Below are 55185 nucleotides of genomic sequence, written 5' to 3' on the forward strand. Positions count from 1 at the left end.
TGCGGTGGTGATCGACGCGCAGCACGGCTGCATGACCGGCCGCGGCGTGCGTACCCCCGGCGTCGGCATGGTCACCAGCCGCGTCCTCGGCTGCTTCCTCGAAGATCAGCGCAGCCGCAAGGAAGTGCTCAGCCTGATGGGCTATTGATGCGCGTCGCGATCGTCAGCGTGATTGGGAAGGCGGCCGATTAGGACCGATTGCGGACGTTGTTGCACTTTTTCACATCGTCATTCCCGCGAAAGCGGGAACCCAGTGTGGAGTTGGCTGACGCGAGCTTTGGGTTCCCGCTTTCGCGGGAATGACGAAAGAAGGTGAGGACCGCTCCCGACCCCAAAACCGTCGTCCCGTCAGCGGAGCAGCGCTTCCTCGACTTGTCCGAGTCGGTCCTTGCCGAAGAATATCTCGTCGCCGACGAAGAAGGTCGGGATACCAAAGGCGCCGCGCGCGACCGCGGCTTCGGTGTTGGCGGCGAGCTTGGCCTTGATCGCATCCTCCTGCGTGCGCGCCAGCAGCGCGGGGCCGTCGAAGCCGTTTGCTGTCAGGAAGGCAGCGGCGACCGCGGGATCATCCATCTTCAGCCCGTCTTCCCACATCGCGCGGTTCACCGCATCGATATAGTCGTCGAGCACGCCTTCGTCTTCGGCGACGACCGCGCCGCGCATGATGAGCAGCGTGTTCACCGGAAAATGCGGGTTGAGCCGGAATTTGGTGAGCCCGTGGCGCGCGATGAAGCGCCGCATCTCGAGATTTTCATACGCCATCTTCGCCGGCGCGTCGGCATATTGGATCATCGGCGCCTTGTTGCCCGTGGCCTTGAAAATACCGCCGAGCAGGCAGGGGGTGATGATCAGATCGGCGCCCGTGCGATCGAGCAGGTCGGGTAGTATCTTCATCGCCAGATAGGCGTTCGGACTGCCGAAATCGAAGATGAATTCGAGGGACTTTCCTGCGCTCTTGCTCACCATTTTTCTCCCCAGGGGCGAAGGTCGAGTTCGTGCGTCCACGCGCTTTTCGGCTGGCGGTGGAGCATCACATAATTGGCGGCGATGGCCTGCGGGTTGAGGATCAGATCCTGCGCCTTCGCATTGTCGAAATCGGGATGACGTCCCTTGATGAAATCGGTGTCGATCGCGCCGTCGATCACGACATGCGCAACATGGACGCCCTGCGGCCCCAGTTCGCGCGCCATCGATTGCGCCAGCATTCGCAGCGCCGCCTTGGCGCCCGAGAAGGCGGCATAGCCCGATCCGCCGCGCAGGGATGCCGTGGCGCCGGTGAAGATGATCGTGCCCCGACCGCGCGGCGCCATGCGCTTTGCCGCCTCGCGCCCCATCAGGAAGCCGCCCAGGCACGCCATTTCCCAGACCTTGGTGTAAACGCGCAGCGTCGTCTCGGCGATCGGAAAGTTGACGTTCGCGCCGATATTGAACACCGCGACCTCGACCGGTCCGACCTCGGCTTCGACCCGGTCGAACAGGGCGATCATCGCCTCTTCGCTACGCGCGTCGCCGGGAAAGGCGCGGGCATCATGGCCCTCATCGCGGATCGACTGCGCCAGCGCCTCGAGCGCATCGGCGTTGCGTTCGCGGCGGTTGACGCAGGCGGTGAGGCCTTCGGCGGCAAAGGCGCGGGCAATTGCGCCGCCGGTGGCGTCGCCGGCTCCGATGATGACGGCTGCGGGGTTGGGCATGCGCGACTCTCCTCTTGCAGCAGATTGTAGCTATGATAAACATAGTGACAAGAGGTTTTTGTCGGTGGGATGAGAATGCCGATGAAGAGAATGACAAGGGTATAGGGACATCATGCCCAAACGCGCTGATCTTTCGGATACATTTTGCCCCGTCGGCCGCTCGGCCGAAATCCTGGGCGACCGCGCCGTGCTTCTGATCCTGCGCGACCTGTTCTTCGGGCGCCGGCGGTTCGAGGCGATCGCCGCGAACACCGGCCTCGGGCCGCAGCTTGTGTCGGCGCGGCTCAAGCTGCTGGTGCGCGAGGGTGTGGTCGAGCGTTATGTCTATCAGGATCGGCCCCTTCGCCACGAATATCGACTGACCGCGAAGGGCAAGGATCTGTTCGATGTGCTGTACGCGATGCGCAATTGGGCGGAGCGCTGGGCCTATGCGCCCGGCGAGACGGGAGGCGGACCGGCGATGCGCTATATTCACCGCGCCTGCGGCGCCGATGTCGGCACCGCGGTCGTCTGTCCGGGGTGCGGCGAAGCGCTCCATTATGGCGATTTGAAGGGCGAGCCTTCGGCGCCGCTTCAGGCCGAGCAGGCGGCGCGGAGCGGCGGTTGAAACCCCTCCCGCATGCGGGAGGGGCAGCGAGAGTTGCGAACTTGTTCGCTACTCGCAGCGGGGTGGGCGGGGTGATGCGGCGACAATGCCCACCCCATGGCGACTAGGCCCGGCTTCGCCGAACCAAGTCTCATTGCCCCTCCCGCATACGGGAGGGGCTGAACAATTTACGCCTTTTCCAGCGTGCATTGCAGCGGGTGCTGGTTCTGCCGCGCGGCGTCCATCACCTGATTGACCTTGGTTTCGGCGACTTCGTAACTGAACACGCCGCACACCCCGACGCCCTGTTGATGAACGTGCAGCATCACCTGCGTCGCGCGTTCGATATCCATGTTGAAAAAGCGCTGCAGCACCATCACGACGAATTCCATCGGCGTATAGTCGTCGTTGAGCAGTAGCACCTTGTACATCGAGGGCTTTTTGGGTTTCGCGCGCGTGCGCGTCGCAATGCCGACACCGGGAGCGCCGGGCGTATCGTCATCCTTGCCCGCCATGGCGCGGACGATGTGAGGAATGGAGGCGGGAAGCATCATCATCGGGAATATCGCAAGCCGGGGCGGAATCGCAAGAGGGCGGGGATGCATTAACCCCCTTTTCGTCGCCCCCGCGAAGTCGGGAGCCTCTGGCAAGAGTGCACCAAGTCGATTGCGGCCCCCGCCTTCGCGGGGGCGACGATCAGGATAAAAACAAGAGCCGCCCGTTTCGCGAAGGAAACGAGCGGCCCTGTATGTGTCGGCGCGGGGTCGGGAGGAGGGGAGAGAGAGCCCGCGCCAACGAGGGAAGAAAAAGGCCCTTAGGCTGCCTTCATCTTCGAGCTGATGACCGACACGCGGTTCGAGATCGGCGCGAAGCTGTCGTTGGCGAGCTTCACGACCATTTCGCTGGTCTTCGAGGTCTGCGCAACGGCGGCGTCGAACGCCTTCTTGCTGTTTTCGGCATAGAGCTTGAAGAACTCGGCCGGCGACTTGACGGCGGTGTAGCCCTTCAGCGCGGCGGTGGTGTCTTCGAAGCTCTTGCGAGCGAAGGCGACGCCTTCCTGGCCGAGCGTTTCGAAGCCCTTGGCCGCGATCTTGCCCGATTCAACCATGGCTTCGATGTTCGCCTTGTTGAATTCGACAGCTTCCTCGGCGAGCTTGCTGCTCTTGCTCATGGCTTCCTTCGCCTTTTCGTTGAATTCGGCGGTCATCGCTTCGGCGCGGGTCTTGGCGTCTTCGGCGAACTTCTTGACGGTGTCGTTCATGGTCTTGAATCCTTTGGAGGCGGCGGCAACCGGCTTCGGCGCGGCCTTTGCTTTGGGGGTGATGGTCTTGGCGGCCGCCTTCTTGGGGGCGACCTTCTTGGCGGCCGGTTTTGCGGCCTTCTTTTGGACCGGCTTGGCCTTGGCCTTCACGGTCTTGGTCTTTTCGGGCGCCGGAGCGGCAACCGCAGGCGCCACGGGAGTCGCAACCGGCTTGGCGGCGGTTTCCAGCGTCGCGGCTTCGAAAGCCTTTTCGGCACTATCCATCTTGGTAGCCATCGGAACAACTCCTTTATGTTGCACTGCACAATATAGGAGTGGATCGGCGATTTCAAGGATATTTTTGTGCAGCGCACAAAAATTGTCGATGAACCGCCGCAGCCGATGGATAATCCCGCGATGTTACCGCTGTTTGACGTAGCGTCCGGGCGCGTCCTCGATCGCCTTTTTCTTGCCCTTTCCGGGCACGCGCGCGCCTTTGGCGGGCGTCTTGCCGCCGTCCTGATCGGCGATCCAGCCGATCCAGTGCGGCCACCAGCTTCCCTTGGTTTCGGTCGCGCTTGCCTCGAATTCGGCGAGCGAGGCGGCGTCATTGTCACCGGTCCAATATTGATATTTGCCCGCAGCGGGCGGGTTGACGACGCCGGCGATGTGGCCCGATCCCGCGAGCAGGAAGGTCTTTGGTCCCGACAGATGGTCCATCAGCCGCCAGACGCTGGCCAGCGGGGCGATATGATCTTCGCGTCCGGCCTGGATATAGGCGGGGGTGGTGATCTTCTTGAGGTCGATCGGGGTGCCCATCACCGTCAGGCTGTTCGGAATGACCATCCGGTTGTCGCGGTAGAGGTCGACCAGATATTGCCGGTGCCATTTCGCCGGCAGGTTGGTCGTGTCGCCGTTCCAGTAGAGCAGATCGAAAGGCGGATAGTCGTTGCCGAGCAGGTAATTGCTCACGACATAATTCCAGATCAGGTCGCGGCCGCGCAGGCTGTTGAAGGTTGCGGCCATATAGCGGCCGTCGAGAAAGCCGCCGGCCGACAATTGCTGGAGCAGCGCCAGATAGCCGTCGTCGACGAACAGCTTGAGTTCGCCCGCCAGTTCGAAATCGACCTGCGCGGTGAAGAAGGTGACCGACCTGACCTTGTCGGCATCGCCCTGCGCAGCGAGCATCGCGAGCGTGGCGGCGAGCGTCGTCCCGGCGACGCAGTAGCCGATCGCGTGGACATGCGGCACGTCGAGCAGGTCGCGCACCGTGTCGATCGCATCGACCTGCGCCGCGATATAATCGTCCCACACGACATCCTTCATCGACGCGTCGGCCGATTTCCACGACACCATGAAGACGGTCAGCCCCTGTTCGACCGCCCAGCGCACAAAGCTTTTCGCGGGATTGAGATCGAGGATGTAGAAGCGGTTGATCCACGGTGGGAAGATGACGAGCGGGACGGTGAAGACGTCTTTCGTCGTCGGCTCATATTGGATGAGCTGATAGAGATCGGTTTCGTGGATCACCTTGCCCGGGGTCGTCGCGATGTTCACGCCGACCTCGAACGCATTCTTGTCGACATGGCTCAACTGTCCGCGCGCAAGGTCGGCGAGCATGTGCCGTAGCCCCTTGAGCAGGCTTTCGCCGCGCGTTTCGACCGCGCGCTTGATGACTTCGGGATTGGTGACGGCAAGGTTCGTCGGTGACAGCGCGTCGGCCATCGACTTTGCGGCAAATTCCATCTTGGCCCGCGCATCGGCGTCGAGCCCCTGAAGCTGGCGCGTGGTTTCGAGCAACTGGTCCGACAACAGGCCATAGGTCTGCCGGATCAGCGCAAAGGCGGGGTTTGCGGTCCAGTCGGGGTCGGCGAAGCGGCGATCCTTGGGCGCATCGGCCGCCGCGGAGGGCATGAAGGACGGCTGGATCGCGGCGAGCGACGACCAGAAATGCACGCCCTGTTCCCACATCTTCGCGCCCTGTTCGGCCCAAAGCTGGGTCGCCGGATTGTCGATCCATCTGGCGGGATCGAACAGCGGCCGCGCATCCTTTTCCTCGTCGGCCTGACCGAGCGCGAATTCGAGCATCATCTGCTGCGCGCGCGCCATCACGCTGGCCCAATGCTGCATATCGTCGGGGGACGGGAGAAAGGGATTCGGCGCCTCGGCCGCGGTGCCGTCATTCTTGTCTTTTTCGCCCGCGTCGCTCATGCCGGTTCCCGCTGGTCAGCCTCTCGTCCGATGCGTATAACAGCCGCCGACGCGGCTGGCGAGGTGCCGATCGCGTTTCGACCGACTAAACGCTTACGAAAAGGAGTTGTTCTAGTTCCCCATGTCCGACGATGAATTCTACCGCATCAAGCGCCTGCCGCCCTATGTCATCGCTGAAGTGAATGCGATGCGAGCGGCCGCGCGTGCCGCGGGCGAGGACATTATCGACCTGGGAATGGGCAACCCCGACCTGCCGCCGCCGCAGCATGTGATCGACAAGCTGTGCGAGGTTGCGCAAAAACCCGACGCGCACGGCTATTCGCAGTCGAAGGGCATTCCGGGGCTGCGCCGGGCGCAGGCCAATTATTATGCCCGCCGCTTCAACGTCGAACTCGATCCCGAAAGCGAAGTCGTCGTGACGATGGGGTCGAAGGAAGGGCTCGCCAGCCTCGCGACCGCGATCACCGGCCCGGGCGACGTCGTGCTGGCACCGAATCCCAGCTATCCCATACACACCTTCGGCTTCATCATCGCCGGTGCGACGATCCGCAGCGTGCCGACGACGCCGGACGAAAATTACTGGCGCGCGCTCGACCGCGCGATGGCGTTCACCGTGCCGCGTCCGTCGATCCTGGTCGTCAACTACCCGTCGAACCCGACCGCTGAAGCCGTCGACCTCGCTTTCTACGAGCGGCTCGTCGCCTGGGCGAAGGAAAACAAGGTCTGGGTCCTCAGCGACCTTGCCTATTCGGAGCTTTATTACGACGGCAATCCAACGCCCTCGATCCTGCAGGTGCCGGGCGCGAAGGATGTGGCGATCGAATTCACCTCCATGTCGAAAACCTATTCGATGGCCGGGTGGCGCATGGGTTTCGCGGTCGGCAACAAGCGGCTGATCGCGGCGATGACGCGCGTCAAATCCTATCTCGACTACGGCGCCTTCACCCCGATCCAGGCGGCGGCCTGCGCCGCGCTCAACGGACCGCAGGATATCGTCGCGAAGAACCGCGAGCTTTACCAGAAGCGCCGTGACGTGATGGTCGAAAGCTTTGCGCGCGCCGGCTGGGATATTCCGAGCCCACCCGCGTCGATGTTCGCCTGGGCGCCGCTGCCGCCCGCGCTCAAGGAGATGGGCAGCCTCGAATTCTCCAAGCAGCTTCTGACCCATGCCAAGGTCGCTGTCGCCCCCGGCGTCGGCTATGGGGAGGACGGCGAGGGCTATGTCCGCATCGCGATGGTCGAAAACGAACAGCGCATCCGTCAGGCGGCGCGCAACGTCCGCAAATTCCTCCAGATGCATGGTGTGAACACGCCGTCGGTCGCGGCAGGATAGACGCGATGTTCGAAGGGGCGCCGACAATCGCCCAGACGATCCAATTGTCCGTCGCGCCGGTGTTCCTGCTGGTCGCGATGGGCAATTTGCTCAACGTCTTCACTGGCCGCCTCGCGCGCGTCATCGACCGGTCGCGCAAGCTGACCGAACGTCACGCGACGACGACGGGCGTCGAACATAGCCGGCTGGTCGAAGAATTGCGCGTGATCGCGCGCCGGATGCGCGTCATCAACACCGCCATCCTGTTCGCCGTATGCGGCGGGCTGGTGGTGTGCATCCTCGTGTCGCTGCTGTTCCTGCAATATGCGGCGGGCTTCCATCTCGGCGTCGCGGTATCGCTGGTCTTTGTGCTGGCGATGCTGTTCCTGCTGCTCTCGCTCGGCATGTTCCTCTACGAAGTGCGCCTCGCGACGCACGCCATATTGATCCCGACCGAATATCTCGAGCGCAACTAGCGTCAGGGTGTAATGCTGGCGCGATAGGTTGGCGCTACGCGTTTGCGGCTTGCCTGTTCATAGGCATATCCGGCCGCCAGAATATCGCCGTCGCTCCATTTGGTGGCGATGAAGGAGAGGCCGATCGGCAGCCCTTCGACCGCACCCATCGGGACGGTAAGGTGCGGATAGCCGGCGACGGCGGGAAGCTGGCTGACGCCGGGGCCGGTATAATGGTCGCCGTTGACGAGATCGGTGGTCCAGGCGGGGCCATTGGTCACGCCAACCAGCAGGTCGGCGCCGCTTTCGCGCAGCAGCCGGTCGATGCCCTCCGGCCCCGCGAGCCGCGCCGCCTTGGCCTTGGCATCACGATAGGGCTGGCTGTCGAGGCCGCCCTTGCTTTCGGCAAGTTCGAACAGCGACTGGTCGAACCAGCGCATCTCGGCGGGCGTCGCCTTGTTGAAGGCGATCAGGTCGGCGAGCGAGCGCGGCGCGCCCTTCCCGGGTAGCCCGGCCAGATAGGCGGCCATGTCGGCCTTGAGTTCGGTCATCAATATCTCGAACTCGGCATCGCCCAGGCCGTCGAGGCCGCTACGGCTATCCTTGATCTCGACGATCGTCGCACCGGCGGCGCGCATCGTGTCGAGCGCGGCACCGAACAGCGCGCCGATGTCGGCGCGGCCGCCGATGCGATCGCGCAGCACGCCAATCGTCTTGCCGCGCAGTGCGTCCGGCGACAGCGCGGCGGCAAAGTCACGGCGGTGCGCGTCGGCCTCTGCCGTTGCCGGATCGGCGGGATCGCTGCCCGCCATCACCGACAACAGCGTGGCCGCGTCGCGCACCGTCAAGGTCATCGGTCCCGCCGTATCCTGACTGTGGCTGATCGGGACGACAAGACTGCGGCTCACCAGGCCGACGGTCGGCTTGAAGCCGACCACGCCGTTCATGCCTGCAGGGCAGGTGATCGATCCGTCGGTCTCGGTCCCGATCGTCAGCGGCGCAAGGCTGGCCGCCGTCGCTGCACCGCTACCCGCCGACGAGCCGCATGTGTTGCGGTCGAGCGCGTGCGGATTGCGCGTCAGTCCGCCGACGGCGCTCCAGCCGCTGGTCGCGTCGTTCGACCGGATATTGGCCCATTCGCTGAGGTTGGTCTTGCCCAGGATCACCGCGCCGCCTTCGCGCAGCCGCGCGACCAGCGGCGCATCGCGGCCGGTGATATTGCCTTTCAGGGCCAGCGAACCGGCGGTCGTCGCAACCGGCCCCGCCGCCTCGATATTGTCCTTCAGCAGCACCGGAATCCCGTGCAGCGGGCCGCGCACATGCCCCACCTTGCGCTCCTGATCGAGCCGATAGGCCTCGCTCATCGCGTCGGGAAACACCGCGATCACCGCGTTGAGTGTCGGGCCCGCCTTATCGATATTCCGGATGCGCTCCAGATAGGCGGCGGTGATGACCTCGCTGCTCGTTTCGCCCGCGGTCATCTCCGCCTGCAGAGTCGCGGCATCCTTGCCGGCGACATCGGGAAGCGGCGGCGGCATGGCGGCGGCGGGGACGGAGGCGAGCAGAGCGGCTGTCAGCAGCGAAATTTTTTGCATGGCGCGAATGCTGGCAGCCGTAACGGCAATTGCAAGTGCCATTTTACGCTGTGCCGCCCCGGCGTTGACAGGGTGCGGCCGGGTCTGCACCTTCGCCCCCATCGGGAGAGAAAAATGTCGGAAAAGCCAGCTCTTGCCCTTGGTGCAGGGTCGCAAGCATCAACCAGCGTCGCCGCGAAAACGCGCACGATGCTGTGGGTGCTCTTGATCGTCTATATCCTCAATTTCCTCGATCGGCAGATCGTCAACATATTGGCCGAGCCGATCGCGCGCGATCTGAAACTGTCCGATTCCGACATCGGCCTGATGACGGGATTGGCCTTCGCGCTCTTTTACACCTTCCTGGGTTTGCCGATCGCGCGTTATGCGGACCGTCCCTCAACCAATCGCGTCGGGCTGATTTCGGTGTCGCTGGCGATCTGGTCGGGGATGACCGTGCTGTGCGGCATGGCGCAGAATTTCGTCCAATTGCTGCTTGCCCGCATCGGCGTCGGCGTGGGCGAGGCCGGGTGCACACCCGCGGCACACTCGCTCATCACCGATGCCGTCGAACCCGCCAAACGATCGTCCGCCATTGCCTTTTACGGGCTCGGGATTCCGATCGGCAGCCTCCTCGGTCTGATCGTCGGCGGCATCGTCAACGATCTCTGGGGCTGGCGCATCGCGTTCATGGTCGTCGGTGTGCCTGGCCTGTTGCTCGCCTTCATGGTCCCGATGTTCATCAAGGAGGTACGCGCACGCGGCGCCGATACTGCTGCAACGACGGGCGCGAGCGGCGCCCTGTCGATCGGGCAGGCGCTGCGCGAAGTGTTCAGCACCCGGGCCTTCGTCTACATCGCGATCGCGGCGTCCTTCACCGCCTTCCTGGGTTATGGCAAAGGCGTCTGGGCGCTGATCCTGTTCCAGCGATCGCACGGGCTGAGCGCGGGCGAAACCGGACTTTTGCTGGGCGTCGCGCTGGGCATCGCGGGCATTTTGGGAACCTGGCTCGGCGGCTATTTCGCCGACCGGTTCGGCAAGACCGACCGCCGCCACATGCTCACCACGCCGGCGATCGGCATGGCGGTCGCGGCGCCGATCCTGTTTCTGGGCTACGCCGTCACCGAATGGCACGTCGCGATCGCGCTGCTGTTCGTGCCGACCGTGCTCAACGCCGCATATTACGGCCCGACCTTCGCCTGCGTCCACGGGCTGGTGCAGCCGGAGGCGCGCGCGATGGCCAGCGCGGTGATGCTGTTCCTGCAGAATCTGATCGGCCTCGGACTTGGGCCGCTCCTTTTCGGCATGGCGTCGGAAGAGCTCAAGCCCACCCTCGGCACCGAAAGCGTCCGCTATGTCCTCTATGGCGCGGCGTGGCTCGGGCTGATCCCGGCCTTCTTCTTCTGGCGCGCCAGCCTGCGGCTCGGGAAGGAGCTCAAATCGGGTTAGAAGGGCGGCGGCGCTTGTTCGCGCTGCGCCTTCGCGGCGTCGGTCCACCAGGCAAGGTCGTCGGCGAAGCGCGGAAAGGCCCGTGCCAGCCGCTCGCCGTCCTCGCCCGCAGGCCCGCCGTCGGCATCGAAAGCACCGCCGATGCGCGCGAGGCTGAGCGGGGTCGCGGTGACCACCATGCCCATCGCGCCAAGCGTCGTGCGCCACGCGGTCGCGGCGCGGATGCCGGCGAAGGGGCCAGCCGAATAAGAGGCGATGGCGGCGGGGCGCCACGCGAATTGGGGAAGATAATGGTCGACCAGATTCTTGAGGCCCGGTTGCAGCCCGCCATTATATTCGCCGGTCACGAAGACGAAGCCGTCCGTCGCGGCGATCCGGTCGGCGAGCGCATCCATCGCGGCGGGGGCCTCGCCCGCTGCAAAATCGCTGTGCCGTCGGTCGAGCATCGGCAGATCCACCGCCATCGCATCGACCAGTTCGGCGCGGTCGCCGCGCGCAGCAAGGGAATCGACGATCCAGCGGGCAAGCTTGATGCCCTGCCGGTCGCGGCGATAGCTTCCGTAGAAGACCAGGATAGTGCGGCTCATCGGCCGACCGTGCCACGCCGCGCCGCCGAACGAAAGCGCGTCTTGCGCCGCACCGCGCGGCAATTCTAGAGTGATCGGGACCAAGGGGGGGATTATGCGGGTTTATCGTACACCGGACGAATGTTTTGCGGGCCTGACCGATTGGCCTTTCGCGCCGCGATATACCGAGATCGCGGGCGGCCTGCGCGTCCATTATGTCGACGAGGGCGCCGCCGATGCACAGCCGGTGCTCATGCTGCACGGCGAGCCGACGTGGAGCTATCTCTACCGCCACATGATCGGTCCCGCGGTGCGCGCGGGCTTCCGGGCTGTTGCGCCCGACCTCATCGGCTTCGGTCGCTCCGACAAGCCGCTCGACCGGTCGGCCTACAGCTATGCGCAGCAGGTCGCGTGGATGCGCGCCTGGATCGAGGCGCTCGACCTTCGGAACATGATCCTCGTCTGCCAGGATTGGGGTTCGCTGATCGGGCTGCGTCTGGTCGCCGAAATGCCCGAGCGCTTCGCGGGTGTCGCGCTATCGAACGGCGGACTGCCCGAGGGGCAGGCGGCGCCGCGCGCCTTTGCGATCTGGCGCGCCTTTTCGCGCTACAGCCCGCTGTTCCCGATCGGCCGGATCGTCAAGGCGGGAACGAAGCGCCCGCTCAGCGCCGAAGAAATCGCCGCTTATGACGCGCCCTTTCCGACGCGCGCGTCGAAGGTCGCAGCGCGCATCTATCCGTCGTTCGTGCCGCTGGGCGACAATGTCGCGGTGCCCGATCAGAAGCGCGCATGGGCCGCGCTCGAACGCTTCGACAAGCCCTTCCTCTGCTGCTTTTCGGACGGCGACCCGATCACGCGCGGCGGCGATGCCCTGTTCCTCGGCCGCGTGCCCGGAACCGCCGGCATGGCGCACCGCACGTTGAAAGGCGGGCATTTCATCCAGGAGGATGACCCGGCGGGCTTCGTTTCTGCAATCGAAGCCGTCGCCGCGGCGGGGCGCGGGGCGTCAGCCGGGTAGCGGCAACACGCGGCTCTGCTTGACGACGCCGTAGGCCAGGCTGGTGTCGATCGACGCGATGCCGTCGATCGCGTGCAGCCGTTCGCGCACGAAGCGCTCGTATCCGTCGAGGTCGGGTGCGACGACCCGCAACAGATAGTCGATATCGCCCGTCATCAGGAAGCAATCGAGAATATCGTCGATGGCGCCGATCGCCCGCTCGAATGCCTGCACGGTCGCCTGATCATGCTTGCTCAGCCGGATGCCGACGAACACGGTGATCGGATAGCCCATCGCCTTTTGATCGACGAGCGCGGCATAGCCGGTGATGACGCCGCGCTCTTCGAGCAGACGAACCCGGCGCAGACAGGGCGACGGCGACAGGTTCACCGCCGCGGCCAGATCCTGATTGCTCAGCCAGCCGTCGTGCATCAAGGCGCGGACGATCTGGTGATCCTTGCGATCCATGGGGCAGTCCTTGGCAGAATGTTCCAATATACTTGCTGCTAGTGGCATATATTGGAAGCACCTGCCACCGGCCATTTGATACAAGCGGCGCTCGTTCACCGCAGGAGTCGCGCCCGTCATGTCGTCCTTTCCGCTTTCGGGTTTTGCGACCCGCGCCATTCATGCCGGCTATGACGCAAAGGCCAATGACGGCGCGCTGGTGCCGCCGCTGCATCTGTCGTCGACCTTCGTGTTCGAAACCGCCGAGGCGGGCGCCGAGATTTTCGCGGGCGAGCGCGAAGGATATTTCTACAGCCGCATCGCCAATCCGACGGTCGACCTGCTCGAACGGCGCATGGCCGCGCTCGAAGGCGCGGAAGCCGCTGTCGCGACGGCGTCGGGCATGGGCGCGATAACGGCGGTTTTCTGGTCCTTTCTGAAGTCCGGCGACGAAATTATCGTCGATCAGACGCTGTACGGATGCACCTTCGCCTTCATGCGCCACGGCCTTGCGCGCTTTGGCGTCCGCGTCACCCATGTCGATCTGACCGATCCGGCCAATCTCGAAGCCTGCATCTCCGCCGCGACGAAGATCGTCTATTTCGAAACCCCCGCCAATCCGAACATGCGGCTGGTCGATATCGCCGCGGTGTCGGCGATCGCGCGCGACCATGGCGCGCGCACCGTCGTCGACAACACCTATGCGACCCCGGTGCTGACGCAGCCGATCACGCTCGGCGCGGATATCGTGGTGCATTCGGCGACCAAATATCTGGGCGGGCATGGCGATCTGGTCGGCGGCATCGTGCTCGGCACCGGCGCCGATATGCAGCAGGTGCGTCTGGTCGGGGTCAAGGACATGACCGGCGCGGTGATGGCGCCCTTCAACGCCATGCTGGTGCTGCGCGGGCTCAAGACGCTGAAGCTGCGCATGGCGGAACATTGCCGGTCGGCCGCCGCGATTGCGACGACGCTGAACGATCATCCCGCGGTCGCCGCGGTCCATTATCCGGGGCTGGCATGTTTCCCTCAGCATGATCTGGCGCGGCGGCAGATGCCGGGGTTCGGGGGCATGATCGCATTCGAACTGAAGGGCGGCTATGCCGCGGGCGTGGCGATGATGAACCGGCTGACGCTTGTCCAGCGCGCGGTGTCGCTCGGCGATGCCGAAAGCCTGATCCAGCATCCGACGAGCATGACCCATTCGACCTACACTGCAGAAGAACGGCGCGCGCACGGCATCGCCGACGGGCTCGTGCGGCTGTCGGTGGGACTCGAGGAGGCCGACGAAATCGCCGCCGATCTGACGCAGGCGCTCGATGCAGAGGTCAGGGCGTCCGTCGACGCCTGATCGCTTCGCGGGGTCAGTCGCTGAACGGATCGCGGATCAGGATCGTGTCCTCGCGCTCGGGGCTCGTCGACACGAGCGCGATGGGGGTTTCGATCAGTTCCTGAACGCGCTGGATATATTTGATCGCCTGCGCCGGCAGGTCGGCATAGCTGCGCGCCCCTGCGGTCGATTCGCTCCAGCCGTCCATCTCTTCGTAGATCGGTTCGACCTCGGCCTGATCGGCGGCGTGCGCCGGGAAATAGTCGAGGATCTTGCCGCGCAAACGATAACCGGTGCAGATGCGCACCTTGTCGAAGCCGTCGAGCACGTCGAGCTTGGTCAGCGCGATGCCGGTGACGCCCGATACCGCGCAGCTCTGACGCACCAATACCGCGTCGAACCAGCCGCAGCGGCGCTTGCGTCCGGTGACGGTGCCGAATTCATGCCCGCGTTCGCCGAGCCGCTGGCCGGTTTCGTCCTCGAGTTCGGTGGGGAAGGGGCCGCTGCCGACGCGCGTCGTATAGGCCTTGGCGATACCGAGCACGAAGCCGACCGCCGACGGGCCGAGGCCCGAGCCGCTGGCGGCGGTGCCGCTGACGGTGTTCGAACTGGTGACGAAGGGATAGGTGCCGTGATCGACATCGAGCAGCACGCCCTGCGCGCCTTCGAACAGGATGCGTGCGCCCGCCTTGCGGACCTTCTTCAGCCGCTTCCACACCGGCTGCGCATATTCGAGCACGAAATCGGCAATCTCGGCGAGGTCGGCCTTCAATCGCTCGCGATCGATCGGCGGCTCGCCGAAACCGGCGCGCAGCGCGTCGTGATGCGCGGTCAGGCGGTCGATCTGCGGATCGAGCTTGTCGAGATGCGCAAGGTCGCACACGCGCAGCGCGCGGCGGCCGACCTTGTCCTCATAAGCCGGACCGATGCCGCGACCCGTCGTGCCGATCTTGCCCGCGCCCGCCGCGGTTTCGCGCAAGCCGTCGAGGTCGCGGTGAAAGGGCAGGATCAGCGCGCAATTGTCGGCGATCGCGAAATTCTCTGCGTTGATCTCGACGCCCTGGCCGCGCAGCTTGGCAATTTCGTCTTTCAGCGCCCAGGGATCGAGCACGACGCCGTTGCCGATGATCGACAGCGTGCCGGTGACGATGCCCGACGGAAGCAGCGATAGCTTGTAGACCTGTTCGCCGACGACCAGCGTGTGACCGGCGTTATGGCCGCCCTGAAAGCGGACGACCGCGTCGGCGCGGCTGGCGAGCCAGTCGACGATCTTGCCCTTGCCCTCGTCGCCCCACTGCGACCCGATGACGGTAACATTTGCCATGACGCTGTCCTGCTGAACGGGGCCCTTTCGACCCGGCGCGGCCTTAGCGGATTTGGCTGTCGAGGCAAGGGCGAAGGCCGTAAAATAGTGCCGCGCCGCGCCGATCGCGGCTGTTACATCTTGTCATAACATCGCGGTGCGCGGTCACATCCTCGCGACAATTGCAGGCTAGTGACCCGACGGACAGCATGATGACGGAGGCGATGATGACGCGGCGATTTTCGACCGGATGGGCCGCCATGGCGGCGTTTGTCGCGGCGAGCCTGATGGTTCCGGGCCCCCTCGCCGAGGCGCGGGAACGGCTGCGCGAGCGGATTGCCGAACGCATGGCGGAGCGCATGGGCGCCGATGCCGGGGCAAAGGTCGCGGGCAGCGAAACGATCGCCTATGGCCGCGATCCGCTCCAGACGCTCGACATATGGCGCGCAAAGGGCGCGGCCGGTCCGGCGCCGCTGATCGTCTTCGTGCATGGCGGCGGCTGGAAGCGCGGCGACAAGGACAATGCGACCGGTCAGTTCAAACCCGAACATTATCCCGCCGAGGGCTATGCCTTCGCGTCAATCAACTACCGCCTTGTCCCCGCCGCGACGGTCGAGGAGCAGGCTGCCGATGTCGCCGCGGCGGTGCAGGCGATCGTCGAGCGCGCCGACGCACTGGGCGTCGACCGGCATCGCATCGTGCTGATGGGGCACAGCGCGGGCGCGCATCTGGTCGCGCTGGTCGGCACCGACCCGCGCTATCTGAAAGGCGCCGGCCTGTCCTTTGCCGATATTGCTGGTGTCATACCGATCGACGGGGCGGCCTATGACGTGGCGGCGCAGATGAAGGACGGGCCGCAAATCATGCAGTCGACCTATACGCAGGCCTTCGGCACCGATCCGGCGCGCCAGCGCGCGCTGTCGCCGACGGCGCAGGCGGCCGCGCCCAATGCGTCCGCCTTTCTGTTGCTGCACGTCCAGCGGCCCGACGGCGTGCGCCAAGCCAAGGCCCTCGGCGCCGCGCTCGAGGCCGGTGGAAGCCGCGTCGCGTTCGGCAGCTTTCCGGGCGAAGGATTGAAGGGCCATGCCGAGATCAACCGCCGCCTCGGCGATCCGTCCTACGCGGCGACCGCGACGGTCGACGCGTGGCTGAAGCGGGTATTCGGGCGATAGCTTCTGAGAGGCGACCAACCGCTCACGCCTTCCAACATTTCGTCATCCCGGACTTGATCCGGGATCCACTATTCCGGCGCGGCGTGAATGGATCCCGGATCAAGTCCGGGATGACGAGGGGAGAAGGGGCCGCTACGGTCGGGATCGCCTCTGCGCGGAGCCGTTTCTCGCAAGGCCTGTGAACTGCGGGCTTGCCGATGCCCGCCAAAGAGGCGCCAATGACCGATCCCGACGCACCCTATCACGCGCATATCTATTACGACCCTGCCGAGCGGCCGGCAGCCGCGGCCTTGCGCGACGCCTTCGGTGCCGATTCCGCAATCCTGTTTGTCGGGGCCATGACCGATGGCGCGGCCGGGCCGCATCCGATCGCGCAATATGAGGTGCATTTCCTCGCGCGCCATCGCGCCGCCGTCGTGGAGGCGATCGAGGCGACGGGGCTGCGCGCGCTCGTTCACCCGCTCACTGACGACGATCTCGCCGATCACACCCGCCTTGCGCACTGGATCGGCGAGCCGATCGAGCTCGACGTGACCGTGCTCGACCCGCCCGGCGTCAACCAGGGGATTCCGCGTTTCGGCGTTTCGGATTTTTAAGCGGCAACCGGCCCTTCGGGGCCGAGCGTGAAGCCGCAGCCGAGCCGCGCCGCTTCGTCGGCATCGGTGAGCGCCGCGACCGTTTGCCATCCATCCGCGCGCAGGCTGGCGGCGAGCGCCGGATCGTGGCCGAGCGGCAGGAATATCCGCCGATCGCTGTCGCGCTCGACGCCCAATCCTTCGTCGATCAACGGGTCGGGGTAGAGCGAAAAGCCCACCGCTGGTTCTTCCTGATCGTCGCCGACCGGGATCGCATAACCGCCGCCGCGGCCGATTGCGTCGCCCTGGCCGGGAACGAAGATCTGGAAGCCGAACCAGCTTTGATAGGCAAAGCCGTGACGTTCGGTCGGATCGAGGGTCAGATCGGCGCGGCCGCGGATCGGCGCCGCGATTTCTTCCAGCGCGTTGATACGACTGGTGAGTACGCCCGCGGTGTCGAATGTGCGCAGATCGGCGATCGCGCGGTCGAAAGGCCCCGTCGCGCGCAGCAACGGCAGATAGGCTTCGGCTCCGATGCGCGCGAGCGCGCCGGCATCCTTTGCGTCGAGTTCGTCACGCAGCATCTGCAGATCGGCCGTAATGGGCAGCGGACCGGCGGCGAGCAGGTCGACGACATCGGGCAGGGTGAAGTCGATCGTAACCCGGCCGATACCCGCCGCATCGAGCGCGTCGATCGCGACCGAGACAATCTCGCGCGCGGCTGCGACGCTGTCGCTGCCGATCAGTTCGGCGCCGACCTGCAGCATTTCGCGCGCCGGGCGGAGCTGGCTCGCGCGCAGCTTGACCACCTGGCCAGCATAGCACAGGCGCAGCGGCCGCGGCGCATGCGCGAGCAGCGAGGTTGCGATGCGACCGACCTGCCGCGTGATGTCGGGGCGCAGCGCGAGCGTGCGCTGCGACACGGGGTCGGTGAAGCGGAACAGATCGCGCGCGGCGCGTTCGTCATTGCCGCCCAGCGTTTCGCGAAATTCGGCGAGCGGCGGCGAAACGCGGCCATAGCCGTGCGCGCGCATCGCATCGACGAGCGCGCGGGTCACGCGCGACGCGGCTTCGGCCTGCGCGGGCAGGCGGTCGCGGAGGCCTTCGGGCAGCAGGGCAGGGGCCTTGGTCATGGGGGTGGCCTTAGAGCGGGAAAAGCGAGGTTTCAATCAACGCCGTATCCCCGAGCGGAGACGAGGGGCTTTGCCGAGCGAAGTCGAGGCAGCTACCTCGCTGGTTCTCGCGACGCTCGAACGGGTCCCTCGTCTTCGCTCGGGAACACGGATTTCCTTGGAGCGATCAGAACTTCAGTCCCTTCACCATCTTGACGCCGGGCAGCTGGCAGACCTGCCACAACAAAGGTTCGGGCATGGCCGAGTCGAGGCTGAGCAGCAGCACCGCCTCGCCCCCGGCGGCGCGGCGGCCGAGGTGGAAGGTGCCGATGTTCAGCCCCGCATCGCCCAGCGTGCTGCCGATACGACCGATGAAGCCGGGCGCGTCCTCGTTGACGATATAGAGCATGTCGCCGTCGAGATCGGCCTCGACCTTGATGCCGAACATTTCGACGAGGCGCGGTTCGTTGTTGCCGAACAGCGTCCCCGCGACCGAACGGTCGCCGGCTTCGGTGGCGACGGTGACGCGGACGAGGGTGTGATAATCGCCCTCGCGATCATGGCGCACCTCGCGCACGTCGAGGCCGCGTTCGCGGGCAAGATGCGGCGCGTTGACCATGTTCACGCTGTCCGAATAACGGCGCATCAGCCCGGTCAGGACCGCGGCGGTGATCGGCTTCAGGTTAAGCTCGGCCGCCGCCCCCTCGACCTCGATCGAGATGGTGGTGAGGTTGTCGTGGGCGAGCTGCCCTACCAGGCTGCCCAGCTTTTCGGCGAGGCTCATATAGGGGCGCAGCTTCGGCGCCTCCTCGGCCGACAGGCTGGGCACATTGAGCGCGTTTGTAATGCCGCCGGTGAGCAGATAATCGGAAAGCTGTTCGGCCACCTGGATGGCGACATTGACCTGCGCTTCGTCGGTCGATGCGCCGAGGTGCGGCGTGCAGATGAAGTTCGGCGTGCCGAACAGCGGATGATCGGCGGCCGGCGGTTCGGTCTGGAACACGTCGAGCGCCGCGCCCGCGACATGGCCGCTGTCGAGCGCGTCCTTCAGCGCCGCCTCGTCGATCAGGCCGCCGCGCGCGCAGTTGATGATGCGCACGCCCTGCTTGGTCTTCGCAAGATTTTCCTTCGACAGGATACCCCGCGTCTGGTCGGTCAGCGGCGTGTGCAGCGTGATGAAATCGGCCTTGGCGAGCAATGTGTCGAGATCGGCCTTTTCGACGCCGAGTTCGATCGCGCGCTCGGGGGTCAGGAACGGATCGAAGGCGACGACCTTCATGCGCAGCCCCAGCGCGCGCTCGGCGACGATGCTGCCGATATTGCCGCAGCCGATCAGGCCCAGCGTCTTCGACGTCAGTTCGACCCCCATGAAGTCGTTCTTCGGCCATTTACCTGCCTGCGTCAGCGCATTGGCTTCGGGGATCTGGCGCGCGAGGGCGAACATCATCGCGATCGCATGTTCGGCGGTGGTGATGCTGTTGCCAAAGGGCGTGTTCATCACGATGACGCCCTTCTTCGACGCCTCGGGAATATCGACATTGTCGACGCCGATCCCGGCGCGGCCGACGACCTTCAGGTTCGTCGCGGCGGCCAGGACGTCGGCGGTGACCTTGGTGGCCGAGCGGATCGCGAGGCCGTCATAGGCGCCGATCATCGCGATCAGCTCGTCCTTCGTCTTGCCGGTGATGACATCGACGTCGATGCCGCGTTCCTTGAAGATCGCGGCGGCTTTGGGATCCATCTTGTCGGAAATCAGAACTTTGGGTGCGGTCATGGAATGAAACCTTCCGTGTGCTCCCGCGAAGGCGGGATCCCAGCTCCCGATGCTTGCGGAATGAAATGGCAGGAGATGGGTCCCCGCCTTCGCGGGGACACACCGAATTCAGGTAAGCGAGGCGTAAGCCCAGTCGAGCCAGGGCCCGAGCGATTCGATATCGGCGGTGTCGACCGTCGCGCCGCACCAGATGCGCAGCCCCGGCGGGGCATCGCGATAGCCGGCGATGTCATAGGCCGCGCCCTCGGCTTCGAGCAGCCCGGCGAATTTCTTGATGAAATCCGCGTCGGCCCCAGCGACCGACAGGCACACCGACGTCTTCGATCGGCTGGCGGGATCGGCGGCGAGATGGCTCAGCCATCCGCGTTCGGCGACGATCGTGTCGAGCGCCGCGGCGTTCGCATCGCTGCGCGCCTTCAGCCCGTCGAGACCGCCCAGCGACTTCGCCCATTCGAGCGCAAAGATCGCGTCTTCGACCGCGAGCATCGACGGGGTGTTGATCGTCTCGCCCTTGAACACGCCTTCGGCAAGCGCGCCCTTCGACATCAGGCGGAACACCTTGGGCAGCGGCCAGGCCGGCGTATGCGTTTCGAGCCGTTCGACCGCGCGCGGACCCAGGATCAGCACGCCGTGGCCGCCTTCGCCGCCGAGCACTTTCTGCCAGCTGAAGGTCGCAACGTCGATCTTGTCCCACGGCAGGTCATAGGCGAAAACCGCGCTGGTCGCGTCGGCGAAGCTCAGTCCCTCGCGCTCTGCCGGAATCCAGTCGCCGTCGGGAACGCGGACGCCGCTGGTGGTGCCGTTCCAGGTGAAGAGCACGTCGTTCGACCAGTCGACCTGGCCCAAATCGGGAAGCTGGCCGTAATCGGCGCGGATCACCGTGGGATCGAGCTTGAGCTGCTTGGCGACATCGGTGACCCAACCTTCACCGAAGCTCTCCCAGGCCAGCGCCGTCACGGGGCGGGCGCCCAGCATCGTCCACATTGCCATTTCAAAGGCGCCGGTGTCCGATCCCGGCACGATGCCGATGCGGTGCGTATCGGGCAGGCGCAGCATCTCGCGCATCAGGTCGATGCAATATTGGAGGCGCGTCTTGCCGATCTTCGCGCGATGCGAACGGCCGAGCGATTCGGTGTTGAGTTTTTCGGGGGACCAGACCGGCGGTTTCGCGCACGGACCGGAGGAAAAATAGGGACGCGCAGGTCGTGCCCGCGGTTTACGCACTTCAGTCATGTCAGACTCTCCTTGCAGAGAGCTCGCGCGGCGTTGGGACCGCGTGGCCCGGCGCCGCGTTTAAGGCGGTGGGCGCAACTGTCAAACAAAATGCGCGGGACGTGCGAAATTTCCGGCAAGCCGCGCCAAAGCTTTACGCCCTGTTAACCAAGATGTCGGTAAATTGACGCCATGCCGATCCCGCCGTTCCTGAAGCCCCGGATCCTGGTCGCCGCAACCGCGGTGCTGGCGCTCTCGGCCTGTTTCAGCACCCCCGACGTGATGAAGCGGAGCGATGCCAAACGCCCCGCCGCGACCAAGCAGCAGCGGCCGCAGACGATCGGCGCCGCATCCTTCAGCAGCCCCGAGGCGCAGCAATGCGCCTTCGATCTCAAACAGGCGGGGGTGCGCTTCACGCCGCTGCCCGATCAGGATCATGGCGGCGGCTGTACCTCGATCGATTCGGTCAAGCTGCTCGACATCGGAACCCCGGTGACGAACCTCGGTCCGATGACCTGTCCGCTGGCGAAGAATTTCGCCGCCTGGGCGCAATATGCCGTCCGGCCCGCGGCGCGGAAATTCTTCGGGCAAGAGGTGGTGAAAATCGAAACCTTCGGCACCTACAGCTGCCGCAACATCTATGGTGGCCGGTCGGGCCGTCTGTCGCAGCACGCCTATTCCAACGCGATCGACGTGTCGGGTTTCGTCCTTGCCGACGGACGCCGGATCATGCTCGATGGCGGATGGAAGGGCGACCGGGCGTCGCAGGACTTCCTGCGTGCGCTGCACAGCTCGGCATGCCGCCGCTTCGGCACGGTGCTCAGCCCCGATTATAACGCCGCGCATTACAATCATTTCCACATGGACATGAGCGGCAACGGCTTCTGCCGCTGACCAAGCCCGCGCGCGGGCGTCTTGGCAAAGTCAACCGAAGCGGCTAGCCGTCCGCTAATGACAAAAGATAAACAGACCCATCGTTCGCGTTTTCACAAAGCCAAAGACGACGCCCAATTCGCCCAGCAGGCGACCTCGACCCCGCAGACCGCAAGCGAAGCCTATAAGCTCGCATTTCAGGATACCGACTTCCTGTTGCGCGAAGACCTGCGTCCGGTGCGCTTCCAGCTCGAACTGCTCAAGCCCGAACTGCTACTCGACGAAGCGAAGATCGAATCGACGCTCGTCATCTACGGCTCGGCGCGTATTCCCGAACCCGATCAGGCCGACGGCCTTGAGGCCGCGGCGACCGACGATGCGTCGCGCAATATCGCTCGGCGACTGAAGGCCAAGGCGCGCTATTATGACGAAGCGCGCAAGCTGGCGCGGCTGGCGAGCCAGGTTCCCGTCGATGCCAATGGCGACCGCAATTTCGTCGTCTGTTCGGGTGGCGGCCCGTCGATCATGGAAGCCGCCAACCGCGGCGCTGCCGACGAGGGTCGCGAATCGATCGGCCTCAACATCGTGTTGCCGCACGAACAGGCGCCGAACCGTTACGTCACCCCGTCGCTGAGCTTCCAGTTCCACTATTTTGCACTTCGCAAGATGCACTTCCTGCTGCGCGCGCGCGCCGTGGCGGTCTTTCCCGGCGGTTTCGGGACCTTCGACGAAATGTTCGAGCTGCTGACGCTGATCCAGACCGGCAAGATCAAGCCGATCCCGATCGTGCTGTTCGGCAAGCAATTCTGGAACCGCGTCGTCGATTTCGAGGCGCTGGTCGAAGAGGGCGTGATCAGCGCCCGCGACCTCAAGCTCTTCACCTTCGTCGAACATGCCGAAGAGGCCTGGGACGTCATCCAGAGCTTCTACGCCAACGCCGATCATCACTAGGACCAGGAACCCCGAGGGCTTGGCCCTCGGGGAGCGAACGCCCGACGGATCGGGCTATTTCGACTGGTCTTCGAGGTAGAGGATCAGCGCCTGGCGATCGGCGGCGTCGATGACCCCGGCAAAGGCCATGCGCGTGCCGGGGACGATCTTCATCGGATCGGCGAGATAGATGTCGAGCGCGGCGGCGTCCCAGACGCCGCCCTTTGCCTTCATCGCGCCCGAATAGGCAAAGCCCGGATGCGACGCGACCGGGCGGCCGACGATGCCGTGCAGGTTTGGGCCGATACCGTTCGGGCCATCCTTGTCGATCGTGTGGCAGGCGGCGCAGCGTTTGAAAATCTGTTCGCCCATCGCCGCGGTCGGCGCGACGGCGGGCGTCGCCTGAGCCGCGGCTTCGGCCGCTGGCGCATCGCTCGCAGCCGTATCCGTCGGCGGTGCGGCCTTGCCGCAACCGGCGAGGGCCAAAACGCCCGCCAGAAGGACGGGCGCGCGGCGCATTATTTCTTGGCTTCGGCGGGCGCGGGAGCCGCGCCTTCCGCCGGGGCGGCGGCCTTGTCGCCTTCGGCGGCCGGTGCCGCGCCATCCTTGCCCTCCGCCGGAGCGGCGGCATCGGCAGCCGGTGCCGCTTCGGGCGCGGGCAGCGGCAGGTTCGAACCCTGCGCGTTCAGATAGACGATCAGGTTGGCGCGATCCTCGGGGCTCGACAGGCCTGCGAACGACATTTTCGTGCCTGCCGCGAACTTGCGCGGGCTGGTCAGCCAATGGTCCATCTTTTCGAAGTCCCAGTTGCCGCCGACGCTCTTGAGCGCGTCGGAGAAGGCGAAGCCGCCCTTGCCCTGACCGATGGCTTCACCCATCGTGCCGTAAAGATTGGGGCCGATGCCATTGGCGCCGCCCTGATTGATCGTATGGCAGGCGGCGCATTTCGCGAACACCGCTTCGCCCTTTGCCGGATCGGCGGCTGCGAGCAGGTTGGGCAGCGGCACCGCCGCCGCGCCGCCGCCGCCACCGGCTTCGGCATCTTCGATAGGAAATCCGGGCTTTTCAGGGGCATGGCTCGCACCCAGCATGCCGGTGCCGATCGTCAGGCCCAGCGCGCAGATACCGGCGAAGAGAGCCCAGCCGGCGATAGTATTGTTGCGGTCGTCCATGTCAGGCCCCGTTCGCTGGCGCCCACCCCGGGCGCATCGATTGATTTGGACGCTCCCTTACTTGGGCATGGGCGGGGGCGCAAGGGGATGAAATGTCCCGGCGGCATGCGCACGTTCGGTTGCCTCCGCATCGCGGGGCCGCTATGCGCCGCGGCGCGGTTTTCTGGAAGGCGTTCATGGGCAGCTATTCGGCTTCGGCACAAAGACTGGTCGACACGATGACGGCGGCGGCGCTCGCCGATCCCGCGCGGGGGCTGGCCTTTCAGGGCGCGCCCGGCGCGAACAGCGACCTTGCGGCGCGCGAATTCGACCCGCAGGCGCTGCCGCTGCCCTGCTACAGCTTCGAAGATGCGATCGAGGCGGTGCGCGACGGGCGCGTCGACCGCGCGATCATTCCGATCGAAAACAGCCTGCATGGCCGCGTCGCCGACATTCATTTCCTGTTGCCTGAATCCGGTCTGTCGATCGTCGGCGAACATTTTCTGCGCATCCGCCACGGGTTGATGAGTCGCAATCTCGGCCCCGTTACGCGCGCGATGAGTCACGAACAGGCGCTGGGACAGTGCCGCCATTGGCTGCGCGCGCACCATATCTCGCCGATCGCGCACAGCGACACCGCGGGCGCCGCGGCCTGGGTCGCCGACAGCGAAGAGATCGGGCTGGCCGCCGTCGCGCCGCCGCACGCCGCCGATCTGTACGGGCTGACGCTGCACGAATCGGGCATCGAGGACGCCGATCACAATATGACGCGCTTTGTCGTGCTGGCGCGCGAACCGCTTGCTGACCTGCCCGCGGACGTGCCGCGGATGACGACCTTCATCTTCGAGGTGAAGAATATTCCTGCCGCGCTCTACAAGGCGCTGGGCGGCTTTGCGACCAACGGCGTCAACATGACGAAGCTCGAAAGCTATCAGGACGGCGGGAGCTTCGCCGCGACCAAATTCTATGCCGATATCGTCGGCGCGCCGGGCGAGGAAAATATCGACCGCGCGCTGGAGGAACTGGATTTCCAGACCAAGACGCTGCGTCTGCTCGGTACTTACCCACAGGCGCGCGTCCGCGGCTGATCGGCCTCAGGGTTCGCGGCGCGCCAGGGTGCGCGCCAGCGTCAGGCTCTGGATCACGAACAGCGTCACCAGAATGCTCGCCACGCCGAGACCAAAGAGGTCGAGCGGCGAGAAATGGCTGCCGAGAACGCGCTCGTCGCCGAGCGTGGGCATCGCGAGCGTCAGCGCCATCAGCATCAGCCGCAATTCGGTCGGCCCGCCTGCAAGGTAGGAAAGCCGGAATTCGCCGACGACCTTCGCCGCGAGGAAGGTGTGGATCGACAGCAGGAAATAGCCAACAACCCCAAGCAATGCGACATCGAAGCGCATGAAAGGGCTCACCCCCATACTCGCGACCATCAGGAAGGTCGCGATCGCATCGACGCTATGGTCGACGAAATAGCCATAGGTCGGCCGTTCAATCTTGCGCCAGCGCGCCAGACTGCCATCGAGCGAGTCGCCGAACCAGTTGACGACATAGCCGGCGAGCGACAGCGCCAGCCAGCCGCTGCCAAGCCAGCTCAACAGATAGCCGCCCGCGACCATCAGCGCGCCCGCGAAGCCGAGCAGTGTGAGCTCGTCGGGCGTCACCCAGGCGGGCAGTCGCGCGCATAGCCAGTTGAGCAGGCGCCGCTCGCCGCGTGCAAGAATATTTTGCTGGATACGCGTCGCCACTGGCGCGCGCTTGTCCGCATTGTTCATTGGATGTTCGCCTTTTCCGGCCCCATCACATATCTGCGCCCTGTCATCAAATTGTCATAGGCTCCGCGCCGCTACGCGCAAGCCTTAACCCGCGCGGCCGGGCGCAGGCGAAGCGCGTTTCGGCGCCCGTATCGCGCGGTCAGTGCAGTCTCAATCCTGCCAAGGGCCGATTTCGCCGACGTCGCCGACGGTGCGAAAGCGCACCGTGCCATCGACCCATGCCACTTCCCACATCGGTGCCGGGCGCGCCCATTCGCCGATCACGAACAGCGGCAGCCGGTTCGCGGCGACGAACGCCAGATCGTCCGCAGTCGGCCCGGGAATGATCGTTCCCATCCGTTGGTGCAGCCGCACCACCGCCAGCGTCCCCGCCGGCGGCGCGGGCAGCGACTGCCGCGCCGGAAAGGCAAGACTCGCCATGACCGCGGGATAGCCTTTGCCGTCGCGCGTAAGGAGCAGGATCTTGTCGGGATTGGCATAGGGGCCACCGGTCGGCCGTCCCGCGACCTTGCGCCCGTCGATCGCCGCAAATTCGCGCAGATCCTGATCGGCGACGGGGGACGGGGCCGTCGTCTCGACGCCCGGGGCTGCGGCTGCAGGATCGGCTGCCTGCACGGCGAACAACAGGAGCGCAGCGATCAATGCGCGTCGCCCCAGCTCTTGCCGGTTCCGACCTCCACCTCCAGCGGCACCGACAGCGTCAGGACCGGCTCGGCGGCGGCGGCCATCACGCGGCGGATCACGGCGCCGGCGGCTTCGGCCTTGTCCTCGGGTGCCTCGAAGACGAGTTCGTCATGGACCTGGAGCAGCATCTTCACCTCATCCAGCCCCGCCTCGGCGAGCGCTACGGGCATGCGCGTCATCGCGCGCTTGATGAGGTCGGCGCTGGTGCCCTGGATCGGCGCGTTGATCGCCGCGCGTTCGCTGCCCTGGCGTTCGTTCTGGTTCGCCGCCTTGATGCGCGGGAACCAGGTCTTCCGGCCGAACAAGGTCTCCGTATAGCCGCGCTCGCGCGCGCGCTCGAGCGTACCCTGGATATAGTCGGAGATGCCGGGGAAGCGCTCGAAATAGCGGCTGATCAGCGCTTGCGCCTCGTCGGGCGTGATTTCGAGCCGGCCCGCAAGCCCCCAGCGCGAAATGCCGTAGAGGATCGAGAAGTTGACCGTCTTCGCCTTGGCGCGGGTGTCGCGATTGACCTCGCCGAACAATTCGATCGCGGTCGCGGCGTGAATGTCCTGACCCTGCGCGAACGCCTCCTTGAGTTCGGGGACATCGGCCATATGCGCAGCGAGGCGCAGTTCGATCTGGCTATAGTCGGCGGCGATCAGCATATGGCCCGGCGCGGCGATGAAGGCATCGCGGATCTGGCGGCCGACTTCGCTGCGGATCGGGATATTCTGCAAATTGGGATCGGTCGACGACAGCCGCCCGGTCTGCGCGCCGACGAGGCTGTAGCTGGTATGGACGCGCCCGGTCTTCGCATTGATCTGTTGCTGCAGCGCGTCGGTATAGGTCGATTTGAGCTTGGCGAGTTGCCGCCATTCGAGGATCATGCGCGCGATCGGCACGCCGTCGCGTTCGAGGCGCTCGAGCTCGTTCTGGTCGGTCGACCAGTCGCCCGACTTGCCCTTGCGCCCGCCCTTGAGGCCGAGCTTGTCGAACAATATCTCGCCGAGCTGCTTGGGACTGCCGATGGTGAAAGGCTGTCCTGCCTCGGCATGGATCGCGGTTTCCATCCGCGCCATTTCCTGCGCGAATTCGCCCGACAGGCGCGCCAGATAATCGCGGTCGACCATGATGCCCGCGCGCTCCATCGTCTCGACGACGCCGGCAAGCGGACGGTCGACCATCTCGTAGACGCGGGTGCCGCCTTCGAGCGGCAGGCGCAGCTTGAGCAGCCGCCACAGTCGCAGCGCGACGTCGGCATCCTCGGCGGCATATTCGGTTGCGCGGGCGAGCGGGACTTCGGCGAAACTGATCTGCGATTTGCCGGTGCCGCACACCTCCTTGAACGCCAGGCAGACATGGTCGAGATGCAGCTTTGCCAGCTCGTCGAGGCCGTGACCATGTTGGCCCGCGTCGAGCGCGAAGCTCATCAGCAGCGTGTCGTCATAGGGCGCGACGCGGACGCCATGCTGCGCCAGCACGCCGATGTCATATTTCAGATTATGGCCGACCTTCAGCACCGCGTCGTCGGCGAACAGCGCGCCTAGGCGGGCGATGGCGTCGGCCATCGCAATCTGGTGGGGCTTTTCGGCGAACATGTCGGTGCCGCCATGGCCGAGCGGGATGTAGCAGGCCTGCCCCGGCGCGATCGCCATGCTGACGCCGACCAGCTCGCCGGTGACGCTGTCGAGGCTCGCCGTTTCGGTATCGATCGCAACGACATGCGCCGCCTTCGCCGCCGCGATCCAGCGGTCGAGCGCGTCGAGGTCGGTCACGCATTCATAGGCTGCCCGGTCGATTGCCGGCATAGCGGGCAGCACCGGCGTCGTCGGGCCGGTGGGCGCCGCCGCGGCGGGCGTGGCGCCGGTGCGCGGCAGCGTCGGGGGACCGCCGGGCGCAACGCCATTGTCGAGCTTGGCGGAAAGCGAGCGAAAGCCATGTTCGTCGAGAAACAGCTTGAGCGGCGCCGGCGGGATCGCGTCGAGCTTCAGACTGTCGAGGGTGTCGGGCAGCGGGCAATCGCGCTTCAGATCGACCAGCACGCGCGACAGTTCGGCCATCGCCCGATGCTCGATCAGATTTTCGCGCAGCTTCGACGCCTTCATCGTCTCGGCCCCGTCGAGCGCCGCAGTCAGATTGCCATATTCCTGGATCAGCTTGGTCGCGGTCTTGGGTCCGACCCCGCGCACGCCGGGCACATTGTCGACGCTGTCGCCCATCAGCGCGAGCACGTCGCCGACGAGGTCGGGGGTGACGCCGAACTTCTCGTGCACCGCGTCGATCCCCAGCCGGACATTCTTCATCGTGTCGAGCATGTCGACATGCGGTCCGTCGGCGGGTTCGCGGATCAGCTGCATCAGATCCTTGTCGCTGCTGACGATGGTCACGTCCCACCCTTCGCGCACCGCGGCCTCGGCATAGGAGGCGATCAGATCGTCCGCCTCGAATCCCTCCATTTCGATGCAGGGCAACGAGAAGGCGCGCGTCGCGTCGCGGATCAGCGGGAATTGCGGGCGCAGATCTTCGGGCGGCTCGGGACGGTTCGCCTTATACTGATCGTAAATCTCGTTACGGAACGACTGGCTCGAATGATCGAGGATGACCGCAAGGTGCGTCGGTCCGTCCGCGTCGTGCAGATCCTTCGCGAGCTTCCAGAGCATCGTGGTGTAGCCATAGACCGCACCGACCGGCACCCCGTTCGGGTTCGTCAGCGGCGGCAGGCGATGATAGGCGCGGAAGATGTAGCTGGAGCCATCGACCAGATAGAGATGATTCTTCTGTGACATGGCGCGGGGTGTAGCAGGGGCGGCGCGGGCGGCCTAGCTATGTCGGCGTGCTGTGTTGCGGAGGGTCTGCTTTGGGGCGGGGAGCGGACGTTGCGGCGCCAAGGCAAAATTGCGAGAAGGAGGAATGCATAAGTTTCCCCAATCGCCTGAGCTGCAGTTCCTAATTGGCAGAGAACTGGCCCAAATAGCACTTGATCCAAACTCGGTGCAATTTCGATGGTCTCAGGGCGGACAGATTACCGTCACCGGCGATCTAGAACATGTGGGCGAAGACCGTATTGTGCACCCTTACGACTGTGCGGCATTCGCCGGCCCGCCCCTCCTGCTACACAGGCTTCTCATGAAGAAGGTTGTAATGATTGAAGTGCAGCCTTTGTGCCTGACTCTTGGCTTTGAAGGTGGACAGCAGTTACGTCTGAAATCTGAGGAAGGCCCTTGGGAGTGTGGTCTGATCTCGTTCACGGACGACTTGGCAGACGGGTGGATCGTATACTGAACGTCCGCAACCGGTGGCTTGCTGACGAACCTCTTTTCCCGTTCGTGTCGAGCGAAGTCGAGACACCCGTCGACGCGACGCCTGGCCCGAGGGGCATCTCGACTTCGGCTAAAGGCCGAAGTTTTTCCTGAGCGCCTGCCAAGGCAGTCGAAGGGCTCGATGCGAACGGGTCAGGATAGGCCGAAACGTAACCCTTCGGTCGCAATCCGCCAACCCGCCGCCCAATCACCCCGGATATCGGATCGCAAGCCTGTCCGCGGCCGCGACGGCGGCTGCCCGCGCGTCGTCGGTGGTGCCGCCCGCGACCTTGGCCAGTGCCACTCCCATGCGGCGATAGGGCCGCGTGACGGGTTTGCCGAAGAGGCGCGCGTCGACCGAGGTTTCGGCGTTCGGCGGCGTCAGGGCTTCGGCGAGACCGGTGATCGCGAAATCACTTGCGTCGCGGTCGGCGAGCAGCACGGCGCTGGCGCTGGCTTGCGGCACGGCGACCGGCGGAATCGGCAATCCCAATATCGCGCGGGCATGAAGGTCGAATTCCGAATATTGCTGCGAAATCAGCGTCACCATGCCGGTGTCGTGCGGGCGCGGGGAAAGTTCGGAGAAGATCACATCGTCGCCCTTCACGAAAAATTCGACCCCGAAAATGCCATGGCCGCCGAGCGCATCGACGACCTTCGTCGCCATCGCCTGCGCGGCTTGCAGCGCCGCCGCCGACATGGCCGCGGGTTGCCAGCTTTCGCGATAGTCGCCGCGTTCCTGCCGATGTCCGATCGGCGGGCAGAAGGCGACGCCGTCCTTGTGGCGCACCGTCAGCAGCGTGATCTCATAATCGAAATCGATGAAGGCCTCTGCGATCACGCGCAGCCGGTCGCCGCGCATCCCGGCGGCCGCATAATCCCAAGCGGCGTCGATCCCGGCGGCGTCCTTCACAGTGCTCTGCCCCTTGCCCGAGGAGGACATCACCGGCTTCACGACGAGCGGAAAGCCGATCCGCGCCGCGGCGGCGGCGAGTTCTTCGCGGCTGGTGGCATATTCGAAGCTCGAGGTCGTCAGGCCCAGCTCGCTTGCGGCAAGGTCGCGGATCGCATCGCGGTTCATCGTGAGCTGGGCCGCGCGTGCCGAGGGGACGATGTGAAACCCTTCGGCCTCGAGTTCGGCCAGCACTTCGGTCCGGATCGCTTCGATCTCGGGCACGACATGGTCGGGGCGGTGCTTTTCGATCGCGGCACCCAGCGCGTCGCCATCGAGCATCGAGAAAACCTCGGCCTCGTCCGCGACCTGCATCGCGGGCGCGCCGGCGTAACTGTCGCAGGCGATCACATGGCAGCCGAGCCGTTTTGCCGAAATGACGAACTCGCGGCCAAGCTCACCGGAACCGAGCAGGAGAATCTTTGCAGTGGGGGTCATTCAGGCCAGCTTTCGGTATCGTGGTCGGGATGTTGATGATTGGTCGCCGCGATCGCCGCGACAAGATCCGCCATGGTTTCCTCGGTCGTGCCTTCGGCCTGGATCGGCAGATCGGCAAAGACCGGCAGGCGGGCCTCAAGCCCGAACTGGAAACGCGGCGCGAAACGGCTGGGGTCGTCGAACGACCCCGTGGTCAGATTGATATGCTTGCTCTCGAAATAATCATAGAGCAGCGGCGTGCCGCAATCCGCGCAGAAGCCGCGCGCCGCCTTGTCCGAACTGTTGAAGGTTGCGGGTGTCCCGCGCGTCCAAGCGATGGCATCGCGCGGAACGCCGATCAGCGCGATGAAGAAGTTGCCAGCGGCCTTCTGGCACATGCGGCAGTGGCAGATGTGCGACGTGTCGAGCACCGCGCTGATGCGATAGCGCACCGCACCGCACTGGCAGCCGCCGGACGCATCGACCTCAAGTCGTTCGTCGCTGCCCATGATGCGTCACTCCCACTCGATCGTGCCCGGCGGCTTCGAGGTATAATCGTACACCACGCGGTTGATGCCCTGCACCTCGTTGATGATGCGCGTCGCGCAGCGGCTGAGAAAGCTCGCGTCGAAGGGGTAGATGTCGGCGGTCATGCCGTCGGTCGAGGTCACGGCGCGCAGCGCGCAGACATGGTCGTAGGTGCGCCCGTCACCCATCACGCCGACGGTCTTGACAGGCAGCAGCACCGCGAAAGCCTGCCAGATCGCATCGTAGAGGCCGGCATTGCGGATCTCTTCCAGATAGACGGCATCGGCCTTGCGGAGGATGTCACAGCGCTCCTTCGACACCTCACCGGGGATGCGGATTGCGAGCCCGGGGCCGGGGAAGGGGTGGCGGCCGACGAAGATGTCGGGGAGACCGAGTTCCTTGCCGAGCAGGCGGACCTCGTCCTTGAACAGTTCACGCAGCGGTTCGACGAGCTTCATGTTCATCCGCTCGGGAAGGCCGCCGACATTGTGGTGGCTCTTGATCGTGACGCTCGGCCCGCCGGTGAAGCTCACGCTCTCGATGACGTCGGGATAGAGCGTGCCCTGCGCGAGGAAATCGGCGCCGCCGATCTTCTTCGCTTCCTCCTCGAAGACGTTGATGAATTCGGCGCCGATGAATTTGCGCTTCTTTTCGGGGTCGGTGACCCCGGCGAGGCCTGCCATGAACCGTTGCTCCGCATCGACGACGACGAGCGGGATGTTGTAATGGTCGCGGAACAGGCGTTCGACCTGCTCGCGCTCGTTCATGCGCAGGAGGCCGTGGTCGACGAAGACGCAGGTGAGCTGTTCGCCGATCGCTTCGTGGATCAGCACCGCCGCGACCGCGCTGTCGACGCCGCCCGACAGGCCGCACAGCACGCGCTGGTCGCCGACCTGCGCGCGGATTTCGGCGATCTTCGTGGCGCGGAACTCGGCCATCGTCCAGTCGCCGCTGCAACCGCAGACGTGGCGCACGAAATTGGCGATTAGCTTGGCGCCGTCGGGCGTGTGGACGACCTCGGGGTGGAACTGCGTGCCGTAATAGCGGCGTTCGTCGTCGGCGATCAGAGCGAAGGGGGCGCCGTCGCTGACCGCGACGATGCGAAAGCCGGGGGCGAAGCGCGTGACGCGGTCGCCGTGGCTCATCCACACCTGATGCCGCTCGCCGACCTCCCACAATCCGTCGAAGAGCACGCAGGGTTCGGTGACGGTCAGGAAGGCGCGGCCGAATTCGCCGTCGCGCTCGCCGTCGGCGCCGCCGGGCTCGACCTGTCCGCCGAGCTGCTGGCTCATCACCTGCTGGCCGTAACAGATGCCGAGGATGGGGAGGCCGCTGTCGAAGATCGACTGCGGCGCGCGCGGGCTGCCGGTGGCGGGAACCGACGCGGGCGAGCCTGAAAGGATCACGCCCTTGGGCTTCATCCGTTCGAGCGCAGCGTCGGCGGCGCTGAACGGGACGATCTCGCTATAGACGCCAGCCTCGCGGACGCGGCGGGCGATGAGCTGGGTGACCTGGCTGCCGAAATCGACGATCAGGATCGATTCGGGGGCGGCGGAAGAGGCTGGAGTCGGCATGGCTGGCCGATACGGATGCCGGGGCCGACTGTCTAGGGTCAAGCCGGGCGGCCCAGCGCTTCGTCGGTCTGGAGGGGGCGTTGGTGGATGCGCCCTCGCGATGCCATAGTGTTGCGACAAATGGCGAATAGCTGCCCGGCAAGGCGGTAATTCGCTTCATCGCCGGTTCAATCGGCGGCGGCATGATAATCAAAAGACAAGATAAAGGCTCTCCCCCACCATGTATGTTCGACCGCTCCTTTCCATGCGCGCCCTGTTGCTCACCGGCGCCGCGATTGCGGCTGTTCCGGCCGCGATGGCGCAGGATCAGGCGGCGGTTGCCGTCGTTTCGAGCTCGGGCACCCCGACCGACGACGATATCGACTATGCGGACGAGATCGTTGTGACCGCGCCGCGGATCGCGGGGCAACTCGATACCGATATCGCGGCCGAAGCCGAACTCGATGAAGCCGCGATCGCCAGCTATGGCGCCTCGTCGATCGAGGAATTGTTGACGGCGCTCGAACCGATCACGCGGTCGGGGCGCGGGCGCGGCAGCGGGCGCCCCGTGATCCTGGTCAATGGGCGCCGAATCGGCGGCTTCGGCGCGGTGCGCAACCTTCCGCCCGAAGCGATCGCCAAGGTCGAGATTTTCCCCGAGGAAGTCGCGCTGCAATATGGTTATGCCGCAACCGACCGCGTCGTGAATTTCGTGCTCAAGCCCGATTTCAAACAGGTGTCGGTGGAGGGCGAGGCAGGCGTGCCGACGCAGGGCGGGCAGTTCAAGAGCGAGCTGGAACCCGCGGTCGTCGCGATCGGACAGAATGGCCGCTTCAACCTCAACGGGGGGTGGGAGCATCAGACGATGCTGCTCGAACGCGAGCGCGACCTCGGCGACACGGGGCGCAGCCTGCTGCCGGCCAGCGACACCTATATCATCGACGGCACGATCGTCCGCAATCTCGACAAGGTCACCGACCTGTCGGCAAGCCTGCGGTTCGACCAGACCGACAGCCTCAGCCTTCTCGGCCCCGGCGCGGGCGGTGTCAGCGATCCGCTGCGCCGCGACAGCCGGACGCAGAACTGGACGGGTTCGGCAAGCGCCAACGGCATGCTCGGCGCGTGGCGCTGGTCGGTTACGGGCAATTATGCCGACAGCGATCAGCGGATCTTTACCGAACGTCTGAGTGGCGGGCGCGACCGTTTCGACAGCAGCCAGCAGAGCTTCGGCGGCAATGCCAATATCTCGGGCAGCGTGATCGAGGGCTGGGCCGGCCCGATCCGCGCATCGATCACCGGCGCTTATACCGGCCTGCGTTATGATAGCCGCGCCGACCGCAGCGGCGTCATCACGACGAGCGACCTCGCGCGCGACACGCCGAGCGTTTTCGGATCGCTGACGGTGCCGATCCTCGATCCCGACTATGATGTCGGCAAGATCGGCCGCATTTCGCTGACGCTGAACGGCCAGGTCGAAAACCCCAGCGATTTCGCCGCGCTCAAAAGCTGGGGCGCGACGCTCAATTGGGGGCTGACCGACAATCTGTCGTTGCTCGCAAGCTTCAATCGCGACGAGGCGGCGCCTTCGGTGACGCAGCTTGGCGCGGCGCCGCTGGTTACCGACAATGTCACCTACTACGACTTCCGCACCGGCCAGACGGTGCAGATCCAGACGACGACCGGCGGCAATCCTTTCCTCCTCGCCGAACAGCGCCGCGATGTGAAGCTCGGGCTCAACTGGTCGCCGCCAATGGTCGAGGGGTTGAACCTTTCGATAAATTACAACAGCAACCGCAGCGACGACACCAGCAACAGCTTCCCGCTGTTGACGCCCGAGATCGAGGCCGCTTTCCCGGATCGCGCGACGCGCGTCGGCGGCGTGCTTGTCGCGCTCGACCAGCGCCCGGTGAATTTCGACCGCGCAACCAATTCGCAAATCCGCTGGGGGATCAATTTCGGCCGCAGTTTCGGCCAGTCGCAAGCGGGCCCGGGCGCGGGCCGCTTCGGTGGCGGTCGTCCGGCTGGCGGCGCCGAGCGGCGTCCGCAGCCGGCGCAGGGTGACGCCCCGCCGCCGCCCGACGGGCAGGCGGCAAAGCCTGCTGGATCGGGCGATGCGCCCGCCGCAGCGCCTGCGCGTCCGCGTGGCCCCGGCGGCGGCTTTCGCGGGGGACGCGGCGGTCCTGGCGGCATGTTCGGCGGACCGCAGGGCGGGCGCTGGCAATTGTCGCTCTATCACACGATCAAGCTGACCGACCGCGTGCTGATACGGCCCGGCGTTCCCGAACTCGATCTGCTGAACGGATCGGCGACCGGCAATGGCGGCGGCAGCAACCGCAATCTGGTCGAACTCGATGGCGGCGTCTTTTACAAGGGCATCGGCGCACGGGTCAGCGCCAAATATGACAGCGGCAGCCGCGTTGTCGGCGGCGCCAACGGCGACCTGACCTTCCACGATCTTGCAACTTTCAATCTGCGCTTCTTCGTCGATTTCAACCAGAAGCCCGAACTGACCAAGGCGCTGCCGATCCTGAAGGGATCGCGCCTGCGCCTGTCGGTCGACAATCTGTTCGATGCGCAGCGCAAGGTCACCGATGCAAGCGGCGTCGTGCCGCTCACCTATGCGCCGGGCTATATCGACCCGCTCGGCCGCTATATCGAGCTGGAGTGGCGCAAGGCCTTTTAGGCCAGGCGGGCTGAAACCGTGGCCGGCGACGGCGCGGATTCGGCGGGTACGAAGGTCAGAGCGCGCAGAAATTGCCGCGTGCAGTTCGGCCAGCTGTAGCGTCGGCCCAAGGCCGCGGCGCGGGCCGGATCGCGCGTCAGTGCCAGCGCGATCGCACGATCGAGATCGGTGTCGAGGGCGCCAGCGTCGTCGGTGACGATGTCGGCCGGGCCGGCCACGGGATAGGCCGCGACTGGCGTCCCGCACGACAGCGCTTCGATCACCACAAGACCGAAAGTGTCGGTGCGGCTGGGGAAGACGAAGACGTCGGCGCCGGCATAGGCGCCGGCAAGACGTTCGCCGCCGAGCTTGCCGAGGAAGCAGGCATCGGGAAAGCGGGCGCGCAACTCATCGAGCGCCGGACCGTCGCCCACGATCACCTTCGTTCCCGGATGGCGGGTTTCGAGGAAGGCCTCGATATTTTTTTCGACCGCGACGCGACCGACATAGAGCTGGATCGGGCGGGCGAGGCCGGCAAAGTCCGGATGGGACATGCGATCGGGATGAAAGAGGGCGTGATCGACGCCGCGTTCCCACATCATCGTCTGCCCAAGGCCCTGCTCCGCAAGCTCGCGTTTCAGCGAGCGCGTTGCGACCATGATGTGCTGCGCGGGGCGATGGAACCAGCGGATAAAGCGCCACACGAACTGCGGCGACACGGGGATGCGCGCCGCGACATATTCGGGAAAGCGCGTGTGATAGGCGGTGGTGAAGGGAAAGCCGGTATCGATGCACCAGCGCCGCGCCGCAAGGCCGAGCGGTCCCTCGGTCGAAATATGGATCGCCTCGGGCGCGAAGGCGCGGATACGCCGTGCGACGGCGCGCTTGCCCGCGAAGGCCAGGCGGATTTCACCATAGGTCGGGCAGGGGATCGACCGGAACAGATCGGGGGAGATCACCCCGACGACATGCCCCTGTGCGCGCAACTCGGCAATGGTCGCCTGCAGCGTGCGCACGACGCCGTTGACCTGTGGCTCCCAGGCGTCGGTAACGATCAATATCCGCATGCTGCGCTCACGCGGCCTTGGCGGCAGCAGGAAGGCCGAGCGGGGCCGGCGCGTCGCGTGCGGCGAACTCTTCGGCCCAGTGCAGGATTTCCATGCGGCCGTCATGATGTTCGACCAGCGCGGTGCAACCTTCGACCCAGTCGCCGTCGTTGTAATAATCGACGCCGTCGATCGCGCGCATCTCTGCGCTGTGGATATGCCCGCACACCACCCCGTCGACCCCGCGCGAGCGCGCCGCATGGGCGACCACCTCTTCATAGTGGCCGATGAACTGGACGGCGTTCTTGACCTTGTGCTTGGCGACCATCGACAGCGACCAATAGGGGAGGCCGAGGCGGCTGCGGATCGCGTTGACGACCACATTGCACTTCATCAGCGCGGTGTAGGCTGCGTCGCCGACAAAGGCGAGCCAGCGGTGCGCGAGCATTACCGCGTCGAACTCGTCGCCATGGACGATCAGCAGCTTGCGGCCATCGGCGGTCTCGTGAACCGCCTCGCGCCGGATTTCGACGCCGCCGAAATCGAAGCCGTCGAACGGCTTGACCATCTCGTCGTGATTGCCGGGGACATAGACGACGCGCGTGCCGCGCTTTGCGCGCTTCAGCACGCGCCAGACGACGTCATTATGCTCGGGCGGCCAGAAGTGCCGCTTCTTCAGCCGCCAGCCGTCGATGATGTCGCCGACGAGATAGAGCGTCTCGCAATCGACATGGTCGAAAAAGTCGATCAGCAGCCCGGCGTTGCAGCCGCGCGTGCCAAGGTGGATGTCGCTGACCCACACGGTGCGGTAATTGCGCCGCTCGCCGATCACCCGCTCGGGCACATGCGGTTCGGTGGTGAAGGGATCGGGAAAGCGGTTCGGGATCGGCAGGGTCGAGATCGATGCCATGTCTCACTCCGTAGGCAGCCTTGGCTGCCCACGGCCTAGACACGAGTTTTGTTACATGCGGCGAATCAAAGCCGCGACAGTTTGAAGAATGTTTTGCGGCGGTTCGGTGACTATTGGCCGTTTCCAGACGCAGTTTATCGAGGATCAGACGCGCCGGATCACCAGGTTGCGGATTTCGCTCATATCTTCCATCGCGAAACGGATGCCCTCGCGCCCGAGGCCCGAATCCTTGACCCCGCCATAGGGCATATTGTCGACGCGGTAGGAGGAGACGTCATTGACGACGATGCCGCCGACGTCGAGGTCGTCCCACGCTTCCAATATCTTGTGAATGTCGCGGGTGAAGATCCCGGCCTGCAAGCCGAATTTGCTGTCGTTGACCTCCGCCAGTGCGGCGTTCCAGTCGGTGAAGCGCGACAGGACGACCACCGGGCCGAAGGCTTCCTCGCGCACCACGTCCGTCCCCTCGGGTACATTTTCGAGCAGCGTCGCCTCGAGCATATTGCCCTCGCAGCCGCCACCGGCGAGCAACGTCGCCCCGGCCGCGACCGCGTCGTCGATCCAGCCCTTGAGCCGCTCTGCTTCCTTTGCCGAAATCATCGGGCCGATGAAGGTGTCGCGGTTTTTGGGATCGCCCGATTTGAGCGTCTTCACCTTGGCGGCAAGCATGTCGCGGAAACGGTCGTAGATGTCGGCGTGGATGATGACGCGCTGCACATGGATGCAGCTTTGCCCCGACTGGTAATAGCCACCGAAGATGATCCGCGCGAGCGCATGATCGAGGTCGGCGTCCTTGTCGACGATCACGGCGGCATTGCCGCCGAGTTCGAGCACGACCTTCTTCTTGCCGGCCTTTGCCTTGAGGTCCCAACCGACGCCGGGCGAGCCGGTGAAGCTCAGCAATTTCAGCCGTTCGTCGGTGGTGAACAGATCGGCGCCGTCGCGGCTCGCGGGCAGGATGCTGAACGCGCCTTCGGGCAATATGTCGCACTCGGCGAGGACCTCGCCCATGATAATCGCGCCCAGCGGCGTCATCGAGGCGGGCTTCATCACGAAGGGGCAGCCCATCGCGATCGCCGGCGCGATCTTGTGCGCCGCAAGGTTGAGCGGAAAATTGAACGGCGAGATAAAGCTGCACGGGCCGATCGGCACCCGCTTCCACATCCCCATATAGCCCTTGGCGCGCGCCGATATGTCGAGCGGCTGGATCTCGCCATAGTTGCGCGTCGCCTCTTCGGCGGCGATGCGGAAGGTGTCGATCAGGCGCCCGACCTCGCCCTCGCTGTCGGCGATCGGCTTTCCCGCTTCCACGCACAGCGCATAGGCAAGCTCCTCGAAGCGTTCCTTGAAGCGCGCGACGCAATGATTGAGGACATCCTGCTTCTCGTAACTCGCGAGCCGCGCCATCGGCTCGGCGGCGCGCACCGCGCCGGCGATGGCTTCATCGATGACGTCGGGGGTCGCAAGTGCGGTACGGAACGCGATTTCGCCGGTGAATTTGTCGATCACCTTGAGGTCGGTGTTCGGCTGCACCGCCTTGTTGTTGAGATAGAGCGGGTAGACGTCCTTGAGCTGCATTTCTTACTCCGTTCGGGCTGAGCCTGTCGAAGCCCTGTCCTTCCTTGAAGACAAAAACGACCCTTCGACAAGCTCAGGGCGAACGGGTTTCGCGACCGTCAGAGTTCCTTCGACAGCTTCTTGATGTCGATGTTCAAAATCTGGTCATTCTCCGAATAATCCACAGGGCAATCGATCAGGTGTACACCGGGAGTATCGCGCGTATGCGCAAGAAGTTCCTTGAGGTGCGCCGCGCTTTCGACGCGGTGGCCGTGCGCGCCATAGCTTTCGGCATATTTGACGAAATCGGGGTTGCCATAGGTCAGCCCCCAATCCTTGAACCCCATGTTTGCCTGTTTCCAGCGGATCATACCATAGCTTGAATCGTTGAGGATCAGCACGGTCAGGTTGAGCCCCAGGCGAACCGCGGTCTCCATCTCCTGACTGTTCATCATGAAGCCGCCGTCGCCGCAGATCGCCATCACCTTGCGGTCGGGGTAGACCATCGCCGACATCATCGCGCTGGGCAGGCCCGCCCCCATCGTCGCGAGCGCATTGTCGAGCAGCACGGTGTTCGGGCGGTAGGCGGTGTAGCCGCGCGCGAACCAGATCTTGTAGACGCCATTGTCGAGGCAGATGATGCCGTCGTCGGGCATCGCGTCGCGGACCTGCTGCACCAGATGCGGCGGAAAGATCGGGAAGCGCGTGTCGGCGGCGAGCGGGGCGGTATGCTCGACCTCGGCCTTGCGATAGGCGAGCATATGGTCGAACGACCAGCCGCCGTTCGGCACGATATCCTCCTTCATCTGCCAGATCGCATTGGCAATATCGCCAATGACCTCGATGCCGGGGAAATAGACCGGATCGACCTCGGCGGTCTTGGTGGACACATGGATAACGGTGGGCCCGCCGGGCTGCATGAAGAAGGGCGGCTTTTCAATCACATCGTGGCCGATGTTGACGATGCAGTCCGACGCCTCGACCGCGCGGTGCACGAAATCGCCGGCCGACAGCGCCGCGCACCCGAGGAATTTCGGATGCCGTTCGTCGATCACGCCCTTGCCGAGCTGGGTGGTCAGAAAGGGGATGCCGGTCTTTTCGATGAACTGCAGCAGCATCCGGCTGGTCATCGTGCGGTTCGCGCCCGCGCCGATTACCAGTACCGGCGCCTTCGCATTTTCGAGCGCCTTCACCGCCTCGCGGATCGATTTGACGTCGGCGGTCGGGCGGCGTGAATGGCTGCGCTTCAGCGGCAGGCTTTCGGTATGTTCGTCGGCGATATCCTCGGGCAGTTCGATATGCACTGCGCCGGGCTTTTCTTCCTCGGCCAGGCGAAAGGCCTCGCGCACGCGGCTCGGGATATTGTCCGACGAGGCCATCTGGTGCGTATATTTGGTGATCGGTCCCATCATCGCGACGACGTCGAGGATCTGGAACCGGCCCTGTTTCGATTTCTTGATCGGCTTCTGCCCGGTGATCATCATCATCGGCATGCCGCCAAGCTGGGCATAGGCCGCCGCGGTGACGAAATTGGTCGCGCCGGGCCCCAGTGTCGCAAGGCACACGCCGGTCTTTCCGGTGTGGCGGCCATAGGTCGCGGCCATGAAGCCCGCCCCCTGCTCATGACGGGTCAGTATCAGCTTGATCTTTTTCGAACGCGACAGGCTGTCGAGAAAGTCGAGATTTTCCTCACCCGGAACCCCGAAGATATATTCGACGCCTTCTTCTTCCAGACATTCGATGAACAGGTCAGATGCTTTTTTCACGGTCACTCGCCCCCTTCAGCAGCGCACCCCAAATCGGTGCGGCCCAAGCCCGTGCCGGCGACCATCGGCCCGTCAATCGGCGTAGCGAGTCCCGTCGTGGGGCTGCGAGTCCCTGCGGCGCCGGCGGCAATGTGTAACCGGCGGCGAAGGGGTTGTCACGTCCACGAAAAACGGCCCCGCAACATATGCGGGGCCGCGATATCGGATAGGGAGGCGGCTATTCGGCTTTCGCAGCTTCGCCTTCCGGATTTGACAGGACCGTCGACCCTGCATCGTCGGCATCGACATATTTCAGCTTATGGCTGTCCTTGTCGAATTCGTCCTGCGTCGACGGCGCGATATTGGGTCGACCGACCATGATCCCCATTTTGATCTTGCACTTCACATAATAGGTTTCGCCGGGTTCGACTTCCAGCGTCAGGAGGTCAGTGGCCTCGCTCTTGACCGTATAGCTGTGCGATCCGGGATCGACCGGCAGGATGAAATATTTTCCTGCGCCCAATGCGCTCAACCGCACGCCATTTTCATTTACTCCGCACCCAAGCGCAAAGCCCATGCCGCCGGGCCGGAAGAAGACGATTTGTCCCTTGCCCTCGGCCGGAGCGGGGATGACCTTCTTAGCGCCCTCGTCGGCCGCGCTCTTCGCTTCCTTGGCCGCCGCGGGTCCCATCGTTGCGGTGCAGGCTATTCCGGTTGCCGCAAGCAGCGCGGCTCCGATCAGCTTTTTCATTGTTTCGGTTCCCCCATTTCCCCTGTCGGGTTCGTGTCGATTGCGTCTCCGGGGGCAGCCGACACCGCCGCCGCCGGATCGACCGTCGCTTGCGCGGCGGTGGATGGCTCGCCGGTCAGGGCAACCGCTAGCTTGGCGGTTGCATACATGCCGGCCGGAATATTGGCATTTTTGCCGTTCAAGGCGAAGACCAGCGGCATCGCCACCAGTCCGCCAGCGATTGTGGCGCCAAAGGCAAGACCTTCATTATTGCCGCCGACACCGCCCAGTTTCATGCCGCGCAAGGGAATCTGCTGTCCCTGATATTCGAGGTACCGCGCGCCGAGGATCAACTCGCCAGCCTTGCCGCCCCAGCCGGACTTCGCGGCATGAACCACCTGGCCGCGTCCCGGCGTCCCAGCGGGAACGATTGTCCGCTCGCCCAGCATGATCGGCTCCAGCAGGGTGATGGCGTACCAGTCGCCGGTCTTGTGCGTCTTGCTGTTGACGTCCTCGTCGATGCGCAGATGCACGAGTGTCCCGGCCGGCACTTCGTCCGGCGTCGCTGTCGGCACATCTGGCACCCTGTCATCGGTCGCGAGGGCGTCGGGAGCAGGCAATGCCGGCTCGACCTCCTGCGCTGGCGCTATGCCTGCACTCAAGGCAAGCGCCATGGCCCCCGCGCTCGCTGCACGGCGCGCAAATTGCAATATCGACATTGATTGCGACCCTCCCCCCAAGCGCGAGAGTTATCGCCGGAATTTTGCTTGGCAAGCGGGAATTTGCACCGGACCCGAGGAGAGTCGAAATCGCTCCGAAGTGCCTATTCTATGTCGAACAACCCCGCCAATTGTTCAACCATCGTGCCGCCCAGTTGCTCGGCATCCATGATCGTGACCGCGCGGCTGTAATAGCGGGTTACGTCGTGGCCAATGCCGATTGCGCACAGCTCGACCGGCGATTTCTTTTCGATCCAATCGATCACCTGGCGCAGATGCTGGTCGAGGTAGGCGCCATGATTGACCGACAGCGTGCTGTCGTCGACCGGCGCGCCGTCGCTGATCACCATCAGGATGCGGCGTTCCTCGGGGCGATTGACGATGCGGGTGTGCGCCCACATCAGTGCTTCGCCGTCGATATTCTCTTTCAGCAGCCCCTCGCGCATCATCAGGCCGAGCGACTTGCGGGCGCGGCGATAGGGTTCGTCGGCGGGCTTGTAGATGATGTGCCGCAGGTCGTTGAGGCGGCCGGGGTGCGGCGGACGTCCCGCGGCGAGCCAGTCCTCGCGGCTCTGCCCGCCCTTCCACGTCCGCGTCGTGAAGCCCAGAATCTCGGTCTTCACGCCGCAGCGTTCGAGCGTGCGGGCCAGAATGTCGGCGCTGATCGCCGCAATGCTGATCGGCCGCCCGCGCATCGACCCGCTGTTGTCGAGGAGCAGCGTGACGACGGTATCGCGAAAATCGGTATCGCGCTCGATCTTGTAGGACAGTGAATGGCCCGGCGACACGACGACGCGGGCAAGGCGCGAGGCGTCGAGCTGGCCTTCCTCCTGATCGAAGTCCCAGGCGCGGTTCTGCTGCGCCATCAGGCGGCGTTGCAAACGGTTGGCGAGCTTCGTCACCGCGCCCTGCAGATGCGTCATCTGCTGGTCGAGATAGGCGCGCAGCCGCGTCAATTCCTCTTCGTCGCACAATTCGGTCGCGGCGACGATCTCGTCATGCTTCTCGGTGAAGCGGACATAGTTAAAATCGGGAACGTCGGTGGGCAGGCGGTTGGGCCGCACGGGCAACATGCCCTCGTCGCCTTCGCCGCCCATCTCGGGCTCGCCGTCGGCTTCCATTTCCTGCGCGTCGGGATCGCTTTCGCCATCGTCGGCCTGATCGCCCGACATTTCGGCGCGCGCGTCGACCTGACTCTCGCCGGTGCCGCCGTCCTCGCTTTCCTGTTCTTCCTGGCTCTCTTCGGCTTCGGTCTGATCGTCCTCGCCGCCGTCCTCGGCGCCTTCCTCGAGCGGATCGTCGGCCTGCATCAGGTCGAGGTGGCGCAGCGCAAGCCGCGCGGTTTCGGCAAAGGCGGCCTGATCGTCGATCAGCATCGCGAGCGCGGTCAGGTCGGCGCCGGCATCCTGGCTGATCCATTCGCGCACCAGCGACAGCCCGGTTTCGGTGCCCTGCGGCGCCTGTTCGCCGGTCAGCGCCTCGCGCAGCATCAGTTCAAGCGCGCTCGATATCGGGACTTCGCCGCGATCCTGCGCGCGGCTGATCGGGTCGCTGCGCATCCGCATCGCCAGGCTGGCGCGCAGATTGGCGCGCATTCCGGCCATGTTGCGGGCGCCCAGCGCCTCGACCCGCGCGCGCTCCATCGCATCGAAGGCCGCGGCGGCGAGCGGTTCGACCGGGCGCGCCGCGGCGTGCACCGTGTCGCTGTGATGCTTCATGCGCAGCGCATAACCGTCGGCAAAGCCGCGCGCTTCGGCCACCTGATCGGCGGGCAGGGTGCGCGACGGGGTCGGCACCTTGATCTGCTTGCCGATCTGGACCGGCGCGTCGGCGGTGAAACCCACCTCGACCTCGGCATCGCGCGTCACGGCGCGCGCCACGCTCGACAGCGCGGTCTTGAAATCGTCGAGGGGAGACTGGCCGGACATCGAATCGGCTCTAACGGGCTTTCACCGGCGAAGGAAGAGCATCGGCTCTAATCCTTTTCACCATCGGGAATGCGGTTGCAGATCGTCTTGTCGAGGCTGCTCGGTACCTGCGGATCGGGCGGAAGGCGAAAGACATGGGCGAGATGCGTGGGCGTGCGTTCGGGCCGACTGCGCTTGCCGCGGATCATGTCGACAAAATCCATGCAGGCGAGCGCGCTGCGCAGGAAATCGCTGTGCCCCGTCGATCCACGCGATATGTCGGTGGTGTCGACGATCGTCAGGCCGGGAATGGCGGCGGCGTAGCAGCGTTCGGGCAGGCCCTTCGCCCGCAAATCCGCCGCCTCGAACGGATCGAAGCAATAGGGCGAGCCGAGCCGCGGATAGCCGTGCAGCGCGCGCGATGCCGCCAGCGCCTTGTCGCTGCGCGACACATAGGCGGTGATGCGTCGGTCGCGCGCGACCCGCGCGGTGGCGAGCACGTCGTTCGCAATGTCGCGCTCGAACGTCTCGCGGTCGAAATCGGGCGAGGCGAGGATGATGTTGGAAATGTTGCTGCTGTCCGCGCTCGGCGCCGTCCGGTCGACATAGGCGATTGCGGGTATCACCAGCCGCGCGCCGAGCGAGTGCGAAACGACGACGATTTCCTTCACCCACGGACGCTCCGCGAGCGCTTTTAGGAACAGGCGGAAATTGCGCACGTCATGATACATGTTGGTTTCGTCGACGGCATAGCTCAGCAGCTTGCCCTGCGACGGCCAGCTATATTCGACGATGGGCCCGTCGAAACCGGTCATCCGCGCGATCTGCGCCGCATCCTTCGACGTCGTTTCGAACGTCTCGCGATAGCCATGGACATAGAGGAGGACGCGGCCCTGACGGCGATCGGTTTCGGCCTGCAGACCCGCCCACCAGTCGCCTGCCTCCTGAAAGGCGAGCGGGGTCAGAAAGCGCGTCTTGCCATCGACCTTCCTGTCGTGCGGCGCGGCAAAGCGGCCATAGCGGATGCGGTCGCCGCGATGGTTGGTCAGCCGGATGTCGGGCGTCCGGCAATCGGGTAGGCGGCTCGTGACGAAGAAGAGCGGGAGCGCCGCGGTATCGACCTCCGCCCCGGCCTGCGCGGTGCAGCGTGCGTCGGCGACATAGGCCGAATGCGGAACCTTGCCATAATCGACCGCGGTCGCGCACCCTGCAAGCGGGAGGGCGAGAGCGAAAGCGAGCAAGCGCTGGGGGGGGCGGGGCATGCGCGGGAATCGCCGGATCATGGCGGCGACGCTGGCAGAGCGCAGCGGGCTTTGGAAGCGCGAAGTGCGGCTTCAGGCTGTATTGATGAAATAACACACTTTGCTATAGTGACTCCGCTGCGCGCGGTTGGCCGTGCAGCGACAGGGAAGGAAAATCATGTTCGCACTTGCCGCGCTGATGCTCGCTGCAACCGCCGCGCCGGCGGCTCCCGCCTATGAGCCGAGCTTCGACCCCAGCCGGCTCAAGCAGACTGTCGCGGGCGAGCCGGGGCAGGCACTCGTGCTCGGATCGCCGCACCTGTCGGGCTTTCCCAAGGATTTCGATGCCAAAGCCCTCGACCCGCTGCTGACCAGGCTCACCGCGTGGCGGCCGCAGATCGTCACCATCGAAGGGCTCTCGGGACCCGATTGCGAGATGCTGCTGCGCTACAAGCCGATCTATCCCGGCGTGTATGACGATTATTGCTGGAGCCCCGAACCCGCGCGCGCGGCGACGGGGCTCGACGTTCCGGCTGCTACGGTCGAGGCGGAGCGGCTCCTCGCCGACTGGCCCGCCGAGCCCACCGCGGCGCAGCGCCGGCATCTCGCCGCGGTTTTCCTGGCCGGCGGCGAGCAGGCATCGGCGCTGGTCCAATGGCTGCGCTTGCCCGCGACCGAACGGCGCGCGGGCGATGGGCTCGATGCGGTGCTGGTCGAGCGCCTGACGATGCTGACAACACGCCGCAACGAAAATTTCCTGATCGGCGCGGCGCTGGCCGCGCGGCTGGGACTCGACCGGGTCTATTCGGTCGACGATCACAGCGCCGATGCGACGACCAACCGCGTTGCGGGCGAAGCGGGTTATGGCGAAGCGATCCAGCGCGCTTGGGACAATCCGGTGACCGCGAAGCGCAGCGCTATCGATGCCGACCTCAGAAAGCGGCTCGACGGTGACGGCGTGCTCGCCCTCTATCGCGCCTACAACAGCCCGGAGGCGATGCGGATGGCGTTCGACAGCGATTTCGGCGCCGCGCTCGCCGAACTCTCGCCGCAGCATTACGGCCGCTACTACACCGGCTGGTGGGAAACGCGGAACCTGCGCATGGTCGCCAATATCCGCGCGGCGATGGCGGCGCAGCCCGGTGCGCGAGCGCTCGTCATCGTCGGCGCGTCGCACAAGGGCTATTTCGAAGCCTATCTGAACATGATGCACGACATCCGGCTCGTCGATGCCGAGGCGGTGCTGCGCTGAATGCGAAGGGAAGGGCGCGGCGCGCGCGCTCGCCTTATTTGCCGACGACGCCTTCGGGCAGGTCTTCGCCGAACACGCGCTGATAATATTCGGCGACGATCATCCGCTCGGCCTCGTCGCACTTGTTGAGGAACGACAGGCGGAAGGCGAAGCCCAGGCTGTGGAAGATCGCCGCATTCTGGGCCCAGCTGATGACGGTGCGCGGCGACATGACGGTCGAGATATCGCCGTTGACGAAGCCCTGACGCGTCAGATCCGCGACCTTCACCATATTGGCGACGGTGGCATCGTCGGTACCCGGCACCTTCTTCAGGATGATCTCGCTCTCGGTCGCCGCGGGCAGATAGTTCAGCGTCACGACGATGTTCCAGCGGTCCATCTGGCCCTGGTTGATCTGCTGTGTGCCGTGATAGAGCCCGCTCGTGTCGCCCAGCCCGACGGTGTTCGCGGTGGCGAACAGGCGGAAGTGCGGGTTCGGGCGGATGACACGGTTCTGATCGAGCAGCGTCAGCTTGCCTTCGGCCTCCAGCACGCGCTGGATCACGAACATCACGTCGGGCCGCCCCGCGTCATATTCGTCGAAGACGAGCGCGGTCGGCGTCTGCAGCGCCCAGGGAAGCAGGCCTTCGCGGAATTCGGTCACCTGCTTGCCGTCGCGCAGCACGATCGCATCGCGCCCGACAAGGTCGAGGCGGCTGATATGCGCGTCGAGGTTGATACGGATGCACGGCCATTTCAGCCGCGCCGCCACCTGTTCGATATGCGTCGATTTGCCGGTGCCGTGATAGCCCTGCACCATGACGCGGCGGTTATATTTGAAGCCCGCGAGGATCGCGAGCGTGGTGTCGCCGTCGAAGACATAGGAGGGGTCGAGGTCGGGAACCCGCTCGTCGGATTCGCTGAACGCCGGCACCTTCATGTCGATGTCGACCCCGAACAGCTCGCGCGCATCGACCTCGGTATCGGGCGCTGCCAGCAGCGTCGAACCATGATGGTCGGGAAGGCTGTTCGGAATATCGGTCATGTCGCAAGGTCCAGCAAAACGCATCGGGAGAGAGTCGCCGGACGGGCCGACGCTTCGGCTAGCGCGGTATCGCGATGGGTTGCCCCTTGCAACGCCTTATTCAGAACAGATCAAGCGCCTTCATCACCGCCGACTGGTCGTAATAGGGGCGCTCGCAGACGATCCGGTCGCTGCCTGGTGCGAATTCGAAACTCGCTGCCATACGGATACGAAAGGCCTTGCCCGTCGGCTCGACGGTACGCAGCCCCAGCTTCAGCGGGCCGAGGTGCGTGCCCGTCAGCCAGAATTCGACGAGCACGGTGTCGGTCGCCGCGTCGGCGGCGATCGCGATAATCTCGTTCGCCTGATCGGGGAAGGGTTCGCGCGACGCGGCGAAATAGGATCGCACCGCGGCCTCGCCGTCAAAGACGGTGCCGGGGCCGAGCAGTTCGTAACGTGGATGATCGAATGTCGCGATCACTCCGGCCCAGTCGTGCGTGATCTCCAGCGCCATATGGCGTTTCACCGTTTCGATCCGCGCCGCGTCGAGTTCGCTCATCCGTGCCTCTCCTATGCAAATGGCCTGGCCTTGCGCAGCAATTGATAGGCCGCGACGACTTCGCCCAGCCGCACCTCGTGGCTGCGGTCGCCGCCGTTGCGGTCGGGGTGATATTTGCGCACCAGCTCGCTGTAGCGGCGGCGCAGCGCTGCGCGGTCCGCATCGTTGGCGAGCCCCATCAGCTGCAGCGCGCGATGCTCCTCGCGGGTGAAACGCGGGTCGGCGGCTTCGCGCCGCGCCTCGTCCATGCGCTGGCGAAAGCGCGCGCCGAGCGCATCCATCGGATCCTTGAAATCGGCCCAGCGCGGCGGCAGGTCGGCGCTGCCGGCAGCGCGAAAGGTGCGGCTTTCGGTCTCCCAACCCGCGGTCGGCGACTGCGCGGCCATGATCTGGTCGGCGTTCATGCCCTCGAAATAATTATAGCCCGCGTTGAATTCGCGAACATGGTCGAGGCACAGCCAGCGATAGGGTGGCGGTCCGTCGGGCGAGCGATGCGGCGACGCGGGGGCGCGAAATTCGCCGGGCTCTTGGCAGCCGGGAACGGCGCAAGGGGCCTCACGCGGAACGCGGCCGTGGAATCGGGGGGAGCGGGGGCTTGTCATGCTGGGTATCTGCTCCCAACATGGGGGCATGACGCAAAAAGGTCCAGCCCAACGCGAAATGGAAACGCTGCTCGCCGCGGCTTTCCCCGACGCCGATTTCACCCTGAATAACGACAGCGCCCAGCATCACGGCCACGCCGGCGATGACGGCAGCGGCGAATCGCATTTCAGCCTGACGATCCGATGGGCGGGCTTCGCGGGCCAGACCCGCGTCGCGCGCCAGCGGGCAGTGAACAAGGCGCTCGGCGACATGCCGGGCAACCGCGTTCACGCGCTGGCGATCCGGGCGCTCGCGCCGGGCGAATGAGGCGCGGATGACCGAGCATCGCATCTATCGGATGAGCTTCGCGAAGGTTTACCCGCTGTTGGTCGCCAAGGCCGAACGCAAGGGGCGAACGAAGGCCGAGGTGGATCAGGTTATCGGTTGGCTCACCGGCTACAGCCAGCAGGAGCTCGAGGCGTTGCTCGCGGCCGGCACCGATTACGCCAGCTTTATCGCGGGCGCGCCGGCGATGAATGCGGCACGCACGCAGATTCGCGGCGTCATCTGCGGCGTGCGTATCGAAGAAATCGACGATCCGCTGATGCGCGAGATACGCTATCTCGACAAGCTGATCGACGAACTGGCGAAGGGCAAGGCGATGGACAAGATATTGCGGGCGCCCGTGCCATGACGATCGACAAGGTCAACCTCGCCGCCGCCTTTGCGACCTTCCACGATCACTGGAACCCGCGTGTCGCCGGCGACATCAATGATTTTCAGGTCAAGATGGTCAAATTCGAAGGCAAGTTCGACTGGCATCACCATGAAACGGAAGATGAATTGTTTCTGGTGGTACAGGGCCGGATGAAGATGGGCCTGCGCAGCGGCGATGTGATCGTCGGGCCGGGCGAATTCATCATCGTTCCGCACGGAACCGAACATTGTCCCGAGGCGCTGGACGGCGAGTGCCATGTGCTGCTGCTCGAACCAGGCACGACGCGCAACACCGGCACGGTCGAAACCGACAAAACGCGCCACAGGCTGGAAAGGATTGGCTGATGTTCACGGTCATTACCCCCTCGACCCACGATATCGGGGCCTTCGATGTGCGGCGTACGCTGCCGAACAAGGAGCGGACGATGGTCGGCCCCTTCATCTTCGTCGATCAGTTCGGACCGGCGCATTTCGACATCGGGCAGGGGATGGACGTGCGCCCGCATCCGCACATCAACCTCGCCACCGTCACCTATTTGTTCGAAGGCGCGATCGACCATCGCGACAGTCTTGGCACTTGGGCGACGATCCGGCCGGGCGCGTGCAATCTGATGACCGCCGGGCGCGGCATCGTCCATTCGGAGCGCACGCCCGCGGCCGAACGCGCGACCGGATCGCCGATCTCGGGCATGCAGACGTGGCTGGCGCTGCCCGACGGCAAAGAAGAGATCGACCCGGCGTTCGAACATGTCGCCAAGGAAGATCTGCCGCTGATCGAGGACGGCAAGGTGTCGGCACGCGTCATCATGGGGACGCTGTGGGGCGCGACATCACCGATCACCCAGCATGCCGCGACCATCTATGCCGATATATTGATGGCGGCAGGGGCAAGCCTGCCGATCGAAGCGGAGGCCGACGAGCGCGCGGTGCTGGTCGCGATGGGCGATGCGACCCTCGATGGCGAAGCGCTCGACCGTTACAGCCTCTATATATTGAAGCCGGGGCAGGCGATGACGCTGCGCGCCGCCACCGACGCGCGCGTGATGCTGCTCGGCGGCGAAGCCTTCCGCACTCCGCGGCACCTGTGGTGGAATTTCGTCAGTTCTTCGCGCGACCGGATCAATCAGGCGAAGCACGACTGGAAGGACGGCAATTTCCCGCTGGTCGCGGGCGACAGCGAAGAATTCATCCCGCTGCCCGACGCGCCCAAGACGCCGGGCTATCCGTGATCGATTGCGAGCTTGCAGGGCCTATCTTTTGCGAGTCGCACCGAACGACTTTTTTCACCGTCATCCCGGACTTGATCCGGAATCCATTGTTTCGACGCTGCGTGAATGGATCCCGGATCAAGTCCGGGATGACGAAAGGCGAATAGGCTCGCCTACCACACTCCGTTCACCCTTCTACAAGCTCAGGGTGAGCAAGTGGGGAAGTGGCAATGTCCGCATTCGATCCCAAAGCCGCCGTCAGCGCAGCCGGTCCAATATTCGCGCAAATAACCAGTCCGCGTCGCCGCCAGCGAAGCTGTGCGACGCGCTGTCGAGACGCTCGACCGGGATGTTTGCGGGCCGGCAATGCGCGATGAATGCCTGCGCGGTGCGGTCGCCGGTCGCGAGCAGGATCGTCGCGGGGCAAGCCAGCGCGGTCATCGCCGCGTCGAGCCGCGCGGCGAGGCTGTCGGGTGCGGCGGCTTGCGGCGTCCGTTTCATCGCCGACAGGCCGCGGACCAATTTTCCGAGATCGATCTCGCCCTTCAGCAGGCGCAGCAGGCTTTTGGGATCCTTGAGCCGCGCCAGATAGCGTGCGCGGATCGCCGAGGCCGGGGGCAGTGCCGGCTGCTCGCTCGCATCCCATTCCGCGTCGTCATAAGTCCATGGATTGGCGAGGATCAGACCGTCGAGCGCGAGCGGCTGGTGCAGCAGCAGCGCGCTCGCCGCGTCGCAATTGCCGAAGGCAAGGATGCGGGTGACGTGCGGCGCAGCCGTGCGAAACGCGGCGATCGCGGCGGCGATGTCGGCGCCGCTGCGCGTATAGCCACCATTTTCGCCCTCGCTGTCACCGATCCCACGGCGGTCGAAGCGAAAGACCGGATGGCCCGCCGCCGCGACCCGCTGCGCCAGCATCGCCATGCCGCGATGCGCGCCGCTGCGGATCTCGTTGCCGCCCGACACGATCAGCAGCCCGGTCGTGCCCGGAGCGTCGTCGAGGCTCGCGGCGAGCGCCGCGTCTTCGCAAAGGAAGCTCAGCTGATGCCGCATGTTCGGCTCCATGCGGCGATGTCGGCCGCCATCGCGTCAGCCATGGCGGCGTCTTCGCCCGGTTCGGCGCGCAGCCACAGCGGCGTGCCCCCAATCGCTTCGTCGCCGCTGCCCAGCGCCACAGTGCGCAGCGGCGTGACCGCCTGCGGCTCGCTCGTCGCGAGGGACGCGATCATCGCCGGTGACAGACAATTTCCGGCGAGCAACAAGGGCTCGCTTTTCGCTTGCTCCTGAAGGCTGTCGAGCGAAGATGTCACGCCCGCCTCGCGATCGGCACTGACGCGCGCGCGCAGCAGGGTGCGGAGCAGCGAGCCGCCGCCGACGGGCGCCAGCCGCCACCATGCTGCGGCCGCGGCCTGATGGTCGATCAGCGCGCCGCCGCGCAGCGCGGCGATAATGATCGGCTCCTCTATTTCACCGGCCGTCTCGGCAAAGGCGCTCTGCCACCGGTTCAAATCGACATCGGCGAGCGCGACGGGGCTTTCATTCTGGCCCGGCAGGTCGGGAAGCACGGCGGCGAAACCTTGCGCGGCCAAGGCGCGCATCGCGCGTACGATAGTGCGGCGGCTGCGGTTCGCTTCCTCGAACAAGGGGGCCGCGAACAGGATCGTCGCGCGGGGCGTGCCGTCGGGCGCGATGCGAAGCCTATGCTCGTCCATTCGCCCCTCGCATGCCGGTCAGCCCTGAACCTTGCGTTCGGCGAAGCGCAGCAGATTGCCATAGGTTTCGAAGATTTCGCCGTCGACGTCGTCATCGTCGATCAGGATGCCGAGACGGTCCTCCATCTCGGTCAGCACAGTTGCGACCGCCATCGAATCGAATTCGGGCAGTTCGCCGAACAGGCCGCTGTCTTCGGTCAGCGCCGCCGCGCGTTCGGCGCCAAGGCCGAGGACGTCGGCGAGCAGGGCGCGAAGGGTGGCGTCGACGTTATGGACTTCGGTCATGGGTCTTTCCTGAGCAGCGAACGGGCAAAGGCCTTCAATGCCGGTCCCCATGCCGCGATGCGCCCGCGATTGAAAGCCTCCAATCGCCACAAGGGCTCGTGCCGGTTCATCCAGTCGCGCTTGTAGGCGTCGTTGCCCGTGCCGAAATCGATACGGCGCACGCCATCGACCGCGATGACATGGCGGAACAGAGCCGCCGAAAGCAGAGTGCCGGGCGATGCCTTCAGACTGTCCTCGACATGCGCGAGCTTGTGGATGAAGGCGGTGCCGTCCTCCACTGTCCAATATTGCGCCGCCACCGCTTCGCCGTCGATCCGCGCCAGCCCCATGCGAAAGGTGCCGCGCGCGCTTTCTTCTTCGGCAAAGGCGCGGAGCAGGGCGGGGTTGCCCTCTTCGGGCTTCCAGCTCGCGGCGTAGATATGCTCATAGGCCGCCCAGGCATCGGCGTCGAATGCGGTCAGAATCTCGATCGCGACAATATTCTTTTTCGCCTTGCGCTGGACCGTGCTGCGCATCGCGCCGGGGCGGGTGGCCCACCAGCCGTCATGGTCGAGCCCGGTCAGGTCGAGCCAGTGGCGATCGCCCGCCGGCACCGCGCGCACCCACCAACCGGCGGCGCGCATCGCGGTTGCGATCCTGTCCTTTTCGGCATCGGGCACGGGATAGAGCGTCAGGCGTGCGGCCTCGGCGCGGGCGCGTGCGAACAGGTTGCGCAGCGCCGCCATATGGTCGCCCTGGCCCGTATAAAGCGGGCGGATTGCAAAGCTGTACCAGTTGGCAAGCCCGGAAACCGCGCCCGATTCTTCACGCCGAAGCGGCAGCCACGCCGCGGTTTCGCCTGCGAAGCCCACCGCATCGATTCGGCCTTCTCCGGCAAATCCGTGCGCGGCGAGCAGGTCGAACCATTGGGGACGGTCGAACGGCGAAGCATGGCCCATGCCGCGCGCTGCGGCGGGCAGCTTGGCATCATTAGCGTGATGTTCACCGTTCCCATCCATGGTGCGGCGCTCTATCACCACTGTCCTAACAGCCGATGACCAAAGCCGAAAACCCGCCCTCATGCCCCCTCGACCATCTCGCGCTGCGCGGCGCGGCCGATGCGCCTGCGCTGCTCATCGGCGACGCGCCGATGTCGTTTGCCGATCTCGATGCGGGTGTCGGCCGGCTAGCGGCATGGCTGAGCGCCGCGGGCGCCCGGCCCGGCGACCGGGTGGCGAGCTGGAGCGCAAAGACGCGCGCTGCCTGCCTGATGCCGCTCGCCGCGGCGCGCGCCGGGCTGATCCATGTGCCGGTCAATCCGCTGCTGAAGGCACCGCAGGTCGCGCATATTCTGGCCGACAGTGGCGCAGCGCTGTTGCTGACCAATCGCGCGCGAGCCGACATGCTGGGCGACGGCCTTCCCGGCGGCTGTGCGCTGCGCGATCTGACCGCGGTCGAGGCGGCGATCGACGGCCATCCGGAGCGCTTGCCCCCTTCGGCGGGCGATCCCGGCGATCTGGTCGCCATTCTCTACACCAGCGGATCGACCGGACGGCCCAAGGGCGTGATGCTCAGTCACGCCAATCTGTGGCTTGGTGCCGAGAGTGTCGCGACCTATCTGGCGCTCGGCGCCGATGATCGCGTGCTGGCGGTGCTGCCTTTCAGCTTCGATTATGGCCAGAACCAGCTTCTTTCGGCCTGGTATGCGGGCGCCGCGGTGGCGCCGCTTGATTATCTGGCGCCGCGCGATGTGGTGAAAGCGGTGGCGCGGCACGGCGCCACGACCCTTGCCGGGGTGCCGCCCTTATGGGTGCAACTGGTCGAGGTCGATTGGCCGGTGGATGTCGCCGCATCGCTGCGCCGCCTGACCAACAGCGGCGGCGCACTGACGCCGTCGCTGATCGACGCGATGCGCGCGACTTTTGTCGAGGCCGACATTTATCCGATGTACGGCCTGACCGAAGCGTTCCGGTCGACCTGGCTCGACCCGGCGCTCGTCGCCGCGCATCCGACCTCGATGGGCCGTGCGATTCCCCACGCCGAAATTCTCGTCTGCCGCCCCGACGGCAGCATCACCGCCGATGGCGAAGCGGGCGAGCTCGTCCATTGCGGGCCGCTCGTCGCGCAGGGCTATTGGCGCGACGCCGAACGCACCGCCGAGCGTTTCCGCGCGGCGCCTGCCGCGTCGGCGTCGGGCGGCATCGCCGTGTGGTCGGGCGACACGGTGCGG

General features: G+C 65.3%; 55 protein-coding genes (1 of these 55 only partly in view). 20 read left to right on the plus strand and 35 right to left on the minus strand.

What is annotated here, in order from left to right:
• The coding region (locus ATE59_RS13305; RefSeq protein WP_197409177.1) for a GTP cyclohydrolase I at positions 1-148 on the plus strand (148 nt) is incomplete at its 5' end.
• Between the two features lie 200 nt (positions 149-348).
• Here ATE59_RS13305 and ATE59_RS13310 read toward each other — a convergent pair.
• The gene (locus ATE59_RS13310; protein ID WP_058812793.1) at positions 349-966 is read right to left on the minus strand and encodes a 2-hydroxychromene-2-carboxylate isomerase; all 618 of its coding nucleotides are present in this window, start codon (positions 964-966) and stop codon (positions 349-351) included.
• Entirely contained in the window at positions 960-1691 is a 732-nt protein-coding gene (locus ATE59_RS13315) for an SDR family oxidoreductase (RefSeq protein ID WP_058812794.1), read from the minus strand. Before ATE59_RS13315 ends, ATE59_RS13310 begins: the two co-directional genes overlap by 7 nt.
• A 112-nt stretch (positions 1692-1803) precedes the next feature.
• Between ATE59_RS13315 and ATE59_RS13320 the strand changes: the two genes are divergently transcribed.
• Positions 1804-2298 carry a winged helix-turn-helix transcriptional regulator gene (locus ATE59_RS13320; RefSeq protein ID WP_058812795.1) on the plus strand — a complete coding sequence of 165 codons (495 nt, stop codon included), beginning with the start codon at positions 1804-1806 and terminating at the stop codon, positions 2296-2298.
• 167 nt (positions 2299-2465) lie between these two features.
• Here ATE59_RS13320 and clpS read toward each other — a convergent pair whose 3' ends face one another.
• The 3 genes from clpS to ATE59_RS13335 form a co-directional block, all read right to left on the minus strand.
• Positions 2466-2831, minus strand: coding sequence for an ATP-dependent Clp protease adapter ClpS (gene clpS, locus ATE59_RS13325; RefSeq protein ID WP_051066442.1), 366 nt, complete (start codon positions 2829-2831; stop codon positions 2466-2468).
• Between the two features lie 260 nt (positions 2832-3091).
• Positions 3092-3814 (minus strand): phasin family protein, encoded by a 723-nt coding sequence (locus ATE59_RS13330; RefSeq protein ID WP_003048931.1) that lies wholly within the window; start codon positions 3812-3814, stop codon positions 3092-3094.
• A 123-nt stretch (positions 3815-3937) separates the two neighbouring features.
• Entirely contained in the window at positions 3938-5728 is a 1791-nt protein-coding gene (locus ATE59_RS13335; RefSeq protein ID WP_058812796.1) for a PHA/PHB synthase family protein, read from the minus strand.
• 121 nt (positions 5729-5849) lie between these two features.
• On the opposite strand from ATE59_RS13335, the gene ATE59_RS13340 reads away from it, so the two are divergent.
• On the plus strand, positions 5850-7061 hold the full coding sequence (locus tag ATE59_RS13340) for an LL-diaminopimelate aminotransferase (RefSeq protein ID WP_058812797.1): 1212 nt from the start codon (positions 5850-5852) through the stop codon (positions 7059-7061).
• A gap of 5 nt (positions 7062-7066) precedes the next feature.
• Positions 7067-7516, plus strand: a complete 450-nt coding sequence (locus ATE59_RS13345; RefSeq protein ID WP_003048937.1) for a DUF2721 domain-containing protein — start codon at positions 7067-7069, stop codon at positions 7514-7516.
• A 2-nt stretch (positions 7517-7518) separates the two neighbouring features.
• Here ATE59_RS13345 and ATE59_RS13350 read toward each other — a convergent pair whose 3' ends face one another.
• Positions 7519-9090 (minus strand): amidase, encoded by a 1572-nt coding sequence (locus ATE59_RS13350; protein ID WP_231737366.1) that lies wholly within the window; start codon positions 9088-9090, stop codon positions 7519-7521.
• A gap of 114 nt (positions 9091-9204) precedes the next feature.
• Here ATE59_RS13350 and ATE59_RS13355 point away from each other — a divergent pair, with 114 nt between their 5' ends.
• On the plus strand, positions 9205-10518 hold the full coding sequence (locus ATE59_RS13355; protein ID WP_058812798.1) for a spinster family MFS transporter: 1314 nt from the start codon (positions 9205-9207) through the stop codon (positions 10516-10518).
• Here the strand turns inward: ATE59_RS13355 and ATE59_RS13360 are convergent.
• Complete coding sequence (locus ATE59_RS13360) at positions 10515-11105, minus strand: NADPH-dependent FMN reductase (RefSeq protein WP_058812913.1); 591 nt, start codon at positions 11103-11105, stop codon at positions 10515-10517. The two genes, ATE59_RS13355 and ATE59_RS13360, sit on opposite strands and share 4 nt — an antisense overlap.
• 94 nt (positions 11106-11199) lie before the next feature.
• On the opposite strand from ATE59_RS13360, the gene ATE59_RS13365 reads away from it, so the two are divergent.
• Positions 11200-12102 (plus strand): haloalkane dehalogenase, encoded by a 903-nt coding sequence (locus ATE59_RS13365; RefSeq protein WP_058812799.1) that lies wholly within the window; start codon positions 11200-11202, stop codon positions 12100-12102.
• Here ATE59_RS13365 and ATE59_RS13370 read toward each other — a convergent pair.
• Entirely contained in the window at positions 12091-12549 is a 459-nt protein-coding gene (locus ATE59_RS13370) for an Lrp/AsnC family transcriptional regulator (RefSeq protein WP_058812800.1), read from the minus strand. The genes ATE59_RS13365 and ATE59_RS13370 overlap by 12 nt on opposite strands.
• A 118-nt stretch (positions 12550-12667) precedes the next feature.
• On the opposite strand from ATE59_RS13370, the gene ATE59_RS13375 reads away from it, so the two are divergent.
• The gene (locus ATE59_RS13375) at positions 12668-13879 is read left to right on the plus strand and encodes a methionine gamma-lyase (RefSeq protein ID WP_058812801.1); all 1212 of its coding nucleotides are present in this window, start codon (positions 12668-12670) and stop codon (positions 13877-13879) included.
• A 13-nt stretch (positions 13880-13892) separates the two neighbouring features.
• Here ATE59_RS13375 and ATE59_RS13380 read toward each other — a convergent pair whose 3' ends face one another.
• On the minus strand, positions 13893-15182 hold the full coding sequence (locus ATE59_RS13380; protein ID WP_003048950.1) for an adenylosuccinate synthase: 1290 nt from the start codon (positions 15180-15182) through the stop codon (positions 13893-13895).
• 188 nt (positions 15183-15370) lie between these two features.
• Here ATE59_RS13380 and ATE59_RS13385 point away from each other — a divergent pair, with 188 nt between their 5' ends.
• Both ATE59_RS13385 and ATE59_RS13390 read left to right on the plus strand, forming a co-directional pair.
• On the plus strand, positions 15371-16333 hold the full coding sequence (locus tag ATE59_RS13385; protein WP_231737369.1) for an alpha/beta hydrolase: 963 nt from the start codon (positions 15371-15373) through the stop codon (positions 16331-16333).
• Between the two features lie 218 nt (positions 16334-16551).
• On the plus strand, positions 16552-16929 hold the full coding sequence (locus ATE59_RS13390) for a DOPA 4,5-dioxygenase family protein (protein WP_058812802.1): 378 nt from the start codon (positions 16552-16554) through the stop codon (positions 16927-16929).
• On the opposite strand, the gene ATE59_RS13395 is transcribed toward ATE59_RS13390, so the two are convergent.
• The 3 genes from ATE59_RS13395 to ATE59_RS13405 form a co-directional block, all read right to left on the minus strand.
• Positions 16926-18041, minus strand: coding sequence for an ATP phosphoribosyltransferase regulatory subunit (locus ATE59_RS13395; protein ID WP_058812803.1), 1116 nt, complete (start codon positions 18039-18041; stop codon positions 16926-16928). The two genes, ATE59_RS13390 and ATE59_RS13395, sit on opposite strands and share 4 nt — an antisense overlap.
• A gap of 166 nt (positions 18042-18207) precedes the next feature.
• Complete coding sequence (gene serA, locus ATE59_RS13400; protein ID WP_058812804.1) at positions 18208-19794, minus strand: phosphoglycerate dehydrogenase; 1587 nt, start codon at positions 19792-19794, stop codon at positions 18208-18210.
• Positions 19795-19902: 108 nt separating this feature from the next.
• Complete coding sequence (locus tag ATE59_RS13405) at positions 19903-21027, minus strand: phosphoserine transaminase (protein WP_058812805.1); 1125 nt, start codon at positions 21025-21027, stop codon at positions 19903-19905.
• A gap of 171 nt (positions 21028-21198) precedes the next feature.
• Here ATE59_RS13405 and ATE59_RS13410 point away from each other — a divergent pair, with 171 nt between their 5' ends.
• Positions 21199-21900 (plus strand): extensin family protein, encoded by a 702-nt coding sequence (locus ATE59_RS13410; protein WP_058812806.1) that lies wholly within the window; start codon positions 21199-21201, stop codon positions 21898-21900.
• A gap of 57 nt (positions 21901-21957) precedes the next feature.
• Entirely contained in the window at positions 21958-22830 is an 873-nt protein-coding gene (locus ATE59_RS13415) for an LOG family protein (RefSeq protein ID WP_003048961.1), read from the plus strand.
• Positions 22831-22884: 54 nt separating this feature from the next.
• Here ATE59_RS13415 and ATE59_RS13420 read toward each other — a convergent pair whose 3' ends face one another.
• Positions 22885-23328, minus strand: a complete 444-nt coding sequence (locus ATE59_RS13420) for a c-type cytochrome (protein WP_058812807.1) — start codon at positions 23326-23328, stop codon at positions 22885-22887.
• On the minus strand, positions 23328-23981 hold the full coding sequence (locus ATE59_RS13425) for a c-type cytochrome (protein WP_058812808.1): 654 nt from the start codon (positions 23979-23981) through the stop codon (positions 23328-23330). Before ATE59_RS13425 ends, ATE59_RS13420 begins: the two co-directional genes overlap by 1 nt.
• Positions 23982-24157: 176 nt before the next feature.
• Here ATE59_RS13425 and ATE59_RS13430 point away from each other — a divergent pair, with 176 nt between their 5' ends.
• Positions 24158-25048 (plus strand): prephenate dehydratase, encoded by an 891-nt coding sequence (locus tag ATE59_RS13430; RefSeq protein WP_058812915.1) that lies wholly within the window; start codon positions 24158-24160, stop codon positions 25046-25048.
• Between the two features lie 6 nt (positions 25049-25054).
• Here the strand turns inward: ATE59_RS13430 and ATE59_RS13435 are convergent, their stop codons facing one another.
• The 3 genes from ATE59_RS13435 to polA form a co-directional block, all read right to left on the minus strand.
• Positions 25055-25729 carry a CDP-alcohol phosphatidyltransferase family protein gene (locus tag ATE59_RS13435; protein ID WP_058812809.1) on the minus strand — a complete coding sequence of 225 codons (675 nt, stop codon included), beginning with the start codon at positions 25727-25729 and terminating at the stop codon, positions 25055-25057.
• A gap of 150 nt (positions 25730-25879) precedes the next feature.
• Positions 25880-26371 carry a hypothetical protein gene (locus ATE59_RS13440; protein WP_058812810.1) on the minus strand — a complete coding sequence of 164 codons (492 nt, stop codon included), beginning with the start codon at positions 26369-26371 and terminating at the stop codon, positions 25880-25882.
• Entirely contained in the window at positions 26368-29181 is a 2814-nt protein-coding gene (polA, locus tag ATE59_RS13445; RefSeq protein ID WP_058812811.1) for a DNA polymerase I, read from the minus strand. Before polA ends, ATE59_RS13440 begins: the two co-directional genes overlap by 4 nt.
• Before the next feature lie 124 nt (positions 29182-29305).
• Between polA and ATE59_RS13450 the strand changes: the two genes are divergently transcribed.
• Positions 29306-29677 (plus strand): hypothetical protein, encoded by a 372-nt coding sequence (locus ATE59_RS13450; RefSeq protein WP_058812812.1) that lies wholly within the window; start codon positions 29306-29308, stop codon positions 29675-29677.
• A 225-nt stretch (positions 29678-29902) separates the two neighbouring features.
• Here the strand turns inward: ATE59_RS13450 and purT are convergent, their stop codons facing one another.
• From purT to guaA, 3 genes are read right to left on the minus strand one after another with little or no spacing between them, the layout of a single operon-like run.
• Positions 29903-31084 carry a formate-dependent phosphoribosylglycinamide formyltransferase gene (gene purT / locus ATE59_RS13455; RefSeq protein ID WP_058812813.1) on the minus strand — a complete coding sequence of 394 codons (1182 nt, stop codon included), beginning with the start codon at positions 31082-31084 and terminating at the stop codon, positions 29903-29905.
• The gene (locus tag ATE59_RS13460) at positions 31081-31572 is read right to left on the minus strand and encodes a GFA family protein (RefSeq protein WP_058812814.1); all 492 of its coding nucleotides are present in this window, start codon (positions 31570-31572) and stop codon (positions 31081-31083) included. The genes purT and ATE59_RS13460 overlap by 4 nt, the downstream gene beginning before the upstream one ends.
• Positions 31573-31578: 6 nt before the next feature.
• Positions 31579-33165: a glutamine-hydrolyzing GMP synthase gene (gene guaA / locus ATE59_RS13465; protein ID WP_058812815.1), complete on the minus strand. Its 1587-nt coding sequence runs from the start codon at positions 33163-33165 to the stop codon at positions 31579-31581.
• Between the two features lie 244 nt (positions 33166-33409).
• On the opposite strand from guaA, the gene ATE59_RS13470 reads away from it, so the two are divergent.
• Entirely contained in the window at positions 33410-35827 is a 2418-nt protein-coding gene (locus tag ATE59_RS13470) for a TonB-dependent receptor plug domain-containing protein (RefSeq protein ID WP_231737372.1), read from the plus strand.
• Here ATE59_RS13470 and ATE59_RS13475 read toward each other — a convergent pair.
• From ATE59_RS13475 to ATE59_RS13510, 8 genes are all read right to left on the minus strand, one after another.
• Positions 35824-36873, minus strand: coding sequence for a glycosyltransferase family 4 protein (locus ATE59_RS13475; protein ID WP_058812817.1), 1050 nt, complete (start codon positions 36871-36873; stop codon positions 35824-35826). The two genes, ATE59_RS13470 and ATE59_RS13475, sit on opposite strands and share 4 nt — an antisense overlap.
• 7 nt (positions 36874-36880) lie before the next feature.
• Positions 36881-37762 (minus strand): UDP-2,3-diacylglucosamine diphosphatase, encoded by an 882-nt coding sequence (locus ATE59_RS13480; protein ID WP_058812818.1) that lies wholly within the window; start codon positions 37760-37762, stop codon positions 36881-36883.
• A gap of 144 nt (positions 37763-37906) precedes the next feature.
• Positions 37907-39340, minus strand: a complete 1434-nt coding sequence (locus ATE59_RS13485) for an aldehyde dehydrogenase family protein (RefSeq protein ID WP_058812820.1) — start codon at positions 39338-39340, stop codon at positions 37907-37909.
• A gap of 98 nt (positions 39341-39438) precedes the next feature.
• Complete coding sequence (locus ATE59_RS13490) at positions 39439-41085, minus strand: acetolactate synthase large subunit (protein ID WP_197409178.1); 1647 nt, start codon at positions 41083-41085, stop codon at positions 39439-39441.
• A gap of 217 nt (positions 41086-41302) precedes the next feature.
• Positions 41303-41815, minus strand: a complete 513-nt coding sequence (locus ATE59_RS13495; protein WP_058812824.1) for a DUF2846 domain-containing protein — start codon at positions 41813-41815, stop codon at positions 41303-41305.
• A complete protein-coding gene (locus ATE59_RS13500) occupies positions 41812-42468 on the minus strand; it encodes a hypothetical protein (protein WP_058812827.1) in 657 nt (218 codons plus the stop codon). Before ATE59_RS13500 ends, ATE59_RS13495 begins: the two co-directional genes overlap by 4 nt.
• Before the next feature lie 149 nt (positions 42469-42617).
• Positions 42618-44441 carry a cobaltochelatase subunit CobT gene (gene cobT, locus ATE59_RS13505; protein ID WP_003049002.1) on the minus strand — a complete coding sequence of 608 codons (1824 nt, stop codon included), beginning with the start codon at positions 44439-44441 and terminating at the stop codon, positions 42618-42620.
• A gap of 47 nt (positions 44442-44488) precedes the next feature.
• Positions 44489-45682: an alpha/beta hydrolase gene (locus tag ATE59_RS13510; protein ID WP_058812916.1), complete on the minus strand. Its 1194-nt coding sequence runs from the start codon at positions 45680-45682 to the stop codon at positions 44489-44491.
• 157 nt (positions 45683-45839) lie between these two features.
• Between ATE59_RS13510 and ATE59_RS13515 the strand changes: the two genes are divergently transcribed.
• Positions 45840-46913, plus strand: a complete 1074-nt coding sequence (locus ATE59_RS13515; RefSeq protein WP_058812829.1) for a DUF5694 domain-containing protein — start codon at positions 45840-45842, stop codon at positions 46911-46913.
• Between the two features lie 34 nt (positions 46914-46947).
• On the opposite strand, the gene cobS is transcribed toward ATE59_RS13515, so the two are convergent.
• From cobS to ATE59_RS13530, 3 genes are all read right to left on the minus strand, one after another.
• Positions 46948-47937, minus strand: coding sequence for a cobaltochelatase subunit CobS (cobS, locus tag ATE59_RS13520; protein ID WP_003049013.1), 990 nt, complete (start codon positions 47935-47937; stop codon positions 46948-46950).
• Positions 47938-48037: 100 nt separating this feature from the next.
• Positions 48038-48475 (minus strand): nuclear transport factor 2 family protein, encoded by a 438-nt coding sequence (locus tag ATE59_RS13525; RefSeq protein ID WP_058812831.1) that lies wholly within the window; start codon positions 48473-48475, stop codon positions 48038-48040.
• An 11-nt stretch (positions 48476-48486) separates the two neighbouring features.
• Positions 48487-49077 (minus strand): DnaJ domain-containing protein, encoded by a 591-nt coding sequence (locus ATE59_RS13530; RefSeq protein WP_058812833.1) that lies wholly within the window; start codon positions 49075-49077, stop codon positions 48487-48489.
• A 28-nt stretch (positions 49078-49105) separates the two neighbouring features.
• Between ATE59_RS13530 and ATE59_RS13535 the strand changes: the two genes are divergently transcribed.
• From ATE59_RS13535 to ATE59_RS13550, 4 genes are read left to right on the plus strand one after another with little or no spacing between them, the layout of a single operon-like run.
• The gene (locus ATE59_RS13535; protein ID WP_156416790.1) at positions 49106-49384 is read left to right on the plus strand and encodes a BolA family protein; all 279 of its coding nucleotides are present in this window, start codon (positions 49106-49108) and stop codon (positions 49382-49384) included.
• A 7-nt stretch (positions 49385-49391) separates the two neighbouring features.
• The gene (locus ATE59_RS13540) at positions 49392-49751 is read left to right on the plus strand and encodes a DUF2200 domain-containing protein (protein WP_058812837.1); all 360 of its coding nucleotides are present in this window, start codon (positions 49392-49394) and stop codon (positions 49749-49751) included.
• Entirely contained in the window at positions 49748-50119 is a 372-nt protein-coding gene (locus ATE59_RS13545; RefSeq protein ID WP_197409179.1) for a cupin domain-containing protein, read from the plus strand. Before ATE59_RS13540 ends, ATE59_RS13545 begins: the two co-directional genes overlap by 4 nt.
• Complete coding sequence (locus ATE59_RS13550; protein ID WP_058812839.1) at positions 50119-51003, plus strand: pirin family protein; 885 nt, start codon at positions 50119-50121, stop codon at positions 51001-51003. The genes ATE59_RS13545 and ATE59_RS13550 overlap by 1 nt, the downstream gene beginning before the upstream one ends.
• 237 nt (positions 51004-51240) lie before the next feature.
• On the opposite strand, the gene ATE59_RS13555 is transcribed toward ATE59_RS13550, so the two are convergent.
• Genes ATE59_RS13555 through ATE59_RS13570 form a run of 4 tightly spaced genes read right to left on the minus strand, consistent with a single transcriptional unit; the run spans position 51241 to position 53974 of the window.
• On the minus strand, positions 51241-52032 hold the full coding sequence (locus ATE59_RS13555) for a hydrolase 1, exosortase A system-associated (protein WP_058812918.1): 792 nt from the start codon (positions 52030-52032) through the stop codon (positions 51241-51243).
• Positions 52017-52691 carry a hypothetical protein gene (locus ATE59_RS13560; RefSeq protein WP_058812841.1) on the minus strand — a complete coding sequence of 225 codons (675 nt, stop codon included), beginning with the start codon at positions 52689-52691 and terminating at the stop codon, positions 52017-52019. The genes ATE59_RS13555 and ATE59_RS13560 overlap by 16 nt, the downstream gene beginning before the upstream one ends.
• 18 nt (positions 52692-52709) lie before the next feature.
• Positions 52710-52976 carry an acyl carrier protein gene (locus tag ATE59_RS13565; protein ID WP_058812843.1) on the minus strand — a complete coding sequence of 89 codons (267 nt, stop codon included), beginning with the start codon at positions 52974-52976 and terminating at the stop codon, positions 52710-52712.
• Positions 52973-53974 carry a GNAT family N-acetyltransferase gene (locus tag ATE59_RS13570; RefSeq protein ID WP_058812845.1) on the minus strand — a complete coding sequence of 334 codons (1002 nt, stop codon included), beginning with the start codon at positions 53972-53974 and terminating at the stop codon, positions 52973-52975. Before ATE59_RS13570 ends, ATE59_RS13565 begins: the two co-directional genes overlap by 4 nt.
• Positions 53975-54009: 35 nt before the next feature.
• Between ATE59_RS13570 and ATE59_RS13575 the strand changes: the two genes are divergently transcribed.
• Positions 54010-55185, plus strand: the 5' portion of a protein-coding gene (locus tag ATE59_RS13575) for an acyl-CoA ligase (AMP-forming), exosortase A system-associated (RefSeq protein WP_058812847.1). 354 nt of this gene lie beyond the right edge of the window; the window shows 1176 of its 1530 coding nt (coding positions 1-1176); its start codon is at positions 54010-54012; its stop codon lies beyond the right edge, outside the window.

Origin of the sequence: Sphingopyxis sp. A083, assembly GCF_001468495.1 — a bacterium.
In the GTDB taxonomy this organism is placed as follows: Bacteria; Pseudomonadota; Alphaproteobacteria; order Sphingomonadales; family Sphingomonadaceae; genus Sphingopyxis; species Sphingopyxis terrae.

Excerpts from the sequence above, each read along its gene's own strand:
- ATE59_RS13310 (WP_058812793.1), bottom strand. The coding sequence starts at position 966 with ATGGTGAGCAAGAGCGCAGGAAAGTCCCTCGAATTCATCTTCGATTTC.
- ATE59_RS13315 (WP_058812794.1), bottom strand. The coding sequence starts at position 1,691 with ATGCCCAACCCCGCAGCCGTCATCATCGGAGCCGGCGACGCCACCGGC.
- ATE59_RS13320 (WP_058812795.1), top strand. The coding sequence starts at position 1,804 with ATGCCCAAACGCGCTGATCTTTCGGATACATTTTGCCCCGTCGGCCGC.
- clpS (WP_051066442.1), bottom strand. The coding sequence starts at position 2,831 with ATGATGCTTCCCGCCTCCATTCCTCACATCGTCCGCGCCATGGCGGGC.
- ATE59_RS13330 (WP_003048931.1), bottom strand. The coding sequence starts at position 3,814 with ATGGCTACCAAGATGGATAGTGCCGAAAAGGCTTTCGAAGCCGCGACG.
- ATE59_RS13335 (WP_058812796.1), bottom strand. The coding sequence starts at position 5,728 with ATGAGCGACGCGGGCGAAAAAGACAAGAATGACGGCACCGCGGCCGAG.
- ATE59_RS13340 (WP_058812797.1), top strand. The coding sequence starts at position 5,850 with ATGTCCGACGATGAATTCTACCGCATCAAGCGCCTGCCGCCCTATGTC.
- ATE59_RS13345 (WP_003048937.1), top strand. The coding sequence starts at position 7,067 with ATGTTCGAAGGGGCGCCGACAATCGCCCAGACGATCCAATTGTCCGTC.
- ATE59_RS13350 (WP_231737366.1), bottom strand. The coding sequence starts at position 9,090 with ATGCAAAAAATTTCGCTGCTGACAGCCGCTCTGCTCGCCTCCGTCCCC.
- ATE59_RS13355 (WP_058812798.1), top strand. The coding sequence starts at position 9,205 with ATGTCGGAAAAGCCAGCTCTTGCCCTTGGTGCAGGGTCGCAAGCATCA.
- ATE59_RS13360 (WP_058812913.1), bottom strand. The coding sequence starts at position 11,105 with ATGAGCCGCACTATCCTGGTCTTCTACGGAAGCTATCGCCGCGACCGG.
- ATE59_RS13365 (WP_058812799.1), top strand. The coding sequence starts at position 11,200 with ATGCGGGTTTATCGTACACCGGACGAATGTTTTGCGGGCCTGACCGAT.
- ATE59_RS13370 (WP_058812800.1), bottom strand. The coding sequence starts at position 12,549 with ATGGATCGCAAGGATCACCAGATCGTCCGCGCCTTGATGCACGACGGC.
- ATE59_RS13375 (WP_058812801.1), top strand. The coding sequence starts at position 12,668 with ATGTCGTCCTTTCCGCTTTCGGGTTTTGCGACCCGCGCCATTCATGCC.
- ATE59_RS13380 (WP_003048950.1), bottom strand. The coding sequence starts at position 15,182 with ATGGCAAATGTTACCGTCATCGGGTCGCAGTGGGGCGACGAGGGCAAG.
- ATE59_RS13385 (WP_231737369.1), top strand. The coding sequence starts at position 15,371 with ATGATGACGGAGGCGATGATGACGCGGCGATTTTCGACCGGATGGGCC.
- ATE59_RS13390 (WP_058812802.1), top strand. The coding sequence starts at position 16,552 with ATGACCGATCCCGACGCACCCTATCACGCGCATATCTATTACGACCCT.
- ATE59_RS13395 (WP_058812803.1), bottom strand. The coding sequence starts at position 18,041 with ATGACCAAGGCCCCTGCCCTGCTGCCCGAAGGCCTCCGCGACCGCCTG.
- serA (WP_058812804.1), bottom strand. The coding sequence starts at position 19,794 with ATGACCGCACCCAAAGTTCTGATTTCCGACAAGATGGATCCCAAAGCC.
- ATE59_RS13405 (WP_058812805.1), bottom strand. The coding sequence starts at position 21,027 with ATGACTGAAGTGCGTAAACCGCGGGCACGACCTGCGCGTCCCTATTTT.
- ATE59_RS13410 (WP_058812806.1), top strand. The coding sequence starts at position 21,199 with ATGCCGATCCCGCCGTTCCTGAAGCCCCGGATCCTGGTCGCCGCAACC.
- ATE59_RS13415 (WP_003048961.1), top strand. The coding sequence starts at position 21,958 with ATGACAAAAGATAAACAGACCCATCGTTCGCGTTTTCACAAAGCCAAA.
- ATE59_RS13420 (WP_058812807.1), bottom strand. The coding sequence starts at position 23,328 with ATGCGCCGCGCGCCCGTCCTTCTGGCGGGCGTTTTGGCCCTCGCCGGT.
- ATE59_RS13425 (WP_058812808.1), bottom strand. The coding sequence starts at position 23,981 with ATGGACGACCGCAACAATACTATCGCCGGCTGGGCTCTCTTCGCCGGT.
- ATE59_RS13430 (WP_058812915.1), top strand. The coding sequence starts at position 24,158 with ATGGGCAGCTATTCGGCTTCGGCACAAAGACTGGTCGACACGATGACG.
- ATE59_RS13435 (WP_058812809.1), bottom strand. The coding sequence starts at position 25,729 with ATGAACAATGCGGACAAGCGCGCGCCAGTGGCGACGCGTATCCAGCAA.
- polA (WP_058812811.1), bottom strand. The coding sequence starts at position 29,181 with ATGTCACAGAAGAATCATCTCTATCTGGTCGATGGCTCCAGCTACATC.
- ATE59_RS13450 (WP_058812812.1), top strand. The coding sequence starts at position 29,306 with ATGCATAAGTTTCCCCAATCGCCTGAGCTGCAGTTCCTAATTGGCAGA.
- purT (WP_058812813.1), bottom strand. The coding sequence starts at position 31,084 with ATGACCCCCACTGCAAAGATTCTCCTGCTCGGTTCCGGTGAGCTTGGC.
- ATE59_RS13460 (WP_058812814.1), bottom strand. The coding sequence starts at position 31,572 with ATGGGCAGCGACGAACGACTTGAGGTCGATGCGTCCGGCGGCTGCCAG.
- guaA (WP_058812815.1), bottom strand. The coding sequence starts at position 33,165 with ATGCCGACTCCAGCCTCTTCCGCCGCCCCCGAATCGATCCTGATCGTC.
- ATE59_RS13470 (WP_231737372.1), top strand. The coding sequence starts at position 33,410 with ATGCGCGCCCTGTTGCTCACCGGCGCCGCGATTGCGGCTGTTCCGGCC.
- ATE59_RS13475 (WP_058812817.1), bottom strand. The coding sequence starts at position 36,873 with ATGCGGATATTGATCGTTACCGACGCCTGGGAGCCACAGGTCAACGGC.
- ATE59_RS13480 (WP_058812818.1), bottom strand. The coding sequence starts at position 37,762 with ATGGCATCGATCTCGACCCTGCCGATCCCGAACCGCTTTCCCGATCCC.
- ATE59_RS13485 (WP_058812820.1), bottom strand. The coding sequence starts at position 39,340 with ATGCAGCTCAAGGACGTCTACCCGCTCTATCTCAACAACAAGGCGGTG.
- ATE59_RS13495 (WP_058812824.1), bottom strand. The coding sequence starts at position 41,815 with ATGAAAAAGCTGATCGGAGCCGCGCTGCTTGCGGCAACCGGAATAGCC.
- ATE59_RS13500 (WP_058812827.1), bottom strand. The coding sequence starts at position 42,468 with ATGGCGCTTGCCTTGAGTGCAGGCATAGCGCCAGCGCAGGAGGTCGAG.
- cobT (WP_003049002.1), bottom strand. The coding sequence starts at position 44,441 with ATGTCCGGCCAGTCTCCCCTCGACGATTTCAAGACCGCGCTGTCGAGC.
- ATE59_RS13510 (WP_058812916.1), bottom strand. The coding sequence starts at position 45,682 with ATGCCCCGCCCCCCCCAGCGCTTGCTCGCTTTCGCTCTCGCCCTCCCG.
- ATE59_RS13515 (WP_058812829.1), top strand. The coding sequence starts at position 45,840 with ATGTTCGCACTTGCCGCGCTGATGCTCGCTGCAACCGCCGCGCCGGCG.
- cobS (WP_003049013.1), bottom strand. The coding sequence starts at position 47,937 with ATGACCGATATTCCGAACAGCCTTCCCGACCATCATGGTTCGACGCTG.
- ATE59_RS13525 (WP_058812831.1), bottom strand. The coding sequence starts at position 48,475 with ATGAGCGAACTCGACGCGGCGCGGATCGAAACGGTGAAACGCCATATG.
- ATE59_RS13530 (WP_058812833.1), bottom strand. The coding sequence starts at position 49,077 with ATGACAAGCCCCCGCTCCCCCCGATTCCACGGCCGCGTTCCGCGTGAG.
- ATE59_RS13535 (WP_156416790.1), top strand. The coding sequence starts at position 49,106 with ATGACGCAAAAAGGTCCAGCCCAACGCGAAATGGAAACGCTGCTCGCC.
- ATE59_RS13540 (WP_058812837.1), top strand. The coding sequence starts at position 49,392 with ATGACCGAGCATCGCATCTATCGGATGAGCTTCGCGAAGGTTTACCCG.
- ATE59_RS13545 (WP_197409179.1), top strand. The coding sequence starts at position 49,748 with ATGACGATCGACAAGGTCAACCTCGCCGCCGCCTTTGCGACCTTCCAC.
- ATE59_RS13550 (WP_058812839.1), top strand. The coding sequence starts at position 50,119 with ATGTTCACGGTCATTACCCCCTCGACCCACGATATCGGGGCCTTCGAT.
- ATE59_RS13555 (WP_058812918.1), bottom strand. The coding sequence starts at position 52,032 with ATGCGGCATCAGCTGAGCTTCCTTTGCGAAGACGCGGCGCTCGCCGCG.
- ATE59_RS13560 (WP_058812841.1), bottom strand. The coding sequence starts at position 52,691 with ATGGACGAGCATAGGCTTCGCATCGCGCCCGACGGCACGCCCCGCGCG.
- ATE59_RS13565 (WP_058812843.1), bottom strand. The coding sequence starts at position 52,976 with ATGACCGAAGTCCATAACGTCGACGCCACCCTTCGCGCCCTGCTCGCC.
- ATE59_RS13570 (WP_058812845.1), bottom strand. The coding sequence starts at position 53,974 with ATGGATGGGAACGGTGAACATCACGCTAATGATGCCAAGCTGCCCGCC.